Origin of the sequence: Vibrio sp. YQ_11 (assembly GCF_043103065.1) — a bacterium.
In the GTDB taxonomy this organism is placed as follows: domain Bacteria; phylum Pseudomonadota; class Gammaproteobacteria; order Enterobacterales; family Vibrionaceae; genus Vibrio; species Vibrio parahaemolyticus.
In genome coordinates this window covers 115,344-173,014 of the sequence record NZ_JBICJM010000005.1, presented here as the reverse complement: position 1 = coordinate 173,014, position 57,671 = coordinate 115,344, and the positions used below count along the sequence as shown (strand labels likewise).

At 46.3% G+C, this 57,671-nt stretch carries 48 protein-coding genes, 2 pseudogenes and 1 riboswitch (2 of these 51 cut by a window edge); of the genes and pseudogenes, 23 read left to right on the top strand and 27 right to left on the bottom strand.

Annotation, left to right across the window (positions count from 1 at the left end; translation table 11 throughout):
* Positions 1-1,072, bottom strand: the beginning of a protein-coding gene (gene malT, locus ACF8EG_RS01315) for an HTH-type transcriptional regulator MalT (protein WP_392419342.1). Its footprint begins 1,637 nt before the window's first position; 1,072 of the gene's 2,709 nt are visible here — the first part of the coding sequence; it begins with the start codon at positions 1,070-1,072; its stop codon lies beyond the left edge, outside the window.
* A 753-nt stretch (positions 1,073-1,825) separates the two neighbouring features.
* Here malT and ACF8EG_RS01310 point away from each other — a divergent pair.
* The 5 genes from ACF8EG_RS01310 to ACF8EG_RS01290 all read left to right on the top strand — a co-directional run bounded on the left by ACF8EG_RS01310 (position 1,826) and on the right by ACF8EG_RS01290 (position 12,110).
* Complete coding sequence (locus ACF8EG_RS01310) at positions 1,826-4,279, top strand: glycogen/starch/alpha-glucan phosphorylase (protein ID WP_025500132.1); 2,454 nt, start codon at positions 1,826-1,828, stop codon at positions 4,277-4,279.
* Between the two features lie 117 nt (positions 4,280-4,396).
* Entirely contained in the window at positions 4,397-6,577 is a 2,181-nt protein-coding gene (gene malQ, locus ACF8EG_RS01305; RefSeq protein WP_005480181.1) for a 4-alpha-glucanotransferase, read from the top strand.
* A 267-nt stretch (positions 6,578-6,844) separates the two neighbouring features.
* The gene (glgB, locus tag ACF8EG_RS01300; RefSeq protein ID WP_392411035.1) at positions 6,845-9,040 is read left to right on the top strand and encodes a 1,4-alpha-glucan branching protein GlgB; all 2,196 of its coding nucleotides are present in this window, start codon (positions 6,845-6,847) and stop codon (positions 9,038-9,040) included.
* A gap of 151 nt (positions 9,041-9,191) precedes the next feature.
* A complete protein-coding gene (mtgA, locus tag ACF8EG_RS01295; RefSeq protein ID WP_005484665.1) occupies positions 9,192-9,869 on the top strand; it encodes a monofunctional biosynthetic peptidoglycan transglycosylase in 678 nt (225 codons plus the stop codon).
* A gap of 180 nt (positions 9,870-10,049) precedes the next feature.
* Entirely contained in the window at positions 10,050-12,110 is a 2,061-nt protein-coding gene (locus tag ACF8EG_RS01290; RefSeq protein WP_069505514.1) for an alpha-amylase, read from the top strand.
* A 67-nt stretch (positions 12,111-12,177) separates the two neighbouring features.
* Here ACF8EG_RS01290 and ACF8EG_RS01285 read toward each other — a convergent pair whose 3' ends face one another.
* The gene (locus ACF8EG_RS01285; RefSeq protein WP_065765759.1) at positions 12,178-12,894 is read right to left on the bottom strand and encodes a DsbA family protein; all 717 of its coding nucleotides are present in this window, start codon (positions 12,892-12,894) and stop codon (positions 12,178-12,180) included.
* 96 nt (positions 12,895-12,990) lie between these two features.
* A complete protein-coding gene (locus ACF8EG_RS01280; protein WP_229616686.1) occupies positions 12,991-13,197 on the bottom strand; it encodes a copper resistance protein in 207 nt (68 codons plus the stop codon).
* A 529-nt stretch (positions 13,198-13,726) separates the two neighbouring features.
* Between ACF8EG_RS01280 and ACF8EG_RS01275 the strand changes: the two genes are divergently transcribed.
* From ACF8EG_RS01275 to ACF8EG_RS01260, 4 genes are all read left to right on the top strand, one after another.
* A complete protein-coding gene (locus tag ACF8EG_RS01275; RefSeq protein ID WP_005480162.1) occupies positions 13,727-14,464 on the top strand; it encodes a nucleoside recognition domain-containing protein in 738 nt (245 codons plus the stop codon).
* Positions 14,464-14,931: a YjiG family protein gene (locus ACF8EG_RS01270; RefSeq protein WP_005458317.1), complete on the top strand. Its 468-nt coding sequence runs from the start codon at positions 14,464-14,466 to the stop codon at positions 14,929-14,931. The genes ACF8EG_RS01275 and ACF8EG_RS01270 overlap by 1 nt, the downstream gene beginning before the upstream one ends.
* Before the next feature lie 9 nt (positions 14,932-14,940).
* Positions 14,941-16,065 carry a M20 family metallopeptidase gene (locus ACF8EG_RS01265; RefSeq protein WP_069505512.1) on the top strand — a complete coding sequence of 375 codons (1,125 nt, stop codon included), beginning with the start codon at positions 14,941-14,943 and terminating at the stop codon, positions 16,063-16,065.
* Between the two features lie 171 nt (positions 16,066-16,236).
* Positions 16,237-16,611, top strand: a complete 375-nt coding sequence (locus tag ACF8EG_RS01260; protein ID WP_031381517.1) for a YkvA family protein — start codon at positions 16,237-16,239, stop codon at positions 16,609-16,611.
* A gap of 104 nt (positions 16,612-16,715) precedes the next feature.
* Here the strand turns inward: ACF8EG_RS01260 and ACF8EG_RS01255 are convergent, their stop codons facing one another.
* From ACF8EG_RS01255 to ACF8EG_RS01245, 3 genes and pseudogenes are all read right to left on the bottom strand, one after another.
* A complete protein-coding gene (locus ACF8EG_RS01255) occupies positions 16,716-18,020 on the bottom strand; it encodes a dicarboxylate/amino acid:cation symporter (RefSeq protein WP_005458380.1) in 1,305 nt (434 codons plus the stop codon).
* 400 nt (positions 18,021-18,420) lie between these two features.
* Positions 18,421-19,691 (bottom strand): annotated as a pseudogene (locus ACF8EG_RS01250) (DUF1835 domain-containing protein).
* A gap of 280 nt (positions 19,692-19,971) precedes the next feature.
* Positions 19,972-20,862, bottom strand: a complete 891-nt coding sequence (locus ACF8EG_RS01245) for a LysR family transcriptional regulator (protein WP_069505510.1) — start codon at positions 20,860-20,862, stop codon at positions 19,972-19,974.
* A 109-nt stretch (positions 20,863-20,971) separates the two neighbouring features.
* Here ACF8EG_RS01245 and ACF8EG_RS01240 point away from each other — a divergent pair, with 109 nt between their 5' ends.
* Both ACF8EG_RS01240 and ACF8EG_RS01235 read left to right on the top strand, forming a co-directional pair.
* A complete protein-coding gene (locus tag ACF8EG_RS01240) occupies positions 20,972-21,280 on the top strand; it encodes a monooxygenase (protein ID WP_069505508.1) in 309 nt (102 codons plus the stop codon).
* A 7-nt stretch (positions 21,281-21,287) separates the two neighbouring features.
* On the top strand, positions 21,288-21,659 hold the full coding sequence (locus ACF8EG_RS01235; protein WP_069505506.1) for a hypothetical protein: 372 nt from the start codon (positions 21,288-21,290) through the stop codon (positions 21,657-21,659).
* Between the two features lie 64 nt (positions 21,660-21,723).
* Here ACF8EG_RS01235 and ACF8EG_RS01230 read toward each other — a convergent pair whose 3' ends face one another.
* The 3 genes from ACF8EG_RS01230 to ACF8EG_RS01220 all read right to left on the bottom strand — a co-directional run bounded on the left by ACF8EG_RS01230 (position 21,724) and on the right by ACF8EG_RS01220 (position 25,636).
* Positions 21,724-23,895 carry a polysaccharide biosynthesis tyrosine autokinase gene (locus ACF8EG_RS01230; RefSeq protein WP_069505504.1) on the bottom strand — a complete coding sequence of 724 codons (2,172 nt, stop codon included), beginning with the start codon at positions 23,893-23,895 and terminating at the stop codon, positions 21,724-21,726.
* Positions 23,896-23,948: 53 nt separating this feature from the next.
* Complete coding sequence (locus ACF8EG_RS01225; RefSeq protein ID WP_025793681.1) at positions 23,949-24,389, bottom strand: phosphotyrosine protein phosphatase; 441 nt, start codon at positions 24,387-24,389, stop codon at positions 23,949-23,951.
* Positions 24,390-24,517: 128 nt separating this feature from the next.
* Positions 24,518-25,636: a polysaccharide export protein gene (locus ACF8EG_RS01220; protein WP_023584498.1), complete on the bottom strand. Its 1,119-nt coding sequence runs from the start codon at positions 25,634-25,636 to the stop codon at positions 24,518-24,520.
* Between the two features lie 454 nt (positions 25,637-26,090).
* Between ACF8EG_RS01220 and ACF8EG_RS01215 the strand changes: the two genes are divergently transcribed.
* Positions 26,091-26,996 (top strand): hypothetical protein, encoded by a 906-nt coding sequence (locus ACF8EG_RS01215; RefSeq protein ID WP_069505670.1) that lies wholly within the window; start codon positions 26,091-26,093, stop codon positions 26,994-26,996.
* 76 nt (positions 26,997-27,072) lie between these two features.
* On the opposite strand, the gene nfsA is transcribed toward ACF8EG_RS01215, so the two are convergent.
* A complete protein-coding gene (nfsA, locus tag ACF8EG_RS01210; RefSeq protein ID WP_069505503.1) occupies positions 27,073-27,795 on the bottom strand; it encodes an oxygen-insensitive NADPH nitroreductase in 723 nt (240 codons plus the stop codon).
* Between the two features lie 195 nt (positions 27,796-27,990).
* Here nfsA and ACF8EG_RS01205 point away from each other — a divergent pair, with 195 nt between their 5' ends.
* Together ACF8EG_RS01205 and ACF8EG_RS01200 are read left to right on the top strand one after the other, a co-directional pair.
* On the top strand, positions 27,991-28,632 hold the full coding sequence (locus ACF8EG_RS01205; protein WP_005458325.1) for a MarC family protein: 642 nt from the start codon (positions 27,991-27,993) through the stop codon (positions 28,630-28,632).
* Positions 28,633-28,813: 181 nt separating this feature from the next.
* Positions 28,814-29,686 (top strand): patatin family protein, encoded by an 873-nt coding sequence (locus ACF8EG_RS01200; protein WP_069505501.1) that lies wholly within the window; start codon positions 28,814-28,816, stop codon positions 29,684-29,686.
* A 70-nt stretch (positions 29,687-29,756) separates the two neighbouring features.
* Here ACF8EG_RS01200 and gbpA read toward each other — a convergent pair whose 3' ends face one another.
* A complete protein-coding gene (gbpA, locus tag ACF8EG_RS01195) occupies positions 29,757-31,220 on the bottom strand; it encodes an N-acetylglucosamine-binding protein GbpA (protein ID WP_069505499.1) in 1,464 nt (487 codons plus the stop codon).
* A 100-nt stretch (positions 31,221-31,320) separates the two neighbouring features.
* A riboswitch (cyclic di-GMP riboswitch) is annotated at positions 31,321-31,425 on the bottom strand.
* A 426-nt stretch (positions 31,426-31,851) separates the two neighbouring features.
* Positions 31,852-32,832 (bottom strand): rhodanese-related sulfurtransferase, encoded by a 981-nt coding sequence (locus ACF8EG_RS01190; RefSeq protein ID WP_005484186.1) that lies wholly within the window; start codon positions 32,830-32,832, stop codon positions 31,852-31,854.
* Positions 32,833-33,157: 325 nt separating this feature from the next.
* Here ACF8EG_RS01190 and ACF8EG_RS01185 point away from each other — a divergent pair, with 325 nt between their 5' ends.
* The gene (locus tag ACF8EG_RS01185) at positions 33,158-33,646 is read left to right on the top strand and encodes a GNAT family N-acetyltransferase (RefSeq protein ID WP_069505497.1); all 489 of its coding nucleotides are present in this window, start codon (positions 33,158-33,160) and stop codon (positions 33,644-33,646) included.
* Between the two features lie 75 nt (positions 33,647-33,721).
* Here the strand turns inward: ACF8EG_RS01185 and ACF8EG_RS01180 are convergent, their stop codons facing one another.
* The gene (locus ACF8EG_RS01180) at positions 33,722-35,017 is read right to left on the bottom strand and encodes an alpha/beta fold hydrolase (protein WP_069505495.1); all 1,296 of its coding nucleotides are present in this window, start codon (positions 35,015-35,017) and stop codon (positions 33,722-33,724) included.
* A gap of 210 nt (positions 35,018-35,227) precedes the next feature.
* Between ACF8EG_RS01180 and ACF8EG_RS01175 the strand changes: the two genes are divergently transcribed.
* Complete coding sequence (locus tag ACF8EG_RS01175; protein ID WP_069505493.1) at positions 35,228-36,385, top strand: D-alanyl-D-alanine carboxypeptidase family protein; 1,158 nt, start codon at positions 35,228-35,230, stop codon at positions 36,383-36,385.
* An 84-nt stretch (positions 36,386-36,469) separates the two neighbouring features.
* Here ACF8EG_RS01175 and ACF8EG_RS01170 read toward each other — a convergent pair whose 3' ends face one another.
* Positions 36,470-39,127, bottom strand: a complete 2,658-nt coding sequence (locus ACF8EG_RS01170) for an alpha-amylase family glycosyl hydrolase (protein WP_069505491.1) — start codon at positions 39,125-39,127, stop codon at positions 36,470-36,472.
* Positions 39,128-39,256: 129 nt separating this feature from the next.
* Positions 39,257-40,720, bottom strand: a complete 1,464-nt coding sequence (locus ACF8EG_RS01165) for a helix-turn-helix transcriptional regulator (RefSeq protein WP_175423237.1) — start codon at positions 40,718-40,720, stop codon at positions 39,257-39,259.
* Between the two features lie 167 nt (positions 40,721-40,887).
* Here ACF8EG_RS01165 and ACF8EG_RS01160 point away from each other — a divergent pair, with 167 nt between their 5' ends.
* Together ACF8EG_RS01160 and ACF8EG_RS01155 are read left to right on the top strand one after the other, a co-directional pair.
* Positions 40,888-41,541: an oxygen-insensitive NAD(P)H-dependent nitroreductase NfsB gene (locus tag ACF8EG_RS01160; RefSeq protein WP_005374924.1), complete on the top strand. Its 654-nt coding sequence runs from the start codon at positions 40,888-40,890 to the stop codon at positions 41,539-41,541.
* A gap of 69 nt (positions 41,542-41,610) precedes the next feature.
* Positions 41,611-41,901: a putative quinol monooxygenase gene (locus tag ACF8EG_RS01155; protein ID WP_005484222.1), complete on the top strand. Its 291-nt coding sequence runs from the start codon at positions 41,611-41,613 to the stop codon at positions 41,899-41,901.
* Here ACF8EG_RS01155 and ACF8EG_RS01150 read toward each other — a convergent pair.
* On the bottom strand, positions 41,898-42,821 hold the full coding sequence (locus tag ACF8EG_RS01150; RefSeq protein ID WP_020838235.1) for a LysR family transcriptional regulator: 924 nt from the start codon (positions 42,819-42,821) through the stop codon (positions 41,898-41,900). The two genes, ACF8EG_RS01155 and ACF8EG_RS01150, sit on opposite strands and share 4 nt — an antisense overlap.
* A gap of 150 nt (positions 42,822-42,971) precedes the next feature.
* Between ACF8EG_RS01150 and ACF8EG_RS01145 the strand changes: the two genes are divergently transcribed.
* Positions 42,972-43,190, top strand: coding sequence for a VF530 family DNA-binding protein (locus ACF8EG_RS01145; protein WP_005396617.1), 219 nt, complete (start codon positions 42,972-42,974; stop codon positions 43,188-43,190).
* Positions 43,191-43,303: 113 nt separating this feature from the next.
* Here ACF8EG_RS01145 and ACF8EG_RS01140 read toward each other — a convergent pair whose 3' ends face one another.
* Positions 43,304-43,756 carry a thioesterase family protein gene (locus tag ACF8EG_RS01140; RefSeq protein ID WP_069505489.1) on the bottom strand — a complete coding sequence of 151 codons (453 nt, stop codon included), beginning with the start codon at positions 43,754-43,756 and terminating at the stop codon, positions 43,304-43,306.
* Between the two features lie 210 nt (positions 43,757-43,966).
* On the opposite strand from ACF8EG_RS01140, the gene ACF8EG_RS01135 reads away from it, so the two are divergent.
* Together ACF8EG_RS01135 and ACF8EG_RS01130 are read left to right on the top strand one after the other, a co-directional pair.
* On the top strand, positions 43,967-44,731 hold the full coding sequence (locus ACF8EG_RS01135) for a ferredoxin--NADP reductase (protein WP_005499911.1): 765 nt from the start codon (positions 43,967-43,969) through the stop codon (positions 44,729-44,731).
* Between the two features lie 151 nt (positions 44,732-44,882).
* Positions 44,883-45,371 carry an RDD family protein gene (locus ACF8EG_RS01130; protein WP_069505487.1) on the top strand — a complete coding sequence of 163 codons (489 nt, stop codon included), beginning with the start codon at positions 44,883-44,885 and terminating at the stop codon, positions 45,369-45,371.
* 33 nt (positions 45,372-45,404) lie between these two features.
* Here ACF8EG_RS01130 and ACF8EG_RS01125 read toward each other — a convergent pair whose 3' ends face one another.
* The 10 genes from ACF8EG_RS01125 to ACF8EG_RS01080 form a co-directional block, all read right to left on the bottom strand.
* Positions 45,405-46,076 (bottom strand): DUF2057 domain-containing protein, encoded by a 672-nt coding sequence (locus ACF8EG_RS01125; protein ID WP_005499910.1) that lies wholly within the window; start codon positions 46,074-46,076, stop codon positions 45,405-45,407.
* 278 nt (positions 46,077-46,354) lie between these two features.
* Entirely contained in the window at positions 46,355-47,500 is a 1,146-nt protein-coding gene (locus tag ACF8EG_RS01120; protein ID WP_005484213.1) for an AI-2E family transporter, read from the bottom strand.
* A complete protein-coding gene (locus ACF8EG_RS01115) occupies positions 47,493-48,179 on the bottom strand; it encodes a potassium channel family protein (RefSeq protein WP_069505485.1) in 687 nt (228 codons plus the stop codon). The genes ACF8EG_RS01120 and ACF8EG_RS01115 overlap by 8 nt, the downstream gene beginning before the upstream one ends.
* A gap of 16 nt (positions 48,180-48,195) precedes the next feature.
* Entirely contained in the window at positions 48,196-49,086 is an 891-nt protein-coding gene (locus tag ACF8EG_RS01110; protein ID WP_053300964.1) for an HlyD family secretion protein, read from the bottom strand.
* 12 nt (positions 49,087-49,098) lie between these two features.
* A complete protein-coding gene (locus tag ACF8EG_RS01105) occupies positions 49,099-49,302 on the bottom strand; it encodes a DUF1656 domain-containing protein (protein WP_005462724.1) in 204 nt (67 codons plus the stop codon).
* On the bottom strand, positions 49,302-50,945 hold the full coding sequence (locus ACF8EG_RS01100) for a TolC family protein (RefSeq protein WP_069505482.1): 1,644 nt from the start codon (positions 50,943-50,945) through the stop codon (positions 49,302-49,304). Before ACF8EG_RS01100 ends, ACF8EG_RS01105 begins: the two co-directional genes overlap by 1 nt.
* 10 nt (positions 50,946-50,955) lie before the next feature.
* Positions 50,956-53,130, bottom strand: a complete 2,175-nt coding sequence (locus tag ACF8EG_RS01095; RefSeq protein WP_069505480.1) for an FUSC family protein — start codon at positions 53,128-53,130, stop codon at positions 50,956-50,958.
* Between the two features lie 388 nt (positions 53,131-53,518).
* The gene (locus tag ACF8EG_RS01090; protein ID WP_053343961.1) at positions 53,519-54,388 is read right to left on the bottom strand and encodes a DMT family transporter; all 870 of its coding nucleotides are present in this window, start codon (positions 54,386-54,388) and stop codon (positions 53,519-53,521) included.
* A gap of 141 nt (positions 54,389-54,529) precedes the next feature.
* The gene (gene yidZ / locus ACF8EG_RS01085) at positions 54,530-55,498 is read right to left on the bottom strand and encodes an HTH-type transcriptional regulator YidZ (RefSeq protein ID WP_005484231.1); all 969 of its coding nucleotides are present in this window, start codon (positions 55,496-55,498) and stop codon (positions 54,530-54,532) included.
* Complete coding sequence (locus ACF8EG_RS01080; RefSeq protein ID WP_020841487.1) at positions 55,473-56,663, bottom strand: MFS transporter; 1,191 nt, start codon at positions 56,661-56,663, stop codon at positions 55,473-55,475. The genes yidZ and ACF8EG_RS01080 overlap by 26 nt, the downstream gene beginning before the upstream one ends.
* A 132-nt stretch (positions 56,664-56,795) precedes the next feature.
* Between ACF8EG_RS01080 and ACF8EG_RS01075 the strand changes: the two genes are divergently transcribed.
* Complete coding sequence (locus ACF8EG_RS01075) at positions 56,796-57,266, top strand: GNAT family N-acetyltransferase (protein ID WP_069505478.1); 471 nt, start codon at positions 56,796-56,798, stop codon at positions 57,264-57,266.
* A gap of 25 nt (positions 57,267-57,291) precedes the next feature.
* Positions 57,292-57,671 (top strand): annotated as a pseudogene (locus tag ACF8EG_RS01070) (GNAT family N-acetyltransferase) (it continues 67 nt past the right edge of the window).

The following is a 57,671-nucleotide window of genomic DNA, read 5'->3' as shown; positions in this document are numbered from 1 at the left end:
GTGGCGATTTTTGTTGCAACCAAGCGACCGCCGCATTGCGGTGAAGATCTTTTTCTTGTTGAGGAATACGTGCTTGACGCTCGTGAGACAAGAACTCGCCAAACAAGTTGTGGAAGCGGAACCAGTTATGCTCGCCTTCAAGTGGATAAATGAACAAGCCGTAACGGTTAAGCGATTCAATTAGACCCAGCGCGTCTTCGCGTTGAGTGAGGGCAAATACCAACTCATCGTTAAAGTGATCCAGCACAGACACTTGCATCAAGAAGTGACGAGTTTCGTGATCGAGCAGGTCGAATACTTCTTCGACTAGGTAATCCCACAAATGCGCGTGATTGAACTGCGATACCGACTCGACGGTTTGCGCCAATGTGCGGTTTTGATGTTGGGCTTGCAGCGCGATCAACTGCATCGCAGATGGCCAACCTTCCACGTAGGTTCTTAGGCTGTTCGCCATGTCTTCATCAATGCCATCGGCAATGCGTTGGTTAAAGAAGCGGGTGGTTTCTTCAGTATCAAACGCCAACATTTCGTTGCCGATTTCGATCATTAAATCGCGCACACGCAAGTTTGCCGTGCCCAGTGGCGGCGCTGCACGGCTGGTGACGACAACCGTTAAGTTGTCTGGCATGTGCTTGAGGAAGAAACGCATGGATTCATGAATTTCATCGTTGGTGATCAAATGGTAGTCGTCGAGTACCACGTAGCACTCTTGATGAAAATCTGCCATTTCGGCAAATACTTCGCTGAACAGGGAACGTAAAGAGGAAATCTGGCGCTTTTCGGCCAGCTTTTGCGCATTCGAGCAGCTGAAATTTGTCGCTTTGTTCAGCGCTTGGAGTAAATAGTTGACGAAACGAAAGCCATCATTGTCACTGTCGTCAATGCTGTACCAACCGACGTTTGGCTTATCGGATAGCCACTGAGCGGCCATCGTTGTTTTTCCGTAACCTGCTGGAGAACGGAACAAAACCAATTTGTAGTAAGGCGCTTGTTGTAGTAAGTCCAACACTCGTGGGCGCACAATGGCATTGTGTAGTCGGCCGGGACGAGTAAGTTTAGATGGAATCCACATTAGTAATTATGTCCTTATTTATGATACCCAAGTGACTTCAACGCACTGTTTTTAACAAGAGACCCTCTCGAAGTCTTCCTCTCGTCCAGCGACACCGTTAAACAACCATCAATGTTTCGGCAATTAAGCGTGATTTTCACTTTGCGCTACCCTGTTTTGGGTTTGGCAATATCCACACAAAATGCCATCTCCCGAGGTCACTTAGGTATAAAAGCTAGCAAAACTAGAAATAACTCACACCGCATAATTCTAGCTTGTATAAAAAATGCTCAATCTTGTAAGCCGAGAGGGATGGTACGACATCAGAAATGCTCGTTACTTTGATCCACTTCCTAATTCTCAAGAGTTGATGGATTTGGCATCAACTACGCCCTTGTTTTGTGATTTTTGTCACTTAAATGTCTTTGGTGTTGGTGCTATTAAGATTGTGTTGCACATCTCTTGCGAAAAATTTCTCGATGTTAACGAAGCTAATGTGATCGGTAAGACACTTTTTGTATGATAGGTGAAAAGGGCAATAAAAAGCGTCATGAACAATCTTTAACCTTTCTCATATTTGGTTGTGATCAAAATCACTAAGAATAGGAGCCAAGGACGTCGTGTTGAGATTTGGATCACTAACTTCCTTATGGTCCCCCCTCTACGCCCTCACCCCTCCTCCTGCAAAGGAGGAGAATTAGGAGGATGTTTATTCACAGAGGTAAATGCACGATGTATGGCAGATGAATTACTAAAAGACGTGAGAATTTCGTAATGAAACCTACTCAACAGAAACAATTTGACAAGAAGTCCTTCCAAGACAGCGTTAAGAAACACCTTTCAGTAACTTACGCTCACACGGTTGAAAATGCAGACAGCCGCGCATGGTACCTAGCAATGGGTCGCGCACTGGCTGAGTTCACTACTTTTGATTTGCTTGCTACTGAAACCGATCCTCGCATCCAACAAGCGAAGAGCGTTAACTACCTTTCACTAGAATTCCTTATTGGCCGTTTAACGGGCAACAACTTAATCAGCATGGGTCTGTACGAACAAGTAACAGAAGCGATGGCTGAATTAGGACATAACCTAACTGACCTTCTAGAAGAAGAGCGCGATCCGTCACTTGGTAACGGTGGTCTTGGTCGTCTGGCAGCATGTTTCATGGATTCATGTGCTGCTCAAGAGTTCCCAACTGTGGGCTACGGCCTTCACTACGAATACGGCCTGTTTAAACAGTCGTTCAAAGACGGTCGCCAACAAGAAGCACCAGACGCATGGCGTGGTGTGGAAGGCTACCCTTGGGAAGTTGCTCGTCCTGAGCTGGCGCAAGAAATCGGTTTTTACGGTCACGTTGAAGTTGTTAATGTAGACGGTAAAGAAGTTCGCAAATGGGTTCCTGGCATGTCTGTAAAAGCAATGCCTTGGGATCTGCCTATCGTAGGTTACGAATCAGATACAGTTTACCCGCTACGTCTTTGGGAATGTCAGGCGATTGCACCATTCTCACTAGCAAGCTTTAACAACGGTGATTACTTCGAAGCGCAACACGCACTGATCGACGCAGGTAACATCACTAAAGTGCTTTACCCGAACGACAACCACGAGAAAGGTAAAACACTGCGTCTGATGCAACAGTACTTCCACTCAGCAGCGTCTGTACGCGACATCCTACGTCGCCACGAAGCAGCAGGCTACTCGCTAGCGGATCTACCTAAGCAAGAGACTATCCAGCTTAACGATACGCACCCAACGATTGCGATTCCTGAACTAATGCGCATCCTGATGGACGAAAGAGGTCTAACTTGGGAAGCGGCTTGGGAAATCAGCTCTAAGACATTCGCGTATACCAACCATACGCTACTTCCTGAAGCACTAGAGACATGGCCAGAGTCGCTAATCCAGCACCTACTACCACGTCACATGGAGATCATTTACGAGATCAACCACCGCTTCCTACAAGACGTACGTGCAATGTGGCCGGGTGATGTCGCGAAACAACAGAAGCTTTCTATCATCGAAGAAGGTTTCCACCGTATGGTTCGCATGGCAAACCTATGTGTAATCGGCTCTTACGCAGTAAACGGTGTAGCAGCACTTCACTCTGAATTGGTTAAGAAAGACCTATTCCCAGAGTTCCATGAAATGTACCCGACACGTCTACACAACGTAACAAACGGCATCACGCCACGTCGTTGGTTGAAATTCTGTAACCCAGGTCTGTCTCAGCTTATCACTGAGAAAGTCGGCGCAGAATGGCCAGCGAAACTTGAGCAGCTAGAAGGCATTGCTAAGTACGCGACTGACGCGACATTCCAAAAAGAATTCATGGCAGTGAAGAAAGAGAACAAAGAGCGCCTAGCAAACTGGGTGAAAGAGCACATGGGTATCGAGCTCGATACTAATGCTATCTTCGATGTTCAAATCAAGCGTCTGCACGAGTACAAACGTCAGCACCTAGATTTGCTACACGTACTGTCTTTGTACCACCGTATTCTTAACGAACCAGGTTTTGAGTGCACGCCACGCGTAGTGTTCTTCGCAGCGAAAGCCGCACCGGGTTACCACCTAGCGAAAGAAATCATCTTCGCAATCAACAAGATTGCAGACAAGGTGAACAACGACCCTCGCATCGGTAATAAGCTGAAAGTGGTATTCATTCCTGACTACCGCGTGAGCATGGCTGAAATCATCATCCCTGCGGCTGACGTTTCTCAACAAATCTCGTTAGCGGGTAAAGAAGCATCAGGTACGGGTAACATGAAGATGGCGCTAAACGGTGCCCTAACTATCGGTACGATGGATGGTGCGAACGTTGAAATTCGTGAAGAAGTGGGCGATGAAAACATCTACATCTTCGGTCTAGACGTTGAAGGTGTGAAAGCACTGAAAGCTCAAGGTTATAACCCATTTGACTACTACAACGCGGATCACCTACTCAAAGCGTCCATGGACCTACTACTGGGTGAAGAATTCACTCCAGGTCAACCGGGCTTACTACGTGCAACGTACGATAGCCTACTGGATGGCGGTGACCCATACCTATGTCTTGCGGACTTCGCATCGTATGTGAAAGCGCACGAAGAGATGGGCAAACAATATAAAGACCAAGCTGGCTGGGCGAAGAAAGCCATTCTTAATACCGCCCTTGTTGGTAAGTTCACCTCAGACCGCTCAATTCGCGACTACGTGAACAATATCTGGAAACTAGAAGCGGTTCACCGTTAATAGAACAGAGTTAAGACCAAGGTAGCCAAGCGCTACCTTTGGTCATTTGCAAACTTACGTTATTGATAACAATAAAACCCTACATGGAAGGTGTTGGTATTACCTTCGGAGAAAGCGATGAAAGAACAAACAGCATTAAAGAAAGTCGCGGAAATGGCGAGATTGGCTGATAGCTACGTCAGCGCGTGGGGAGACGAGGCAAAAGTTTCTGACGAGACTCTACGCCGCTTGCTCACTTCACTAGGCTACGATACTAGCAGCGATGAAAAACTATTGGCTTCTGCTGAAAAGAAACATAAGAAAGACGTACTAGCCCCTGTTCTTGTTTTACGCGACGGCGAACCAGTCGAAGTGGAACTAAACCTAGGTACGAGTGCTCGTGAGAGTGAATTCAGCTGGCGTTTAGAAACAGAACAAGGAGAGGTACTTGAAGGCTATCTTCAGTCTCAAATTGTTCGTGATGAGCGTGCTGAGGGTGGCCCTCTAGTGTTTGCATTGCCAAAGAACTTGGCATGGGGTTACCACAAACTGATCATCAGTCGTAAGCGTCGTAAAACGCCTTACGAGATGTCATTGATCATCACACCGAAAGCGTGTTTCAAACAAGAAGACCTAAACCAACACAAAAAACTGTGGGGTCCAAGCATTCAGCTTTACACACTACGCACTCAGCATAACTGGGGCATCGGTGATTTTGGCGACTTAAAACAGTTGGTGAGTGACATTGCCTCTCGTGGTGGTGACTTCATTGGCTTGAACCCAATTCACTCACTTTTCCCAGCAAACCCAGAAGGCGCGAGCCCATACAGCCCGTCTTCTCGTCGCTGGCTGAACATCATGTACATCGACGTAAGCTCTGTACCTGAGTTTGCGCTAAGTGCAGAAGCACAACAGCGAGTGGGCAGCGCAGAGTTCCAACAACGTCTACAAAAAGCGCGTGACTCACATTGGGTGAACTACACCGAAGTTTCTCAACTAAAAATGAGCGTATTGCCGCTGCTATTTAGTGAGTTCAAGGCTCGTCATCTCGATAAAAACACGGACCGCGCTCGCGCATTCTTAGATTTCGTAGAGAAGGGCGGCGAAAGTTTATTGCACCAAGCGGCATTTGATGCGCTTCACGCAGATTTGCACGCTGAAGATTCTGGCGTTTGGGGTTGGCCTGTATTCCCTGAGAAATACCGCACATTCGACGCGGCTGGCACTCAGAAATACATCAAAGACAACCAAGATCGCGTTCACTTGTACATGTACCTACAATGGATCGCAGACGATCAAATCAAAGAAGCGCAAGCCCTAGCTGAAGAAAAAGGCATGGCTGTGGGTCTGTACCGCGACCTTGCGGTTGGTGTTGCAGATTCTGGCAGTGAAACATGGGCGGATGAAGGCAACCTAGTGCTGGATGCAAGCATCGGTGCGCCACCAGATATTCTTGGCCCTCTAGGTCAAAACTGGGGTCTGCCACCGCTTAACCCTCAAGTGTTGGAAGCGACAGGCTACGATGCGTACATCAAGTTGCTACGTGCCAACATGAAACATTGTGGTGCACTGCGTATCGACCACGTACTTGGCCTATTGCGTCTATGGTGGATTCCAAAAGGCGAAAAAGCGACAGAAGGCGCGTACTTGTACTACCCGGTGGAAGACATGCTCGCAATCCTAGCGCTTGAGTCGCACCGTCATCAGTGCTCTGTGATTGGTGAAGACTTAGGTACTGTGCCAGATGAAATCGTTGATATCCTACGTGATGCAGGCGTGCATTCGTACAAAGTCTTCTTCTTCGAAACCTCAAAAGAGGACGGCGGCTTTATTTCTCCGAAGCATTACGCAGAGCAGTCTATGGCGGCATTGTGTACGCACGACATGCCAACCCTACGTGGTTTCTGGCACTGTGATGACTTGAAAATGGGTCGTGAGATTGGTCTGTACCCAGATGAAAAACAGTTGGAAGGCTTATTCGCTGACCGCTTGAAGTGCAAACAAGGCATCCTAGACAGCGTTCGTTGGCACGGTTACTTGCCAGAAGGCATTGGCCATGATGCGCAGTTCGTACCAATGGATTCATACCTAAGCGAAGCGCTTCAATTGCATGTAGCTGCGGGTGACTCTGCACTGCTTAGCGTTCAGCTTGAAGACTGGCTGGAAATGGATCAACCGGTCAACATTCCAGGTACAGTTGATGAGTATCCAAACTGGCGTCGTAAGCTGTCAATGAACCTAGATGAAATCTTCAGTCGTGAAGACGTGAATCGCATTTCTAAACGCCTCACAGAAGTTCGCGCACAGGCGAGCAAATAAGATGCGTAGAGTGACGTAGATGAATGAGCGGATTACTAATTTTGTTAGCTCAGAGGTACGAAAGTTCCGTCTAGGTCACTCATTCAACCCACACAATCCGTTAGGATGAAGTACCGTTATTATGCCCGCGACAATAGCGGGCATTTTTGTATTTTGACGCCGTTTACGCGACGAACGTGAGAAGCGGAGTCTTTTGTGAGTTCACAACGTTGGCTGTGGAGAAACCAACATTCGATTCAAACGAATATTGGCTCTAGGGAGAAAGATTTGAAAATCACCAAAACAAAGAAAATAAAGAAAAAACACGAACGCGCGTACGAACTGCTTGCTGAGGCGGCTTACTCAGATCCATTTGCGGCGTTGGGCCCATTCATTGATGACGGCGAAGGTTCGCTGCGAGTGTGGATGCCGGGCGCAAACAAGGTTGAACTGCTTGTTAATGGTGAACCTCGCGTGGCGCTTGAACGCGATGGCGACAGCGGTTTTATCTTAAAAGAGCAACGCGGTTTACACCTGACCCACTACCGTTTAGCGGTAGATTGGAATGGTGTTGAACAAATTATTGATGACCCGTACCAGTACCACAATATCTACCAAGAGTACGAGCATCTGCATACGCCAAAAGACATGTATCACTACATGGGCGCGCACTTTGTCACGCTAGAACGTGGCGGTGAAAACATTTCCGGTGTTCGTTTCCTTGTCTACGCTCCGCATGCATCGGCTGTTAGCCTTGTGGGTTGCTTTAACCAATGGGATGGTCGTCGTCACCCAATGCAACGTTTAGATTATGGCATTTGGGGTTTGTTCATTCCTGGCTTAGAAGAAGGCGTTCAGTACAAATTTGAGCTCAAAGGGCCAAATGGGGAAGGGCTGCCACACAAACAAGACCCTTGGGGTTTCTACTCTGAGCAATACCCATCGTTCGCATCCATTACTTACGATCACAAGCGTTACCAATGGCAAGATGCGAAATGGCAAAACCGCGCAGTGACACAAAAGCGTGATGAAGCGTTATCGTTTTATGAGCTGCATGCTGGATCATGGAAGCGCGACGAGAAAGGTGATTTCCTCAACTACCGCGAACTCGCGGAGCAGTTGGTGCCATACCTTGTGGATATGGGCTACACCCACGTTGAGCTGATGCCTGTGTCTGAGCATCCATTCTATGGTTCATGGGGCTATCAACCCGTTGGCTTATTTGCGCCAACTAGCCGTTACGGCTCTCCGGATGATTTCAAATTCTTCGTGGATGCGTGTCACCAAGCTGGTATCGGTGTGGTGTTGGATTGGGTTCCGGCGCATTTCCCATCGGATGACCACGGTTTAGCAAACTTTGACGGCACACCGTTGTTCCACGACCCGGACCCACGTCGCGGTTGGCACCAAGATTGGAACTCATACATCTACGATCTCGGTCGTGAACATGTGCGTCGCTTCCTTGTATCGAATGCGCTGTACTGGTTTGAACAATTCCATATTGATGGCATTCGCGTGGACGCAGTCGCATCGATGCTCTATCTCGATTATTCACGTAGTCACGATCAGTGGGTACCAAACGTCGACGGTGGCAACGAAAACTACGACGCAATCGCAACTTTAAAATGGATGAACGAAGAAGTGTACAAGCACTTCCCGAATGCGATGACGATTGCGGAAGAGTCAACGGCGTTTCCGGGGGTGTCTGCGCCAACCTTTATGGGGGGGCTAGGTTTTGGCTTCAAGTGGAATATGGGGTGGATGCACGACAGTCTTTCATACATCAAAGAAGATCCTGTTCACCGCAAATACCACCACAATACCATCACATTCCCGCTGGTTTATGCGCACAGCGAGAACTACGTCTTGTCTCTCTCTCACGATGAGGTGGTGTACGGCAAAGGCTCTATCCATAACAAGATGCCGGGTGATGAATGGCAGCAAACCGCAAACCTACGTGCATACTACGGTTACATGTATGGTCAACCGGGCAAAAAGCTGAACTTCATGGGCGCGGAAATCGGCCAAACGGCGGAGTGGAACCACGATGATCAGTTGCAATGGTTCTTGCTGGAATATGAGCGTCATCAAGGCGTGCAAAAGCTGATGCGCGATTTGAACCACTTGTACCGAAATGAAGCGGCGATGCACGATCAAGATTGTGTCCCTGCGGGTTTTGAGTGGCGTCTACAAGACGAAGCGGATGCGAGTATCCTAGCGCACGAGCGTATCAGTAAAGAAGGTGAGCGTATTCTCATCATCACTAACTTTACGCCCGTACCACACGAGCGTTTCCGTTTAGGCGTTCCAAATGCAGGTCAATACGAACTGCTGCTGAACACGGACGACAGCAAATACGGCGGCAGCGATTTTAAAGTGCTGACCAGTGTGAAAACGGAAAAAGTCGAAAGTGAATCACAGCCTCAATCACTTGAGCTTCGTTTACCACCACTTTCAACCGTGTTCTACAAGCTGAATAAATAATTCAGTCTAATCAAATTCTAAGCCCGTTTTACAATGTAAATCGGGCTTTTTTTGACCTATTTTTTACCTCAAAAACTTGTTGTTCCTGATTGAATCAGGCAAGCTCGCTGGTTTGTTTATCATCAATCGCTAATGCATTGGGGAACCACTCATGTTGAAAAGGCTTAAGTCATTTCTATTTAAAATGGTGTTGATATTACTGATTGCCCCAATCGTTTTGGTTGGTGTGGTGAAATATGTCGATCCACCAATATGGGGATGGAAGTTAAGCCGCATTGTTGCCCCACCAAAGAACTATCCAGACAGCAGCCAACACGAATGGGTATCCTTGTCGCGTATTTCAAAAAATATGCAGTTAGCGGTGATTGCGACCGAAGACCAAAAATTCCCTCATCATTATGGTGTCGATTTCGAGTCGTTATTCGACGTGATTTCCGAGGCTGGTGATAATGGTCCGTCGAGAGGCGCGAGCACCATTACCCAACAAGCCGCGAAAAATGTGTTTTTGTTTCCGTCTCACTCCTACGTTCGCAAGGCTTATGAGCTTTACTTTGCCTTGCTGATGGAGCTGATGTGGAGCAAAGAGCGCATTCTCGAAGTGTATCTAAATGTGGTTGAATTTGGTCCCGGTATTTACGGCGCTGAAGCGGCGGCGCAGAATTATTTTGGTGTCAGTGCAAAGCAACTCTCGAAGTGGCAAGCAGCGCGTTTAGCCGTGGTGTTGCCAAATCCATATCGAATCAAAGTCTATCCACAAAGTGATTACACTGCTCGCCGCACAAGATGGGCGATGAACCAAATGAGCAATCTTGGCAGCGTGCAACTTTAACTCCCTCAATCCATTACGCTTAAATAGAACTACGCCTCTATATCAATAAAATGTGAAGCGTCACAACCTTTGGGGCGTAGGCAGTTAGAATGATGTGTTCAGTTTCTTATCTAGGCACAATTAGTGTGAATAAAACTAATAAATGTGCATGGTTACCATGTGCAGCCAATGGACTGAACGATGAAACTGAACCTGATTACCACTACTTTACTGCTTGCGTCGGCAAGTGCCATCGCCGAGCCTAACATCACCATTTCTACCACGACCAACAGCCGTGACTTCCCACTAAGTGCAGAGCAGCCTTTGGTTGTGCCTCTAACCAAAGACGGATACACGCTTAAAATCACGGGCGTTGAAGGTGACTGCGTTGCACCTGATGGTCAGAAAGTGAAGTTCAATAAACCTATCGCGCTAAATTGTGGCAAGCCGACCGAACTGCCACTCAAAGTTCGCTTTACTGGCGACTATTCCTTCGCTTATGACGACGCGGCTAAGACGTTGCTGTTTAAGCGAGAGCCGAAAAAAGCAGCAAAAACCGAATTTAAACGCCCGATCCCGCAAGTACAATGTGAAGTCTACCAAGGCGGTGAAGTGACGATCGCTCTGGGAGATAGCTTTCCTGAAGGCATCAAGTTACGCGATGCTTATTCAGGTCAAATGGTTGAAGTGAAAGAGCAGAAAGTATCGCTGACGCCAAGTAAAGACTCTGGCGGTCTAGTGCTACTAGAACCTGTGCAGAAAACCAAAGAAGCGGTGCCATTTGATTACCGAAATGCAAACATTTACTTCGTGATGGTTGACCGTTTCAACAACGCAGACGCAAGTAACGACAACAGTTATGGTCGCAAAAAAGACGGCAAAGATGAAGTTGGCACGTTCCACGGCGGTGACCTTAAAGGTGTAATTGAGAAACTGGATTACATCAAGAGCCTAGGTACAGACGCGATTTGGTTGTCGCCAATCGTTGAACAAGTGCACGGCTTTGTCGGTGGTGGTGATAGTGGCTCATTCCCGTTTTATGCTTACCATGGCTACTGGACGCGCGATTTCACCAAGATTGATGAGAACTTCGGTAACGAAGAAGATTTAAAAACGCTGGTGGAAGAGGCGCACAAGCGTGGCCTCAAAGTCTTGATGGATGCGGTTATCAACCATTCTGGTTACTCAACATTGGCAGATCTACAGTTCGACGGTATCGATGTGTTAAAGCCTAATGCCGAACTGCCCAAGAAATGGGGCGACTGGCAACCAAAAGCAGGCGAAAATTGGCATAGCTACCACCAGAATATTGATTATCAGAGTCCGAACTGGGCGAAGTGGTGGGGCGGCGATTGGGTAAGAACCGGCTTGCCGGGTTACCCAGCTCCGGGCAGTAGCGACATTACGATGTCTCTTGCTGGCTTACCAGATTTCATCACTGAATCCAATAAAACCGTCACGCCGCCGCAATGGTTGTTGAATAACCCTGGCACTCGCGTAGAAGCTCGTGACAATTACACCGTCTCGGATTACTTGATTGAATGGCAAACTGACTGGGTGAAACGCTTCGGCATTGATGGTTATCGCGTCGATACGGTGAAGCACGTTGAAGGCGATGTGTGGAAACGCTTGAAAGAAGAGGCTTCAAGCAGTCTTGAGCAGTGGCGTAAAGAGAATGGTAAGTCAGGTCAGCCGTTCTGGATGATGGGCGAAGTCTGGGGACACACCGCGTATCGCAGCCCTTATTTCGATGATGGTTTTGACGCGTTGATCAACTTCGATATGCAGAAGAAGCTAGACAAAGGCGCGGCGTGCTTTAGCCAAATGGCAGACACTTACCAAAGCTATGCGGACACTATCGCGAACGAGAAAGACTTCAACCCAGTCAGTTACATGTCTTCTCACGATACGGAGTTGTTCTTCTCACGTTTTAAAGATTACGGCATGCAACGTAACGCCGCGAACGCATTGCTCCTTAGCCCAGGAGCGGTTCAGGTTTATTATGGCGATGAAGTAGGCCGTAACATTGGCCCTTACGCGGATGATTTCCACCAAGGCACACGTTCAGACATGGTTTGGAAGCTATCTGATGACAAACAAGCTTTGCTGAAACACTGGCAAACCCTTGGTCAGTTCCGTCAAGCACACCCTGCCATTGGCGCAGGTCAGCATCGAGTTATTGAACAGGAAGGCGCGTACGTTTTCTCTCGTTCGCTTGGCAATGACAAAGTCGTCGTGGCGTTTGTTGGACGTGATAAGTAACTAAACGCTCTTTATGTCGGTAAATATAAAGCCCTTCCTTGAGTTATCAGGGAAGGGCTCTGTTGTTTTAGTTCGCCAGTTCTTGGTCGATGACTTTTTCTAGCTCGTCAAACGGCACATAGCCAGGAATGACCTGATCATTAATGATCAACGCGGGCGTACCGCGTAAACCAAGTTGCGTGAAATACTGATAGTTTTTATCAAGCAGCGCTTTGGTCTCTTTGTCGTCGACAAGCTGCGCTTCTGTCCCCGTTTTCTTCGCGATCTGTTTTAACGAACGTGCATCATGTGCGCCCGGTTTTTTTACCAATAACGCATGCACTTGTTCGTACTTATCTCGCTGGTTTTGCCAAACATTTAATGCGTAACTTGCCGAGTTGTAGCCGTTTTTCTCGTATTGTTCTTTAAAAGAGACATTGAGGTTAAGCACTTTTATCTGCGGATATTCCTTACCAACTTTGACCAGTTCTCCTTCTAAACGTTTACAAAAAGGGCAACTGTAGTCCGTTACGTTAATAATAGTTAACTCTGGGGTTTCAGCACCAAAAGAGGAATGTTTGCCATCATTTAGATAGTGACGAACCTCCTTCAAGGTGTCGCCAAATGACTGTTGATACGCAATGTACTCTTGCAGGTTTTGGTGCAATGAATCAAGAATTTGAGGGTTCTCTTTTAGTATCTGAGTAATTTCCTCTAGCTTTTGTTCTGAGGTCTTTTCTGATGCGAAAGATACGGCAGGTACGATAGCCAGCGTTAACGTCAAAAGTGTACGAGTGAATGTCATAATATTTCCTAAAACTTTTAGATTTCGTTGTTTGTTATGTGAAGCGAATAAAATACGTACAAAAGTCAGGCGAGGAGGCCTCTCGCCTTGCTAGGTTTATTCTCTAAACACGCAAAGTTTTAGGTGAACCCGATACTTTTCCGGTATCGGTTCTGTGTATTCCAGATAACGAATTGCTGCGGATGCCATCGGCAGCGCCACAATCAAAGCAAACAGAAAAAACGGAATAAGAATATGATCAAACTGGTGCTGGTACGCTTGAACCAACTTCTCTGAAAGGTCGCAAGATGGTGATAAATTCACGCTTTCATTTTGCTGACTCTGTATTTGGTGAGCCTTAGGGCAGCTTTTCGAGAAGCCGGAGTTTTGGCTTAAACATACCATCACCACCCAAAACACGAGGGCGAGTGTCCACTTGGCTATTTTAGGTTGTGAGCGTAACAATGGGCTGCCTAGTCCTGTTGATTCTGGTTTATGCCGTTTGCATATGACCGGACAATCCTAACCTAAATTTCATTATGGAATGTTACTTTCGAGTTAATCGATATCGCCTCAATGCCAAAGTATGAAGTACGTCATGAATGTTGTAGAAAGCAATATTCGTCAGAATCATTGGTCGGATTGATGAAGAAGTCCTGAGGTATCGATATAGATTAATATACCTAATTGTTAGTACAAATTTTTATTATCTTTCAAATGTGATTAAAATCATAAAACAAAACTTCATAACTGAGTCACCAGAATGTTCGGCAGGCGGATTGATTTTGATCATCTCTCTAGCACATTATTCGGGTGAACATATGTGTCCTGTCCCACATGTGTAGGTAATGTTATGAAAAATCCTGTTCAAACCGAGCGCAAGGTTACGCTGGGGTGCTACGTTGCACTGGCGTTTGCGGTCGTCTTCTTTTCTGGTCTAATGCAATCGAACGAATGGTATGGCGTATTTGATTTCACCACGTTGAATGGCTCTTTTGGCAAGGTGGCTTATGGTGTCACCGAAACGGCTGACGGTGTGCAAGTTGCAACAACGTCGCTTCGTGGTACTGGTGGTAGCGGTGCACGTGACGGTTTCATTTTTGCACTTACTTTGATTCCTACCGTTATGTTCGCACTGGGTATGATCAATGTACTTGAGCACTATGGCGCACTAGAAGCGGCACGCAAACTGTTAACGCCGCTTCTTCGTCCAATTATGGGTATTCCGGGTAACTCTGGTTTGGCTCTTATCGCTTCGCTGCAAAGTACCGACGCGGGCGCGGCGATGACTCGTCAGCTTAAAGATGAAGGCCATCTTACCAAACGCGAAACCGATGTGTTCACTATGTTCCAGTTCACCGCTGGTGCCACTATTGTTAACTTTTTCTCCTCAGGGGCGGTACTGTTTACGTTGACGATGGCGGATGGCTCGCTTGCCGTAACGTCTTCTATTGGTTTGGCGGTTGTGGTGATGTTCTTGTTTAAAATCGTGGGTGCGAACTTATTCCGCATCTACCTAAACATCACAGAAGGTAAAGAAGACAAGCAAGAGCAAAGCAAATCTGAGAACTTAAAAGAGGAGACGGCGTAATGAGTGACGTAAAAGTAAGTAAGCCGATGGTGACGGATATTTTCGTTGAAGGCGCTAAAAAAGGCTGGGTTATTGCGACAACATCAACCGTGCCTAACGTTCTTATGGCGTTTGTCATCATTAAGGCGTTGCAGATTACTGGCGCGTTGGATTTGATGGGCTCGGTATTTTCTCCAGTAATGGCGGTTTTTGGTTTGCCAGGTGAAGCGGCTGCGGTGCTGATTGGTGCTTGGATGTCGATGGGCGGGGCAGTTGGCGTGGTTATCACATTGTTTGACCAAGGCATCTTGAACGGTACGCACATCGCGATTCTTGCACCTGCAATTTACCTAATGGGCTCACAGGTTCAGTACATGGGTCGAATTATGGGACCTATCGGTACTGAAGGTCGTTACATCCCAATTATGATTGCGATTTCCGTATTGAACGCATTTGGCGCAATGCTAGTCATGAACTTGTTTGTTTAGGGGGCAATCATGCAGTTTTCTCTCAATGAATATCTCGAAGAACTTCGTCCTCTCATCAATGTCGATTGTGGCACGTACACCACTGATGGCATTGAGTTTATCGCTTCTCAATTTGAAGGGAAGTACCAAGCGATGTCTGGTTGGAGCGTAAAACGCATCGACTGTGGCAGAGCGGGCATCGGTCTTGAAGTTCGAAACAAGCCTGAGGCTGAGCAAGTTGACGTGATGCTGATTGGTCACATGGATACAGTGTTCCCTGTCGGCACCGCTGGATTACGTCCTATGTCTCAAGACGCTGACAAAGCGTACGGTCCGGGGGTCTCGGACATGAAATCTGGCTTGCTGAATATTGTGTACGCGATGCGTAACCTCGACCAAGCGGTGTTGGATAAACTGTCGATTTGTATCTGCATGAACCCAGACGAAGAAACCGGATCGTTAGATTCGGTCGACTGGATTCAATCTGTTGCAAAAAACGCGAAAAACGTATTGGTGGCAGAAGCAGCACGCGCAGACGGCGGTTTAGTCAAAGCGCGCAAAGGCATGGCGCGTTACAAAGTCACGTTTAACGGCGTGGCGGCCCACGCTGGCAACGAGCCAGAAAATGGCCGCAGTGCAATTACCGAGATGGCGAACTGGATTCTCGCAATCAATGCTATGACGAACTTCGAATCTGGCACCACATTAAACGTGGGTATTGTGTCTGGCGGTAACGGCGCAAACATCGTCCCTGAGCACGCTGAAGCGATCGTGGATGTGCGTTTCTGGAGTAATGAAGAATACGATGATGTCGATAGCAAGCTAAACGGCATGCTGGAAACACCATTCGTTGATGGCGTTAGCATCGAGTTGGTTCGTGAAGCTTACAAACCTTCTATGGTGCCAAGCGCGCAAACTGAAAGCTTGATGGCATTAGTTGAAGAAGCAGCAAGTGAACTGTCTATCGACATCAACTGGAAAGAAGTGGGTGGCGGCTCTGATGCAAACAATACGGCAATTCTTGGAGTTCCAACTTTGGATGGTCTAGGACCTATCGGTGCAGGTTTCCATAGCGATCAAGAGTATTTATTGCTTGAGTCTATCGAGCCACGAATCAAAATGCTGATGCGTGTACTGGAGAAGATTGCTCAATAAGGCATTCTCCTTCTAAAGCTTGGTTCTCAACATCACGATCCCCAGACTTCGGTTTGGGGATTTTTCTATCTGTGTTTTTGTTTCACTTTACTATCATTTCTTGTTATTAATCTTGCGTTCAGGTTCGATTTATTAATATGTTGGCCACAGTCATAAATTTCGGAGGCAACGATGATCACAACAATGTCTGTAAAATCGGCGCCGAAAGACGCCAAAGATCAAACGATGCAAGCGCCAGATGAGAAAACATTCTGGCGCAAAATGAAAGGGTCGGTTAAGAAAGCGGGTGAAGAAATTGCCGTTATGGGCATCAAATCATGGCTCGCGATGACAGATTCCAACACCGCCGTTCGCCATAAGGCGATTTTAGGTGGCGCGTTGGCTTACTTTGTATTACCAACCGATATGGTGCCTGACGTACTAGCAGGCGTCGGCTTTACCGATGACATGGCAGCGCTTACGTTAGCCGCTAACTCTGTCGGCAATGCCATCACTAAAGAGCACGAAGCACAAGCCAGAGAAAAACTGAATTCGATGGCGGATTAGAAAGAGCATTTCTAGACGTGGCGAAAACAAAAGCCCCGATGTTTCCATCGGGGCTTTCTTTTAGACAGGACTATATAATTTCAGAATGGTAATCGTAGAACGATTTAGGCGTCAGCGCGTTTAAGATGCACTTCTTCTTCGGCAACGCCTGCCATTGGGTCGTTGAAGCGAGCTTCATCCAATGCGCCTTCTGATTTCGCAACAATGACGGTCACAGCACTGTCACCAGTGATGTTTACCGCGGTACGAATCATATCAAGAAGACGGTCAACACCCATGATGAGCGCGATACCTTCAAGCGGCAGACCAACTTGGTTCAATACCATAGCAAGCATGACAAGACCTACCCCAGGAACACCCGCAGTACCAATAGACGCAAGTGTTGCGGTCATGATAACCATCATGTAATCGCCCATGCTCAAATCAATATTGAATGCTTGAGCAATAAATGCGGTTGCGACACCTTGCATGATGGCTGTGCCGTCCATATTCACGGTTGCACCTAGAGGAACAGTGAATGATGAAATACGGTTATCTACGCCCATGCGGTGTTTTGCTGTTTCCATTGTCACTGGAATGGTCGCGTTTGATGATGCCGTTGAGAAGGCAAACATGATTGCGTCTTCCATCTTACGTAGGAACGTAATTGGGCTAAGGCCAGTAAAGCCTTTTAGCATTAGACTGTAAGTCACTAGGCCGTGAAGCAATAGTGTGCCCGCTAACACAACAAAGTACTCGGCTAGGTTGACGATGGCACTTAAGCCAAGACCAGTAAACAACTTCGCCATCAAGAAGAACACGCCATATGGAGCTAGGTTCATCAAAATTGCTACAAGCTTCATGATCACTTCGTTTAGATCAGAGAAGAATGCTGCAATTCGCTCACCAGGCTTACCTGCTGCGCTGATCGCGACACCAAACAGAACCGCAAACACGATCACTTGCAGGGTTTTACCTTCTGCCATCGCGCTGATTGGGTTGGTTGGGAACATATCGATGATCACTTGACCCAAAGAAGGCGCCTCTGCCGACTTAAATGAGCTTGCTGCTGTCAGATCAGCGCCAGCTCCCGGTTGGAATAGCGTGCCCATTGTAAGCGCAAGTGTGATAGCGATAGCGGTCGTTGCTATATAGAAAGCAAGGGTTTTACCACCCATGCGACCCAATGTAGAAAGGTCTTTTAGAGAGCTCGTGCCGCAAACCAGTGAAACAAACACTAGTGGTACGACAAGCATTTTTAAGCTGGCGACGAAGATCTGCCCACCAACTTCAAATAATCCATTAACGATGTATGCGTCGACAAATCCGTTGTCGGCAAAAAGTGTGCGAATTGCAAATCCTGTCAAGATACCCGCTACCATACCTAAAATTACTCGGCTGGTGAGCGACATCGGTTTCTTGGTATTCATGAGAACACTCCTTATAGTTATGCACCTTGAGTTCACTTCAAAGCGGCGAGCAGAGTAGCAGTGGAGTGAGAAAATACGAAAGAATAATCCTCTGATTGATTAATAGATGTGAACTTTGTCACTATAAAAAATAGAACTTTAACTAAATTGTAACGAAATTGCTGGTTGAAAACTTCAAGTTTTAACATTTTTATCGAACATACAACCGATAGAAATGAATTCTTACATTTCGGCTAAATAAGGAATGATGTGCATATCTTCGAGGCGGAAACTGATTTTTGCATAAATAGTTACGGTTTATGCAGTGTGAAATAGGTGATAGGCCGTAATAGTATTTGGATCCAGACGGCGATGCTAATGCTCACTACAGTCAATAGCATCGCAGCTCAAGGTTGCGTAATTACGATTTTTTGTAGTGAGATAGTGAGGAGATGCGTTGGTGATCCCAACGCCAATGATTATGTTCGCTTATTCGCATTCCGCCCACCCAGTAACATTGCTTTGCTCGCTTTTGGCCTGCTAAACACGCTTTGCCAAATTCGGTCAGCGTAACTTTTTGTTCCCACCAATTCTTCTCTAATGAGTCGATAGCGAAAAGCGGCACTTCGGATTGAGTCAGTGGAAACAGTAGGGCGTAAAACATGACATCACCTAAAAAGGTAGCGGTTCAATTTGCTGATACCGCTTGAACCACTCTGTTACAGAGATGGGTGAACGCGGTGAACTCAATACATTTAAAGCAAGCTGTTGAGTCATGCTCAAACCGCTATTGGTATGAGGCAGTTCTTGCAAGAGACGCCTAAGCACATCGGACATGTTCGGTAAGCAATCCAGTTGATGTTGATCTATCAAACTGACGATAGCTTTTGGTGAGGAACATGACACTGCTTGCCAACACTGCTTTGCTTGGCTCAATAACTTAGCAGATACGGGTTTACGGTATCGCCAACAAGAACGAATAGCTTCTTCAGGCAACTGCCCAAAGCCAATGAATCGCTCAGTGCCCGGGAACTGGTTCAACTCAATGATCTCTATCACTTTATTCTCTACTTTCTCTAACTGTGTTAGAGCGCGAATTAGCATCAATTGATCATAGCTGTCATGTTCGACCCAAAAGACGATTCGTTCAAATACATCACTTTGCAACAGTTCGAGGTTTGATTGTTCCAATGTGACTATATCTTGAATCGAGTCTTCACGCTTCATCACGGGCAGCAGAGTTTCTACGACATATTGGGCACGAATGGTAAGGAAGTTCTGCGGTGTTGCTGGTATGGGGCCAATACAAAGCGGATCGATCAGGGCTAAAAATGTCCCTTCAAATCCGCTGGCTTTAAGTTGTTGTTGAATGTCGTGGCCACAACGAACGTGTAGCGTTTTTACTTTCGCATCTAGTGGCGGTTTTTGTTCTTTGATGGCTAGTTTGTGCACTTCTAGCTCTTCGACATGAGCTTTTAGTTTACTCCAACTGGATAAGCCCAGTTCTCTTGCGAGTGCATGTTGAACGTCAGCCAATTGAATTGTATTGGGAGCCAAAGATTCTGGTTTGGAGTGAAATCGCTTAACTAACTCCAACGTAGCGTCATCGCATAGGCGGATAGCTTTGAGCCTTTTTTTAGCAATGGATTTTTGCTGATTGATATTGATCGAGAAGCTATTTGTAGAGTTCATATTTCACCTTTCTTATTTCTTCCACACTCGCCTAAATAGAAGCTAAAAAGAAGGTAAAAATAGATTGTGCCTGCTAAACCAAGCAGGTGAGGATATTGCCGTGAACCGAGTTCTTTCCGCGAGTGTTGGGTGCTTTAGGCATGAGCAGAGTGATAGTAGGTGGTCGCTATCCTTCGTGCAACCTTTTGTGAGAGTGTAGCGTCACAAAATGGCCGTTTCTCTATTTTTAAGGAGAATCAATAAGCGATAACACTAGCGATTCAACTCAATACCACTGTCGCTAGGCTCGAGTTTCTACACTTTTGAGTAAAGTACGATAAAGCGCTTGAGTCGCAGGACCGCTTTTGGCTCCTTTGGGCAAAGTGAGGTGCAGCGCAACCTGATATTGATGGGAGTGTTCGATCTCCAATACTTTAATTTTATCGCTCTTGCGGGCTGCGACTAAGTGCGCTGGTAGCCGACAAAATCCAGCGCCTTGCTCTACGGCGTGAAAAGCGTGGTCGAAGTTATCGACGGTAATACGCTGACGTGCGCGCAGCCAGCCTACGTCTCGCTTCTCTTTGTCTGATTCCCCCAAATCTCGAACCACAATTTGGCTGGTGGTCGCAAAGTCCGCCAATGAAATATGTTCCTTCTTTGCTAGCGGATGTTGAGCTGCGATCACAGGGACCATAGTGGTAGTGCCAAACGCTTCAGCAGGGTAGTTGGTGATCGGAAGGTTGATGATGGCGATGTCCGCTAATTCATTGATCACCATGTCTGTGGTTTTACTCAGAGAGGTTTCTACGACTTGAACTGAAGTTGTATTGTTTTGTGTGAGAAATTCGCTAAGAGGAGTATAGAGCCAACTTGGATCGCACAGGTGATCGATAGCTACCGTAATTTGCGACTCTACACCGCTATTTAGCTGTTCACTGATCATTTCAAGTTCATGAGCCTGCTCAAGCATTGATTGCGCACGGCGTAACATCGTCTTGCCGTGTTCGGTTAACCCCGCCTTACGACCTTTTACTTCTATTAGCTTGATACCAAGCTGGTCTTCAAGTTTTTTCACCGAATAGATAAGCGTGGTATGGCTTTTATTGAGCGTTACTGCGGCTGACTGAATGCTTCCCGCCTGTTCAATTGCTTGTAGTGTTTGCCACTGCTCTAAGGTTGTTTTGAGTCTCATTAGTCAGTTTTTTCCACAGTTAATGGCAAAATTATGAACTTTTTTGTCAGTTTTATAAAGGTAATAATCTTCCCATCGAAAGCGAGTCAATAATAAGAGGAGACTCAAGATGGCGAAATTACTGCAAGTTGATTTTGAATTTCATGGCCCATTTGGTGAAGACATGTCGAATGCTCTGATCGATTTAGCGAAATCAATTAACCAAGAGCCGGGTATGATTTGGAAAATTTGGACGGAAAGCGAAAAAGACAAACTCGGTGGTGGTATCTATCTTTTTGAAGATGAAGCCACGGCGCAAGCTTATCTCGAAATGCATGCCGCACGCTTAAGAAAAATGGGCGTAGTCGAAGTACGAGGTCAAATCTTCGATATCAATGTGCCGTTAACGACGATCAATCAAGCGCCTATTGGAGGATAAGGAGATGATGACCAACCGCACTTTTCTAACCGTTCATGGTGTCATATATACGGTATTCGCTTTTGCGTTGTTTTTTGTACCAACCATGATGTGGCCGATGTATGGCGTACAAATTAACGACAAATACGCGCTGTTTTTATCGCAACATACGTCGATCTTTTTAGGTGGAATCGCTGCGGTGAGTTTGATGCTACGTGATGTGGAATCTGGTAAGACTGCGAAACAGCTGTTTAAGGCATTATTGATTACTAATGGGTTAGGGGCAGTGATTACTATCTATGCCGGCATTACAGGAGTATTTGTCGGTTTTGGTTGGAGTGACCCAATATTCTTTGTCTCGCTCAGTTTGTTGACGTACAAGCAATTAAGAGTGCAATAGAAAAAGCCCTGCTGTTTCTAGCAGGGCCTTGTCATATTTGGTCAAATTAGCGATCTAGATTAATTCATGATTCGCTTTTGTAAGCGTAGTTGTAGTAGCCGTATCCATAGCCGTATGAGTTAGATGCTTTTTTCTCAACCGCATTGAGAATCACACCTTTAACTTCTACACCTGATTGCTCGAAGCGACCACGTGCTACCTCAATTTCTTTCAATGTCGTTTGGTCGAAGCGAGCTACCATCAATGTGGTGCCAGCAAGTGCACCAACGATGCTTGGATCCGTTACTGCAAGTACAGGCGGTGTATCGATGATGACTAGATCGTACTCAGCGGACATATCATCAATAAAGCTCTTAAAGCGAGGGTGCATAAGAAGCTCAGAAGGGTTTGGTGGAACCTGACCGCGAGTAACCACATTTAGATTGTCTATTGACGTCGATTTAATGATGTTGCTAGGTGCTACTTTACCGCTCAGGTATTCTGAAAGACCATTATCCCAACGTAGGCCGAAGCATTGTTGTAGGTAACCCTTACGCATATCTGCATCAATAAGAAGCACTTTTTGACCTGTTTTCGCAGCAACGGCTGCAAAGTTGGTCGAAACAAATGTCTTACCAATAGAAGGCGCAGGACCGGAAATCATAAGCACGTTGTTTTTCGCTTCCATCATTGCGAAGTGCAAACTGGTACGTAGGCTTCGAAGAGCTTCGATAGATAAATCTGCAGGGTTCGCTTCGGCAAGTAAAACCAACTCATTGTTGCCTTTGCTTTTATTGCGCTTCAGTTTGCTTGCAAACTCTAGCTGCTGAATAGACTTAGGCACGCTTGCATATACCGGAATGCCTATTTGCTCGATTTGGTCAGGCGTTTCTACACCACGGTGGAAGGCTGCGCGAATCAATACGAATGCAACGCCAGCCATACCGCCTAGCAACGTCGCCAAAACAACGATGAGCGCTTTTTTTGGTTTTATTGGTTTAGAAAATGACTGAGCACTATCAAGAATACGAACGTTACCAACGGTTCCTGCTTTGATAATGTTGAGTTCTTGCACCTTGTTCAATAGCTGGATGTAGATTTGTTGGTTAACTTCTACATCACGTGTCATACGCAATACTTCACGTTGAGTTTTAGGTAGTTTTTGAACTTGTTTGTTTAGGCGCTCTTTTTCTTTAAGCAAGGTTTGACGCTTATCAAGCAGCGATTTGTATGCCGGGTGATCCTGAGTGAAGCGTTGGCTGATCTCACTTTCTTTGAATGTAAGCTCGTTCAACTGCGCTTCTAATTCAACCATCACTTTCAATGTTGATTGAGCTTCTAAGCCTAAATCGATGGATTCATTTTCTTGACGGAATCGATTAAGTACATCTTCAGATGCCGTCAGTTTAATTTTGATATCTGGTAGATGGCCTTTCAAAAACTCAAGACTTTGTTCTGCTTCTGCGGAATTACGTTGTACATTTTGTAAGAAGTAGTTTTGGCTAATATCGTTCAGGATGGCTTGAATTTTAGTACGATCTTCGCCAGAGAAGCTTAAAGAGATAATTCCCGTTTGCTTGCCACGCTCGCTGATTGAAAGGTTTTCTTGAAGTTTGTTAATTGCATCTAGCTTGCTGATTTTGCTGACCGTGAATGAGTCACCAGTTTGAGCCACTAATTCAGTTGCTAAAAATTGGTATCCATTCTTCTCAAGCAGCTCACCAACTTTTCCTTCAAGTACGACACTGCCATTATCCTCAGTTAGCTTGAATGCTTTCTGCTCTGCATCTACAACTTCTAATGTTAGAGGAATTCCGACCGCATAGGATGGAGCGTTAAAACGAGTAACGTTAATGCTAATTTGCTCGCCTTGGATTCGTGCTAAGCCTTTGCCAATGATTGGCATATAGTTAGGAGATGCAACGGTTGTTAAGTTGAACTTATCTACAGTGCCACCCAAGATCATACGAGATTTAATGATTTCAATTTCAGTAGTGGCAGATGATTCGGCGGAGAACAATTCTCCCATATCACCAACCATTGCAGAAATACCACCTGAACTCTTACTTTCAATTTGAATCAGAGCATCAGCTTTGTAGATAGGTGTAGATAGAATGGCAACACCGACACCTACAATAGAAAATAGGACGACGGTACATAAAATGAGCCACTTAGCATCAAGAATGATACCAAAGAGCTTCCCCAAATCGATTTCATCGTCGACTTGACGTGATTGTTTAATAGTTTGTGTTGTCATTACTTTAACTTCTTGAATACCTTGCCATTAGCGTTAGTGTATAGTCTTTCGACTTATAGTTTTTTTGACCATGCCAATGCCGCTTTTTCTATCAGCGCATAAGCATGCTCGAATGCTTCCCTGCTTTGTCTGTATGGGTCAGGGATATTTTTTTCTTCGATCCATTGTCCAAATAGCATGGTTTTACCACGAGCCTCCGGAGCAATTTTTGTTAAGGCTTCTACATGGCCTTTTTCCATTACCAGTATAAGATCGTACTGAGCACAGAGCTCTGGTGTTAATTGCTGTGCTTCATGCCCGTCTAAACTAATACCGTGTTCACTGGCGAGGTTTGCAGCCATTTGATCTGCGGGCTTTCCTGATAGATGACTTTTGTGGACAGCTAAGCCTGCTGAAGCCACTTGCTTATTAGGAAGCAAAGATTGTAAAAGTCTTTCCCCGGTCGGGGAGCGGCAAATATTGCCTACACAGACAACGAGAATATTAGAAAACAAGTTCTCACCCTATTTAAGCTATTGCTAAATAATCGAATCTACATGCTCTATCTTGTTCTGAAGAGCAACAACGGTTCTTTTGGTATTAGAAAAGAGCACAAGGTTCAACTCTTGTGCTCATGTTAATTCTATGGCCAAGTGCGAATGCGTAGCACACCTTCTGTTAGCTCATTAAAGCCTGAAATCGTAGGCACTAGCTGTGTAATTACACGATTCCAACGGCTAATCGGAGCGGTGGTAACATACACAATATCATATGGATTTAGATCAAACTCGGTACCAATAACGAGTGCAGACGCATCAGACACATCTAACTGGTAGATGTCTGCCATTTTAGATTCTTCTTTTGAACGTCTAATGACAAAAACACCCGTGGCGTCTGCCGAAATTTGATTAATACCACCGACGTTACTCAGTGCTTCAGTAAGGCTCATGCCACTGCGATCAATTTTCAGCAGTTTTGGATCATTGACTTCACCCATCACGAATACCTTTTGTGCGTCATTACGTGGGATGTGGACAATGTCCCCCGGTTTTAGAAGACGGTTTTGAGTGAGATCACCTTGTTGCATTAGTGCATAAAGCGAGATGTTTTCAACCACCCCATTGCGTGTAAGAGTTGCATTGCGCCAGTCTGCCTCTTGAGCAAGTCCACCTGCGCGGTTTACTGCGTCTAGAAGTGTTAGTGGAATGTTAGTGATCGCTTGTTGGCCTGGCTTGTTCACTTCACCTGTAACATAGGTTTTTTTAGAGCGAAAAGCTGCGACGCTAACGTCTACTTGAGGACTTTCGATGTATTTTGCTAAACGGCTTGCTATATCAGAACGAATTTGTCGAACGTTTTTGCCTTCCACTTTTACAACGCCAATGTATGGGTAAAAAATGGTGCCGTCAGAATGCACCCAGTTCCCAGCTTCCGCAGAACTACGGTACGAACCCGCAGGAATAGTGAGCTCTGGATGATCCCAAATCGTGATGTTCAGAATATCACCGGGGCCAACCTCATACTCATATTTGGCTATTTCCACATCTAGCTCTGGGTTTGGTTTCGAGAAAGGCTCAATAGAGTTTAAAGAAGTGACTCGCTCCAAAGTTAGGGGATAAACGGTAACTTGAGACTCTATGTCACTGGATTCGGTAGTCATTACCGTTTTATCGCTGATAGAAAGATGGCTACCAGGAAGTGTACAGCCTGAAAGGACGATAGGAAGTACAGTTATCCCCAAAAATTTATTAAGTGTATTCATTGGTTTATAGCTACCGAAAGAAATTTGCCGACTGAAATTGAATCATTCTAGTTGAGCTGCATGTCATCAATATTGATGTTTTACTGCAGTTTAAGCCTGTAGAAAACGAGTCCATTCAGAATTATTTATGTAATAAGCACTCCAAATGGCTGCTTGCGACTTAGAGCTTTAGTTTTATTAATGAAGGTTGAAAACTGACCCACAAAAAATAGACAACTATTATCCATCTGGTTGCAATAAAGGCAACTAGATACTTAAAAAAATACTGACAAATATATGACAAAAATGTGTCTATCTAGAGTTATTGAGACGAATGCATGATTTTGCACAGGTAAGCAGAGATTAATGTGAAAAAACTCATGCCAAAGTTGTATGCATCCTATTTACACCATATGCAACTGCCGTTATGCTTCCTGTTGCGGTCGGATATAACAACAAATTATTGGAGCTAATTTTGAAAATCAAACTTTTAACGGCAAGTGTGGCTGCGGTTCTGCTGGCAGGTTGTGGTAGTGACAGTGACCCAGTAGTGAAAACTTACTCAGTTCAGGCTTATGATCCAGCTGTTATTGGCATGAAAGTTACCTACACGTGTGGTGACTTGACAGGTGAAGCTGACGAGTTAACAACTAATTACGAGACGATGGTTGGTTATGCTCGTATTAGTCATATTGATGTGGTTAGTGCACCACAAGATTGTGAGTTTGTACTAAGCCCAACATCAACAAGTCGTGATGCATCTAATAGTAAACCTATTACAACGACGTACAAAATCCCTAAAGGCCTTGCACAGGCAGATTCTCGTGTAACAGGTTCTCCGTTCACGACTCTTGTGGCGGATTCTTTGGAAGAAGGTGGGGTTTACTCTCCGGATGTTGCAGAGCAAGTTTTTGCTGACTTGGGTATTGATATTAATGCGATCGGTGTATCAGTAGACGATTTACTACGTAATACTGAAAATGTCGTAAAAGAGCTAGATAAGAGCACTGATGCTGCGACTAAAGCGTTGGCCACTAAGCTTGTGGCAACTGCAAACGTAGTTTCTGATGTAATCAAAGCGAACCCAACAGCAACGCCTAAGTCGATTTCAGTAGCGGCTAAAGCGATCACTGAAGAAGTCATTGCGAAAAACCCGCATTACCCGAAAGCGGGTGCTGATTCTGAAGATGTTATCTATGTAGAGATCTCTGCGGAAGATACGAAGAATGTAGTTGACCAAGTTGAGAAAGACATTGCAGCAGGTAAGCCTGTTGACGAAATCAAACCAACTGTTCCAACAATTCCTGATGCAAAACCGGGCAAACCAGTTAAGCCTGATCCACTTCCGGGTGGCGGTACTGGTGCTACGGGCGGTAACTAATAGTTAAGTTATCTCTGTATAGTTTATAAGGCCTCTGACGAGGCCTTTTTTTGATCCAGTTGATGACAACTGGATTTTATCTTCGCGCTAACCCCTTCCCATTTAAATACGGAAGAATATGCGGACGAGACTCACCAGCTAACTTGCTCGTAACTTCTTGTGACCACGTACTTTGTTTTTGATTGCTTGAGCGGTTTGCATAGTAGTTCTGCATCGTTTGGTCGTATGCTTGAATGTCATCTAAGTTGAGAGCTTGGTACCGGTTCTCGTGCACCACCACGTGCGCAGGTAGGCGAGGTTTAACTTCTGGGTTTTGATCTGGGTGGCCCAAACACATACCAAATAGGATGGCGGTATTCTGGGGTAGCCCCAGTAGCTCATCCACTTGCTGAGCATTATTTCTTAAACCGCCAATGTATACGCCTCCCAAGCCCATCGATTCTGCTGCCAGTAAGCAGTTTTGAGCCATGATTCCAGAGTCTACGGCACCTATTAACATTAACTCTGTGAAATCGGCTTGAACATCAGGATTAATACTGGCGTGACGCTGGTAGTCGATACAGAACACCAAGAACTCTGCCGCGCTTTCAACGTATGCTTGATTCCCTGCAAATTTCGCTAGTTGTGATCTCTTCTCTATGTCCGTGACTCTAACAATTGATACTACCTGCAACATACTGGATGAGGATGCGGCAAGACCCGCTTGAAGGATGGTTTCCAGTTGCTCTTTATCGATAGGCTGTGAGGTAAATTTACGAATGGAACGGTGGCCAAGAATGGTTTGGATCGTACTGTTCATGATGACTTAACATCCTTTGTTCTATTTTTAGGCTGAGCGTTCACCTTAGCGGTATTTAATGAATGGGTAAACTATCGCGAAAGAAAAACTGTGCCTTAGAGCATAAGTTTGAGTTCAGACTGGGGAAACGGCGCGCATTCTGTTTGTGAAGGTATATACTGTTTTTAGAATCAATAGTTTATCTACGTTGGAAAGATGAAAGAGCTGATACTTCATACCGTCACAGTGTTCATGGGGTTCTTTGCGATCATGAATCCCATTGCCAATATTCCTATCTTTTTGAGCCTCACGGCGGATGAAGATAAAGAGACCGTTCGATCAATAGCACTTCGTTCGGTGTTTATTGCTTTTGTCATCGTGGCTATTTTTGCCATCGCAGGAAAAGTGATTTTCGACCTCTTTGGCATCACCCTTTATGCGCTGCGCATTACTGGGGGGATCTTAGTCTTCATGATTGGTTTTAATATGTTGCAAGGAGATTCCACGCATCAAAAAACCAAGGAAAAAGCGTATTCGCCTGCGCAGCAACAGGCAGCCTTGAGTATTGCCGTATCACCGTTGGCGATGCCAATACTCGCGGGGCCGGGTACGATTGCGACAGCGATGAACTTTGCGACCACAGGTGGTTTTGACCAAACCATTATTACCATCGTTTCATTTGCGGTTCTTTGTATCATCACCTACATATTGTTCCTGTTTGGGGACAAACTGGTCAAAGCGGTAGGGCCTAGTGCTTTGAATGTGGTGACAAAAATGATGGGCCTGATTTTGGCAGTTATCGGCACCCAAATGTTCATCGATGGTGCTGGCGAAGCCTACAAAACCGTATTTGCCTAACTCTTCCCATATTTCCCAAATCCACACTTGTGTTGCGTCATAAGTGTGGATTTTTTGATCTTTAGTTTTCATTTTCTAAGCTCGAAATACATAGACTTCACCTATCTCAATAATAAGAATAACCAATTGTTGCTAATGCACGAATTTCATTACTCTTTTCCGAGAAATTAATGGGGGAAACATGGCAACGAAAGCAATTGTAGTGGAAGGTGGAGCGATGCGCGGCGTCTTTGCCAGTGGCGTGTTAGACGCATTTCTAGAGCGAGATTATAAGCCATTTGATTTTGCGATTGGTGTGTCGGCAGGCGCATCTAATTTGATTGGTTATCTGACCGATTACCCGCACCGCAGTATAAATGTGATTACAAAGCTCGCGACCAGCAAGCGCTTTTTCGATCCGACCCGTTTCCTCAAAGGTGGCGATTTGATTGATGTAAAATGGCTGTTTGAAGAGTCCAACCGTTTGTATCCCGTCGATGAGAAAAAGCTTTTTGAAGGCATTCCTTTTTTTGCGGCCACCACTAATGTGGACACAGGTAAAGCGGACTACTATCGAGTGACGCGAGAAAATTTCCATCATGCGATAGAAGCGACAACAGCATTGCCGATTGCTTACAAACATACTCCGTGTTTTTCTGGTGGTTGTTATGCCGATGGTGGTGTGGCGGATTCTATTCCGGTTCGAGAAGCTTACCGAAGAGGAGCGCGAGACATCACGGTTGTGCTATCGCACCCGCTGAATTACTCCAAAAAACCAGTAAAAAATACTTGGTTAATGAACAAGTTGTTTGCTGAACATCCCAAAATGGCAGAAGCGATGTTGCATCGTTCAGAGAACTACAATGAGTCGTTGGAATTTATCCGCAATCCACCGCGAGGAACCCGCGTGAGAGTGATTGCGCCGCCGGATGAATTTCATGTGCAACGCTTGTCGATGCGCCAATCCGTTCTACTCGAAGGGTATGAAATGGGGCTTCAAGAAGGCAGAACTCATATCACCAATCTGTCTGGTGGTTATGGTTTAAGTCGAGAAAACTGCCACTTTTGTCTTTAACTCGCAGTGATTGATAAAGTAAAAAGAACCCCGCGATTGGCGGGGTTCTTTACGTCTATCGTCTGCGAGATTAGTTCAGTTTATCCCAAGCCATTTCCCAGTGTGAGCCTGTCGCTGGCTCAAATTGTGTTGCACTCTCACTCCACTGTACGCAGTAGCCAGAGTAAGGGAATGGTTTACATTGATAAATCGCGCCGTCGCTTGCTAACACTTTTGTACCTGCTGTGTAGCTAGAAAGCCCCTCAGGGAATACAAAGTCGTATTCGCCTGATGGTGGTGGGGTGACTTCCTCACTTTTTAGATGGAAATCCAGAGTTTGCTGATCGACAAGGTTGCCATCGGTATCTTTAATGCGGGTCACTAACATGTGGTGCCCCGGTTCTGATTTGCTCAGCGTGAGTTCTACTTGTTCGCTTGCACCATCTTGAATTGAACCCGTCCAACTTGCTAGTGGTTCGCGATGATGATTGTAAACCGTTAACTCGGCGGTTAAGTCGCCCTCTGCGGTAAGAGTGAGGTCTAAAGCGGTTGGTTCTGTAGCAATTATGTACTCACTGGCAAGACCATCAACCGTGAGTGAATAGTCAGGTACTGGCGTTTCAATATTGTAGCCAATTTCAACACGCTCAAGGCCACTGTTTGATTGCAGGTAAATTGGGTTCGTGCCGTACACTGGCGTGAACTTGTCTTCCGAATATTGACCAGCTTGAAGCTTAGTTTGCTCTTGGTTGATTTTACTCGCCAAGGCGTAAGACCAGTTTTGCGCTTGAGTGAGTACGTCGTTACTAATTGCTAGTTCAGTGCGGTACGCAACGTTCTCACCAGATTGATCAAACACGCGAGTGTAAACCGAATCGCCAACCTTTAGATTCATAGTAGGGATGATTTGGCCACCTTGAGTCCACTCAGGAATCACAGGGGCGTCACCATCAAATTTGACATCGATAACGTTGTAGAATGATGCAGCGGTATCACCCACATCCCATACCGCAAGGATGACATGGTACCCCTCGCGTTCAGGCACGTTACATTGGTGGCTCATCTGTTTTGGTGGTTGAACCATATTGCCGTCAACCACACAGAAAGGGTTGAGATCGAACGAGTCGCGTGACAATGAAGCGTTCGGGTTCCAATTCGGTTTTGTGATGTAGTATTTCCAATCACGAGTCACGTGGTTTGCTGTAAAAGTCCATTCAAACGTTTGTGTACCAGATTTTATCGGACGTTTTACCCAGCGGTCGGCGGTTTGTTCGTCTAGTGCCGCAGCTAGAGCCGTTTCTGCGCTGGCAATTTTCCCGTCGCGAGGGCCTGTCTCTGGGAAGCCATCAGGGCCTTCGACGCTTTGTGGTTCATATTGAATTGCGCCGCAGTTAGTGTTTCTTTCATTGGTATCCGATGTTGGGTACTTACACAGCGCTGCACGACTTGCTGCGACGCCATCGTTGGATTCCGATACGTAACCGTGTGCTAAGACACCAGAGCTCATGCTTGCGATAGCAAGGGCAACGAGTGATTTATTAGGGAATGATTTCATTACACGTCCTCTTGTTTGGCTGACAAATGAATGCCACAACTCGGCGCATGCAGAGCACTCTCGTCCGCATCTGATTGGAACTCATTAGATACAGATAGAAAGTGGCAACCCCGCTATCTTAAGCACTAGTGTTGACTAGTTAAGCAGTGCTGGGAGACCGGAAGCTTTGCGTCCCATCCTTTCGAATGGTTTGCCGAAATGTGATTGAGCACTCGGAATGTAGCGTATGAATCTGCGCAAATAAAAATAATTCATCCCCTTGTGGAATCGTTCTCGCAATTTAATATCTATTTGCTAAATAAACGAATGACCTTTTTAATTGTGTGTAATTTAACTATCTGAAAATATTTGTTTTTAGGTATTTTTAATTGATTTTATGAATGAAATTCTGGGCATTCTATTGGTATGGTTTTTGAGTTTGTTTTGCTGCTAACACTGATGAGGGGGGAGTGCTCAGGGCTAAGTGCGACTGTGCTCTTGGTGAGGTTTTTTAGGTGTGTTTACTGTTGTCGAGTTCGATTTGAAACGTAAATGTTTTGCTTGAATGTTAGTGGGGAAGTGAATAAATAGTGATTGTAAAAAAGAGGGCGAGCCGTATGGGTTACGGCCCGCCGAAAGCCTATTGAGTCACTTAAGCTTGTTTACGTTGAGCTGCTTTTTTCGCTAGCTTTGCTTCGCGTCGCTGCGCACGTTGCTTAGCACTTTCACCACCAACGTGCTGCTCGCCTCGTTGATCGGCTAATGAAACTTGCTTTTCGCGCTCGCGGAATCGCGCAACTTGCTCTTCTGAATGTTTGCCGTGACATTTCGGGCAGCTCACGCCTTGCTCGAACAATTCAGACTGCTTGTCTTCTTCTGTGATCGGTAATCGACAAGCGTTACACAAATCGTAATCGGCTTTCTCAAGTTGGTGGTTGACAGCCACACGACCGTCAAACACGTAACAATCGCCTTCCCACATGCTCTCTTCTTGTGGTACTTCTTCAAGGTATTTAAGAATGCCGCCTTCTAGGTGGTAAACTTCCTCAAAGCCTTGCTCTTTCATGTAAGCGGTTGATTTCTCACATCGGATACCACCTGTACAGAACATCGCAACTTTCTTGTGTTTTGCCGGATCCATGTTTTCTTTCACATAGTCTGGGAACTCTCGGAACGTTTCAGTATTTGGGTTTACAGCCCCTTTGAAGGTGCCGATTTCGATTTCGTAATCGTTGCGAGTATCCACCACAAACACTTCTGGATCGGCGATCAAATCGTTCCAATCTTGAGGTTTCACATACGTACCTACCACATGGCGAGGATCGATGCCTTCAACACCCAATGTCACGATCTCTTTTTTCAGCTTCACTTTGGTGCGGTTGAATGGTTGCGTTTCAGAGTAAGACTCTTTGTAGACCGTGCCCGTTAAACGAGGCTCAGTATTTAGCCACTCAAGCAGCGTATCAATACCCGCGCGGTCAGAGGCGACCGTACCATTAATACCTTCCCCAGCCAGCAGTAACGTGCCGCGAATATGGTGTTTTTCCATCAACGCAAGTAATGGCTCGCGTAGCTCTTGATAGTTATTCAGCTCCACAAACTTGTACAGCGCACAGACTACATACTGACTCATGAGATTTCCTTTATAAAAACAGGTGGTCGATGACCTTTAAATTTTAGCGGCTCGGAGTATACCTGAGTAAATTAGTCGGAAATACGGACAAAATTTACGGATATTCTTGTCAGAAGAGAGGCGATGCTGGATGGGTAATCGCTCGGCAGCGAGACAAATCCGGTATGTGTTCAAACTCTTGGCAAAAACAAAAGGAGGAAAGGGAAATCAAACTCGACATGGTTGGTTGAAATTTGTACTGTGGCTAGGCTTTATATTTCTACCTAAATAGGTGATGAGCGAAAGCCAAAATGACAATAAAACCATCAGTTAGCAGGAAAAGGACATGCAGCAGTTTCACATCAGAAGGCTGAGAGAAGAAGATATCCCTTTACTCAAAGGATTATTGGTAGAGCTCGATACCTCTCACTATGAAGCCGAGCCTAACTTCTACCGATCACCCGAGGAAATGGCGCAGCTAAGGGAAGAACGTGGCGTCTTTGACAAGTATTTCGATGACAGCATGATCGCCTTTATCGCTTGCTCACATCGACAAGTCGTTGGATTTATCTCTGGTACCGTTCGAGATATTGACTCGATGGTTTCTGTTGCAAAGCGCGTTGGCTTCGTTAACGAGTTGGTGGTCTCGAAAAGTCATCGTAACTTAGGAATAGGCTTGTCGCTCATGGATAAAATCGAAAGCGATTTGTGCAATCAAGGTATTGAAGAAATTGGTTTAACCGTCGCATCGTTTAATCATGAAGGTGAAGATTTCTATCATAAGATGGGTTATCGCGTGATGACCAAAATGATGAGTAAAAGAGAGAAAGACTGATCGCCATAGTTCATAAGCCGCTATAAACGCCTTTTCACCAAATACTAAAAAGGCGTTTTTTAACGTCTGTCGTGCTTACTTCAACGTAGCTGCGGTCTGTTTTCCCATGGCAATGAGCCTGTCGAGAATGCGTTCACCGTCCGCACGTAAACCGTTGTGCTCGTACTCGTTGGTGATCCATGCTTTTGAATTTGGGATTAACGCGAGCGTCTCTCGGCTGATATCCATTTCAACAAACATATCATCGGCGTAAACGGCGCAACTGACAGGCACTTTATTTTGAGCCAATTGTGTTTGATCGTACAGCGCAGCCCAATCGTCTTTCGCGGCCAATATTTCTGCGGTGTCTTTTAGTGGCTTGAGGTTGACGTATTGGTCGAACATCCACGGGAAGACCATTTCCCCCGTAAAGTAAAACGGCTGGCCAGGTTCATAATTAAACTCTGGTCGGGTTTGGCGAACACGGTGCGCACTCCAACTCGACGCAAAGCCTTGGCAGTAAATCGATTCATGCAAAATGGCGTAAATCGGGTTGGTTTGGAAGTTTTGCTGCGCCAGCATATCGTTCAAGAACTCATAGCGAAGTTGTGGTTTGCCGTTCACTTCAATCAACGCGCTTTCTAGCCAATAGTAAGTTGGCAAGAAAGTATCACTCACACCAAAATTGATGCCGATTTGTTGAAATTGTTCCACCGTGAAGCGTTGACCATTTGGTAGGTACTCTTCATTTTCCAGCAAGTGATTCGCAATGTTTTGGCAAAGTTGTTGCGCACTTGGAAATTGTTGGAAGAACGCTTGGTTTTTCTCCATGGTGCGTTTGAAGGTGGCTTCATACACATCGTCGGCATGACGTGAGACTGATGGCACGCCACCTGTGATGTAGCTTTGTAGCAAGCTGTCTGGGAACAAAGACAAATAGGTGAGGGAGCAAAACCCACCAAAGCTTTGACCTAAGATCGCCCATTTTTCGACGCCAAATTGCTCACGAATGTATTCCGCGTCGCGCACGATGTTATCCGCTCGGAAGTGGCTCAAGTAGTCTGCTTGTTGCTCTGGCGTGAGGTGAGCAAGAGTCTGGTGATTAATTACGCTGCTATTGCCCGTACCGCGCTGGTCGAGAAGCAAAACTCGGTACTCTTGCAGCGCGCGTTTTACCCAGCCGCTATTGCCGTTTTGACGCGGAGAGGGAAAGCCAGGCCCCCCCTGAAAGTAAACCAACCAAGGTTTGGTCGATTCTTCATCGCCAACTAGGCAAACCGCACGGGCGAAGATTTCAATGGTGCCTTTGCTCGCGTCTTGGTAATCCAGAGGAACGGTAAAACTGTGGGGAGTGTAATGCAATCCTGCGTCGATAAATGATTGAGCGTTCATTGTTATCTTTATTTCCTTATTGAGGGGTAGCGCTACTTTACTGCGAATAGCATGAAGAACCAATGCTATTTCCCAATCGCCTCTTCAGTTCTATACCTTGGTCAAATCAATGTAAGTTCAAGAAAATGAAACGATTAGCGACTGGTGCAACTGGTTGAGTGAGCTATGCTCAATAGAGTTGCGACAAAGTAAGAGCATGGAGGAAGTCGGATGAAAGTGTCACTGGCTCGATGGACAATTGTGACTTGTTTAATAAGCGTACCTACTTTTGCCGTTGTTACGCCCAACCCACCTCAGTTACAGGCAAAAGGCTACGTATTAATGGACTTTCAATCCGGTGCCATTATTGCCGAGTATAACGGGCGAGCAGGCCTTGCTCCGGCGAGTTTAACCAAGTTGATGACCGCTTATGTAGTTGGACAAGAAATCAAAGCGGGGCGTTTGAAATGGGATGATGTTGTCACCGTGAGCGAAAACGCGTGGTCGGCCAAGTTTCCCGGTTCTTCTAAAATGTTCATCAAACCGAAAGATGAAATTAGTGTTGCGAACTTAATGCGCGGCGTGATCATCCAATCAGGAAATGATGCGTGCGTTGCACTGGCTGAGCACGTTGCAGGCAGCGAACGCGGCTTTGTCGCCTTGATGAATGGTTGGGCGGAGAAATTAGGACTGCAAGATACCTATTTTGTGAACTCCCATGGTCTTGATAGTGATGGCATCCAAACCTCACCAACCGATATGGCAAAACTCATGCAGTCGATCATCAGCGATGTTCCTGATGTGTACGCGCTATACAGTGAGAAAGTCTTCAAGTGGAACGACATTACGCAGTACAACCGCAATAAGTTGTTGTGGGACAATTCCATTGATGTCGACGGGGGCAAAACCGGCTACACCAGCAATGCCGGATACAGCTTGGTGAGCTCGGCCAAAGAAGGAAGAATGCGCCTTATTTCGGTGGTGATGGGCACGCCAAGTAAACAGGCTCGGATCAGCCAATCGAAGAATCTACTCAGCTATGGTTTTCGTTTTTATGACACCAAGCAAGTTGCTAAGCAGGGCCAAGTTGAGTCTAAAGTTCGCGTTTGGAAGGGAAATACCAATCAAGTTGAGGCGATCTTTGCTAAAGATGCCTATCTCACTCTGCCTCGTTCAATGACGGCTGGGCTTGATAAGAGTGTGGTGTTAAATGAACCGTTGATTGCGCCGATCGCGCAAGGGGATGAGATTGGTAAGGTCATTTGGAAAAGCGATGACAGTACCGTGGCGAGTTATCCCTTGGTCAGCAGCCAAGTGGTAGAAGAGGGCTCGTGGTTCGGTCAGCTTTGGGACAGTCTGGTGCTGTGGGTGAAATCGTTCTTTAACTAGAATAAAAACGAGCAGAAGTGTCTTTCTGCATTCTTTTGTTGATGGCCGCCCAGCTAAACGCTGGGCGGTGTTTTATTTAACGGTTTATTCCGACAAGGTGATGATTGGTAAATCGTCCCAAATCTTACTTTCATCCGATGCGCCACCGGAGAAGTTCCAAGGGCCTTTGTCTTGCTCTAGCGGACGGTAAGTTGCCGAAAGGCCGTCTAAGTCCCAAGTCGTGACATAGAATCGGATTCCATCGAGCGAATCTGGGCGGCCTAGTGCATCGCTAGCAAAGTCCATCGAAATGGTGTTGTTGGCTTTGTCTACCGTGACCATTGGTGCTGGTGTTACGGCTTCTCCCCATGTCGTCGCATTTGCTCCTTTGGTGTTGTAAATCGAGCTTTGCCAGCCAAAAACAACCGCATTGCGACTCCAGGTTCCGCTTGGCATAGAAGCGTTGATCTTCGGTAGCTCAGACAAGTTGGTTGCCGCTTCTTCCGGTAAATCAATAAAGATGGTGAAACCCACGTGGTCGAAGCCGTTTGGTGGCAACCAAGTGTCGGTGATCTTGTCCATGGTGAAGGTCAAGCGTACGTTACTGCCAACGGTAAACACTTCTGCTTTGTTGATTGCGAGTTGGCTGCTGTCTTTGTCGAATGTTGGATCGGTTGGTAGCGAGTAGTTACCGTTAGGACCGCCCATGCCGTCTTGTGCATCGCCTGCATCATCAATAGTGTCGTCTGGCGTGTTCGACCAGCTTAAGTCCGACACAAAGTTAACATCTTCAATGCCAGCTTTTTTCTCAGTAGAATAAATCGCGAAGCGGTGTTGCTGTTCGCCAATCGCAAAATGACGAGTCGACAGCGTGACACTAAACTGACTATCAGCACCTACGGTAATGGCTTGTGCTGTTTCCAGATTACCGTCTACGACAAGGTTCAATTTCTCGTTTGCGTTAGCAGTACCAGTAATCACGATGTCATCAGTGATGGTTTGTCCTTCCCAATCTTGAGCAAGTCGGATATTGAGGTCTGGGGTATCTACAGATTGATTGCTGCTTGTTTTTGAGTAAATCACTGCAGACTTGGCTGGTAGCTCAAGGGTTACGTTACCATTTTCATCTGCGACTAACTGTTCTGGAGCGTCTGCCCAGTTCGACATGATTTGTTGTTTGAAGACGGTGCCGCCAACTTGTTCTACATCGAGTTGGTTCATCAACATTGGCGAGTTGGATGTATTCATCACAACCAAGACTTCGTCGTTATCCAACGTTCGGGTAAAGGCGAAGACGCCCGCGCCCGCTTTATCGCTGCCAATCACTTTTATTTCGCCACGTGTCATGACTTTGTTTTCAGTGCGTAGCTTAGCAAGCTCTTGGATGAACAAGTACATCTCGCTGTTTTGGTCGAATGAGTCTACGTAGTTGCCATCTTCACGATACCCTCCGGCGAACATCGCATTACGCGCCGCTGACATTGCTTGCTCTGTACCTTGGTAAATCACAGGAATACCCGGTACGCTCATCATGGTGATCAGTGCTTGTTTCATGTCATTCACGCTACCTTGCGACAGAAAGCGCGGCATGTCGTGATTATCAATGAAGTTCGGCATGATGTATGGATTCGGGAACATCTCCATCATTTTCTCAAGACGGAAACGCAAATAGTCGGTCGGTTGCCCTGATGCAAATACGCGCGTCATGGTCGCTTGCAATGGGAAGTTCAGTACCGAGGTTAGCTGTTTCGGCGAGCCACTTTCACCGATGTAAGTAAGCATCTTCTCTTCGCCTTCGGTGTGGTAAGGCGTAGATGTTTCGAATACTTCACCAAAAGTGAGGAAGTTGTCACGACCGGTATCAACCGCTTGCGTCATCACACCATCGTCGGCATGCAGGAAATCGTTCCAGAAATCGTGTTCAACAAACTTCACCGTATCGATACGGAATCCGTCGACGCCGACTTCGCGAATCCATTTTCGGTAGCTCTCTTTTAGATAAGCGCGTACTTCAGGATCGGACGTATTAAGGTCATCCAAATCAGAGAGCTGCCAGGTTTTTTCTTGTACTGGATCGTTGTGGTCGGTGATGGTCGGCGTCCAGTGGTAGCTGCCTGTGCCGTCTGTTTTACACTCGTTCATGTTGAGTGGGTACGGCAGTTCTTGCCCGGCGGGTAGCGCATTTTTAATCAAACGGAAGCCTTGGCAAGGTAGGCTTGGATCATAACTGTAAGGATCATCGTAGGTGAAGAAGTTGCCTACATGGTTGGTCACGATGTCCTGAATTAAGAACATGTTACGCGCATGCACTTCGCGTGCTAACGCTTGGTAGCTTTCCATGTCACCAAAGTGTTCATCCACTTTTTGGAAATCGCGCGCCCAGTACCCGTGGTAGCCGCCGTAGTTTTGCTCTGCATCCCACCATTGGTTAGCAACTGGCGGAGTAATCCAGATCGATGTGGCACCGAGATCTTCGATGTAGCTTAACTTATCACTCACACCAACGAGGTCGCCGCCGCTGAATTTTTTATCCGAAGTCGGATCGAATTCGTTTTGCCCTTGATCATTAAGAGCGCTGTCGCCGTCGTTAAAACGGTCGATCATCAGGAAGTAAATGATTTGATCTTGCCAATCAGGAGATGCCACGTGGCTGCCTGTATCGATTGGTGTGGTTTCGTCGCTTCCACAGCCAGAAAGAGCAAGAGCGATCGCTAAAGGAAGTATTTTTATTTTATTCATTGGGTTAGGTAGAGTTTCAAACACGGTTTTTGCCTCCGTTATGCAGCAATGCAGAAACGATAAAGCAAAGGTTTGAAGTTGAGAGTGTCATTTCACGCCAAAAAAGACGTGAAATGATGTCACGAAGAGATGATTTTGATCTGACCGACAGTTTTAATTGAGCGGTTGCACAATAGGATATTGTATCGGGTAATGCTCTTTCGCGAGCTCGTTGTCGGATTCATCATAAAGGCGGAAACGGCACTGCTTTGCAGTTTGAGTGAGCGATAATTGCAGCACCCAACAAGCATAATGTAGCGAGTGTTGGGTCAAGCGCATCGCGTGAGGTGTGGGGTCATCATCGACGTAACAGTCAATCCTCGCAACGTTTTCAAGTCGGCATGCCAGTTCGATAAAGAGCGTGTATTGCGCCCCAATATTAATAAGCTGCCGAGTCGGGACAATGTATTCCGTTGCGCCAATTAAAAGCCCCTTAGAAACCACATAATCACGCTGGTGGTTATTCTCAATGTAACGTTCCCCATCGACTTCATAACACAGGCGAAAGGTAAGGGGATGCGCCACCGGAAGTTCAGTCGTTGCCCATAGTTCGATGCCATGACTTAAAAAACGCTCGAAGAAGGCGGGATAGCGCCGCCATGCGCCATCACGGTCACGGCATTCTACCGAGACCACTTTCTCAAAAGCAATATTGTCCACTTCCATCCAGATTTTGCCGACAGGTTGGTCGATATGGTTATCGTCGAAGGTATTGGCTTTGGCGTAGTACAAGCGGATCGGTTGCTGATTTAGCTGAGTTCGGTTATCCAAACATTGTTGGCGATACTGCATGGGTGAAAACGGATACCAACGACGAAAAGTGCGGTGAAAGTTCGAAGGTTCTTCATAACCAAGTTGATAGGCGATTTGCTGCGTTGTGAGTTGGGTGTCGGCAAGCAAAGTGAGTGCTTGCTTTCTTTTAGCGAAATCAACGCATTGAGAGTAGCTCATTTGCTTCTCTTGCAGTCGACGTTGCAAGGTGCGTTTGGAGACGCCCAGTTGCCTTGCCGCTTGCTCTAATTTGAGCGCGTAATTACTGTTTTTGATGAACAAGGCGTTCAAAACACTCAGCAATTCGGGTTGCTCAATGGGCTGGTGAGAAAGCAGCAAATAAACATGTTTCACCAGTTCAAACACGCTTGAACTCGTTTTAGAATCTCGCGTTTCCTCTAGAAAAATATCGGCCGCGAGTGGATTGTTGGCGTGAACTTGTACCTGTATTGATTCGCTTAGCTCAAGCATTTCCAACTGCATTTTGAGCAAGCCAAACACCGACTCCGCCCAATTTGGCATATCGGCCGTTCTACATTCGACTTGCAGATGGATTTGGGCATCACCATGTTGCAATGTGACGTACAAACGGCGGTCGAATAATGAGACACTTTTACTCCACCAAAGCAGCCCTTCTTGGAGGTTAGGCGCTTCTTTCAACATCATGCATTGCAAGGCCACCAACTTCTCAATGTGCCAATATTCGCCGGCAATTCGAAGGTGATTGTGACCGAGCTTTTTGCACAGAAAGGATGTAATAACGTTATCTTGAGGCAGCATGAGTTGAGTTTGGTTGCGAGCAAACATGCATTATTGCTGAAAAGATGAAGAAGTTCAGTGAGAACGCTCAAAGCCTTTCTTATCGTTTTATTTTCAAATTTATTTTGAAAATGTTTTTAATCGAAATCGGTTTTTCCCTTTATCTCATGAGGTTATGCTGTTACACAGCTTAAGTTCATTAATTGGAGAACCTCATGGATATCGTACAAGCTGCAAAATCTCGTTACTCAACGAAAGTGTTTGACCCAACGCGCAAGCTACCTCAAGAAAAAATCGACGCAGTTAAAGAGCTGATTCGTTTTAGTCCATCGAGTGTGAACTCTCAACCTTGGCATTTCATTCTGGCAAGCACAGAAGAAGGCAAACAGCGCATCGCTAAAGCGGCGCAAGAGAACTACGCGTTTAACGCGGCGAAGATTCTCAATGCTTCTCACGTATTGGTGTTTTGTGCAAAAACAGGCATCGATAACGACTACATTGAAGCGCTAATGGTGCAAGAAGAAAAAGATGGTCGATTCCCAACTGAAGAAGCGAAAGCGGCTGTGCGCGGTGGTCGTAGCTACTTTGTAAACATGCACCGTTTTGATCTGAAAGATGCGAACCATTGGATGGAGAAACAAGTTTACCTCAACGTGGGTACGTTGCTGCTGGGAGCTTCGACGCTAGAAATTGATGCAGTGCCAATTGAAGGGTTTGATCCCAAAGTGCTGGATGAAGAATTTGGCTTGCGTGAAAAAGGTTACACCAGCGTTGTGATCGTGCCGCTGGGCTACCACGCGGAAGATGACTTCAACGCGAAAACGCCAAAGTCTCGCTGGGACGCAGAAACCGTATTCACCGAGATCTAATTCGAGCTTACTTACAGGTGACGTAGAACCCTGTAATCAATATATAAATCGCAAAAGAGTGAAAAAACGATGATCCACTTAGTTGCAGAAGTGAAAGCCTATCCAGATAGTAAGGATCAGGTGGTGAATTTGCTTGCTGGTTTACTAGAGCCAACTCGTCAAGAAGAAGGCTGTTGCCAATACGAGTTGTATCTCGACGAAAAAGTTGATGGCCTATTTATGTTCCAAGAGATTTGGGCATCGCAAGAGGCCTTGGATAAGCATTTGCAAAGCCCGCACATGTCGACGTTTCTTGAAACATTAGAAGAGAACGATTGGGTTGAATATACCCAGATTCGTCCTCTTCGATTTATCGCCTAATGACAGAAGGTTGCCAGCACGTTGGCGCGTTGTTGGCAGCATTTTTGTTGGATAAAGTCGCGGAAAGTCCGAATCGTTGGCGTCAGTAAGCGACGATCGGCACACACCATATAGAGTGGCACTGGGCCGCAATCCCACTCTGGTAGCACTCGCACCAATCTTCCCTCGATTAAGTCTCGGCTGATGTCCATCAACGATTTATTCGCAATGCCTTTGCCTTTGATCGCTAACCGATGTGGCAAGTCACTATCGTTGCTCATCAAGTTACCGCTGACCACGACTTGTTCTTTCTCGCCGTCACGCGTGAGCGTCCATTTGTTGTAGACCGAATCCGCGACCATGTAGCACAAGCAGTTGTGTTGCGTTAAATCGGCAGGAGAGGTGAGTTCTGGATGTGTGGCTACGTACTCTGGCGATGCACATAAGATCCGCTCGTTTGCCCCACACAATGCCAACACGACCAGATTGGAGTCGGCCGGCTCGCCGTAGCGAATCGCAATATCGACAGGCTTGGTGTACATATCCGTCAAGCTATCGGACAGCTCTAGTTTGATGGAAACATTTGGGTAGAGATCGATGAACTCATCCACCCAATCGAGCAACATATTGCGACCAAAATCGGAGGGCGCAGTAATGTGCAGTTGACCAGATAACTCACCACGCGCACTTGAGATCTGATCCAACCCCTCTTGCAATGTAGCCAATGCTTGCGTGGTTTTGTCTAAAAACAGTTCGCCCTCTGAGGTTAAACGCAGGCTTCGGGTGGAACGCACAAACAGCGGGAAACCGATTTGCCCTTCAAGACGCTTAATCGATGCGCTAATGGCGGCAGGTGTCATGTCCATGCTGTTGGCGGCTTTTGAAAAGCTGCCTTGGCGCGCGGTTTCGACAAAAATATTGAGGTCGTTGAGGGCTTTCATCGTGAAAAGGATGTTTGTGAAGTTTGAGCTACTATAGGGGAGATGAGCAAAGTAATTCAAGCTAAACGCCTTTGAAGGTGAAAACATTAGGTTAAGTGGTCACTTTGAGTTAGATTAGCCCGCCACTTACATCGTTACTGGATCAACAACATGAGCAACGAACAGCCGAATAACCCTCTGCATGGGTTGAGTTTAGAAAAAATCGTCACCCGACTAGTTGAACACTTTGGTTGGAATGGCCTGTATGAGCGCGTTCGAGTGAACTGTTTTAAGAAAGATCCGTCGATCAAATCTTCTCTGAAGTTTTTGCGTAAAACGCAATGGGCACGAGACAAAGTCGAAGCGCTGTATATCGAAACGTTTTGCTAAGCGTTACGCTTTCAGCTAAAAAATCCGAATCAAAAAAGGTGGTCATGAGCCACCTTTTTGTTTGTTTCTTACTTACTTGTTTCTTCGCTGACTTTTTACTGTACGCTGCCGATTTATTCCAAATGGTGCGTACTGCCAACCGTGCTTTCTAACTCAAGAATGGATTGGCGCACATGATCAGGAATGGCCGCTTTCTCGTTGTTTTTAAAATCGAACATCACGCCTGTCGCGGTTGAGACCGTCGTAATCTTGCCCCATTTTTTACTCAATACTTGATATTCCATAGTGATGCGGTCTTCTTGCATGTCGATCACGCGCGAGCCGACCAGCAACGTGTCTGGGTAAGTGACAGGCAGTTTGTAGCGACATTGCGTCTCGCTGAGTACTGGCCCAATTTGCGAGGTTTGCAGGTCGGCCAGCAGATTAATTTTGTTGAAGTAATCTAAACGCGCCGTCTCAAAGTAGCGGAAATAGACCACGTTATTGACGTGTTGCAGAGCATCCATTTCACCCCATGCGACTTTGATCTCTGTGATAACGGGAAAGTCCTTTAACAGTGTGTCCATTTTTAGTGCTCCTTTTTCATCTGCATTGCCACAAATTGCGACGCGACTTATCACTTTGAGCATTTATTCTAGATGTAATCATTTAATATGTAATAAAATTGTTTTTAAAATGTGAAATGAAATGGCAATCTTATTATGTAAACTAGAAACTTTACATAATCGAGTTGAAGGCGTAAGTTTAACTAAGAGTAACCAAATAGGAGGTGTCTTATGACTGAGCTGAAAGGTTTCAATCTAGCCAAGGTGGAAAAACGCATTGACTGGACTGGCGAGCTGTTCAGTTTAAGGGTCTCAGGCGCGCCTCTTACCTTTAAAGCTGGCCAGTTCACCAAGCTTGCTTTGCTAGATGATGAGGGCAAGCCTATCAGCCGTGCTTACTCTGTGGTTAATGCACCAAGCGAGCAACACGAGTGGCTCGAATTCCTCATTGTGGCAGACCCTCAAGGGCAACTTTCTCCAAGGTTGCAAAAGCTAAAAGCGGGTGACCCGATTTATGTGGGTGAAACCGCGCATGGCGATCTCATTCACGACACCATTCCTAAGCAAGCGAGTGATCTATGGTTGCTTTCGACGGGGACTGGCATTGGCCCGTTTCTATCTTTGCTGGATGACATTAACCTGCTTCCTCACAATGATCGTATCGTGCTGGTGCATGGTGTTCGCTATGAAAAAGATTTGGTCTACAAATACCTGATTGAGCATCTTCAATTCCGATATGAAGGACGCTTAAAGTACGTGCCAATCGTGAGTCGTGAATCGTCACTCGGAAAACTGCAAGGTCGAATCCCAGAGCTGATTGCGTCTGGTGAGCTTGCCAATAAAGTGGATGTGCCTTTCTCTCCGCAAAGCAGCTTTGTGATGCTGTGTGGTAACCCAGAGATGATTAAAGATACCTTGCCTGTGCTGCAAGGGCTAGGGTTAGAAAAGTATCGAACTCGAACAGGCGGTCACGTTATCTATGAGCGTTATTGGTAAGTATCCACTCATCGCTGAAACCGAGATAACTAAGTTATATCGGTGTAAATTAAAAATCACTTTTGAGACATGATACGAATTTATAGACTTATCAATTGAGCACATATACAACAATGCCTAGACTGCGTTCACTGTTGTTGTAGGTGGTTATATGTACTCTTCAATTGCGAGCAAAATGCAGCGGCTTATAGGCGGTTTCGTTGATCTGTTCGTCGTCATTAGCGTTGTCGTTGTTATCGCGTTGGGTATCAATTTTTGGCTCTATGACTTCCGTTTATCCCTGCAAGAAAACTTCACGCTTGTTTACGACACCCACGCGGTGTATCTCCTCACTGTTCCCATTCTTCTCGTGATTAACTGGTATTGGTTGAAGGAAGGGCAAACCGTCGGCATGCGTTTTGTTGGTATCAAAGTGGTGATGAAAAATGGTCGTGCCGCGACCAAAGTGACGGTTTCCATCCGGCTTGGCGTTAGCTATCTACTCGAAATGTTTATTCCTGGCGTTCCGTTGGTGAACCTTGTGCTGCTTGTTTTTCATCCAGAGCGACGTTTGTTGCATGATTTCCTTACCAAGACCAAAGTCGTGCAAGCACCTGACTTGCTACTGTCTATTTTGCATGATCAAAAAAAGCCACATTAAGTGGCTTTTTAAATCAGGTCAGTCAATCAATGATTATTGCTGATTGATGTACGCTTTAAAGCGTGCTTTTGTTTCTGCATCTGCTTTTTGGTACCAGAAGTGCAGCATTTCTTCTGCTGTAGAATCTGCTTTCACTGCGGTTGCACGCGCTTGTTTCATGTCTTCAGGAATCTTTGCAGGAAGCGTGACTGGTTGCATGGTCGCTGCGCCAGCAAAAGCGACAGCTGCTGTACCGCCAGCGCGGTTGTAATCTTCGATTTCACGCACGTAATCACGGCCGATTTGCATACCCGGTTTGATCAGCTTGTCTTGGTCAACTGCGACTGCTTTGCCTGAACCATCAACCAGTTTCCAATCGAGATCTTTGATGTTTTCTTCCGCGTCACGCATGTTGCGGTATTTTGGAACTTCAATCGTCAACTCTGCATTTGCAGTATCGAAGCGTGCCACGATAGCGTCGCTTTCTACGCTTAGACGGTCATTACCTTGGTTGAAGTAAGGTGCGTAGCGGAAAACGACTTGGTTTACGCCATCCGGTAGCGTCAATGTTTTTTCAGAAGCAAAAAAGCCGCCAGAAAGTTTCGCTTTTTCACCGTTTGCTGCCAATACTGAAACGTCGTCAGGAACGCTAACCGTAACGTCTGCGAATGCCATGCCACTCATTGCTAGAGCAAGCGCGCAAGTTAAAGGCTTGATCAATTTCATTGTTTTTATCCTAAGCTTTGTAATTGTCCCAATTCGTCAAGATCGGTCGCTCAAATGTAGGGGGATCTTAGAATTCTTTGGGTATAGCGATCAACGAGATTGCATCGTTAAGTGCTTGATTGCAACTCTCAAGTGTAAGAAGTATGAAAATTTAACAAGAACGTCATTTTTATCTCATCCGTTGCGATGAAACTGTGAGCTAAGGTTAAATAGAAACAAACCGCTGCAGGGCAACGGTTTGTTTTATTCGGTCAAAGAGAAGGCATTACCTTGGTAATTTAAATGCCGGCACCATGTCCAGATTCTGTTTGTTCCTCTTCTTCTTTGAGTTCAGCCATTTCTTCTTGCTGTTGTGCTTTCTCGATGCTCAACCACCAAACGAACAACTCATACCAAATCGCCAGAATAACCGCACCTAGGAACAGGCCAACGATGCCGTAGAAAAGCATACCGCCGATGGCCCCAAGCAGAATCACTGGCATTGGTACGTCTACACCACGGCCCATAAACATTGGTTTTAGTAAGTTCTCAGACAGCGCACCGACAACCGCCCACACGGTAAACATGGTCGCGGTTGTGCTGTCTTGCGTCATGTACATGTAGCCAATCACTGGCAATACGGCAAGCAGCGCAGGAAGCTGAGCGATACACAAAATCATCAGAATCAGAGTAAGCAAACCAGCAGCAGGAACGCCAAACACAAAGAAGCCAGCACCGATCAATAGCGCTTGAATCGCAGCCACACCAACTACGCCCAGCAGTACGCTTTTAATGGTCGCGGCGATAAGCGTTGTCCAGCTTTTCGCGTTTTCGCCAGCGGTACGGATCGCGATAGTTTGCAGGCCTGATGCCAACGACTCTGAATACGTCATAAAGCCAGCAGCGATAGCCAGTGACAAGATAGACAGCAACAAGCTACCTAACACGCCGCCAACCATGCCAAGCAAAGAGGTTAATGCTGACTTGATTTGTGGCATAAAGGTTTGTATTGCTTGCTCTAAGTTTGTCGCAAAGAGCGTCCATACTTCATAAAGTTTGTCACCCACAAGAGGCCAATCAGCAACAGAAGCTTTAGGTCCAGGGATTTTCACCTGACCATTTTGCAGTACGTCCAACGCGTGTGTTGCGCCATCGACGATAGAGCCCGACACCATCACTAGTGGCGTTACCAGCAGTGCGATACCCAGCAGTGCGATTGTCGTGGCAGCCAAGCCGCGTCTGCCGCCGTAAGCGCGTTGCAGTTTTTTGGTCAGTGGTAGTAGCGCTACCGCGATGATGGCACCCCAAATCACTGGAAGGATGAAAGGCCTGATGATGTCGTACGTAAACATCAGCAATACGAAGATCAAGCCAATACGTATCGCTGATTCCACCATGTTACTGATGAAAAGCTTACTTTCATTTCTTTCCGATTGTTTATCCATTTTTGTTTACCTGATGATCAATGTTGGAACTGACGAGACTTGAAACAACAATCGCCATATAAAACACACCTGTAATGGCCTCTAAATACACCACGACTTGAGCCAGTGGCGTTAGAGGGCTGATGTCGCCATAACCGAGCGTGGTTAAGGTGACGAAACTGAAATACGCCGCATTGGAGAAGTTCTGCCCCCAAGAAATCGCTTCCATACCGGTAAAGGCTTCAGGCGAGAACTCAAGCAGAATGAGGTAGGCAATCGCCCACATCAGACCAAGCAGCAAGAAAAGCGCGACCGAGCCAATCACTTTGTTGCTGTTGACGTGGCCAGTGAAAAGAATCTGTCTTGCGATGGATTTAAAAGTGCCGAAAAAGAATGCGAAGGTGAGGGCAAGCATCACCACATTCATCTCGCGGATGTTAAAAACGGTCTTGATCACAATCACCAGTACCCAAATACCAAACAGGGTATAGAGGAATCGAGACCACGTTTTGTCAAAGCGAAGGCTGGCAAAACAGACAATGAACGTGAGAACTGTGAACGCCTGCAGTATGTGTTCAATTGTCCCTTCACCCACCACTTGTGCCATCGCACTCCCTAGCAACAAAATCACCAGCGCTAAGGTTAGATAGAAGAAGTTGTTTTCTTCATTAATGTTTTTGAGTTTTTTACCAATGACCATGGTTCTTCTCACTTAGTTACTGTTCATTTTCTGCCGATGAATCTTTCATCACCATAATGGACGCAGAAAGCCCGAATCGAAGATCAACATCTTCAGGAAGCTCTTGGATGGAGATTCGTACCGGAATACGTTGTGCTAAGCGAATCCACTGAAAAACAGGGTTCACGTTTGGAAGAAGGTTGTAACCAACCGTGCCGTCTTTCGGCGCAATACCCCAACCGATAGAGTCAACGGTCGCGTCGATAGGCGTGTCTGGGTGAGACATCAAGGTGACACGTGCTTGGCTACCCGGTTCGATTTGCGCGAGTTGGTTTTCGCGGAAGAAGCCAAATACCCAGAAACTGTTTTTGTCGATCAGTGCGAGCAGCGGTTGGTTTGCGACCGCTTGTGTACCGTTTCGAATATCGAGGTTAGACACAAAACCATCGACGGTCGCATAAACTTTGGTGAAACTGAGGTTAAGGCGCGCTGACTTTAATTGCTCTTCTGCAGATTTGATTTGCAGTAGCGATTCTTCGTAAGCGATTTCACGACGAATCAGATCCTTGTGAGAAACAGCGCCGCGGTCTTTCGCGCGAATGTCTTTAAGGCGATCGTATTCGATTTTTTTACCGCGAGAGCTCACGATGGATTTTTCCAACGCCACTTCAGCTTGAGATAGTGCGACTTCGTAAGTAGTTGGGTCGATTTCAAACAGTAAATCGCCCGTTTTCACGTCTTGGTTGTCTTGCACCGAAACATTCACAATTGGGCCAGACACTCGCGGTGCGACCTTGATGACGTTCGCGCGTACTTGGCCATCGCGTGTCCATGGGTTATTAAAATACTCTTCAAATTTTTGATAGCCGAGCCAAGCTGCGCCACCAAGAATGACAAGATTGAGTGCGATTACGAATAGTTTTTTCATCTTGTTTGGCACCTAAAATTGAATATAAAAGCTGTCGATGGCCACCACATAACCGACCATGATGGCAATAAACGTCAGAGACGGAAAAGCGATGAAGCGAGACAAACGTGTCTTGTTCAATATCATCACCGTTATCCACGTTGCCGTGACGGCGAGAAAGAGCACCAGTAGCGTGGGAGAAAAGTAAATGTCTCCCCAAGAAAGTTCATGAGGCATTAGAGATCCTCCGTTTTGTTCTTATCGCCGTTTTCCGTCGGTGTTTCGATAGGCAAAGGTGACAACGTGCGGTTTTCTTCATCCAGATAACCGTCCCAATCGGTACGATCTTGCATCTGCTTGGCGATGGGTTCTTCAAGGAATGGTTTCCCCGTTTGTGCCTGCCAGCCGCCACCCAACGCTTTGTACAGCGCGATCACTTGGTTCGCGACATTGCCTTTAATTTGCGCGTAACTGTCTTCCGCGCGCGTCATTTTTTCGACTGAGTTGAGCAGTCGCTCAAAAGAAATTTGGCCGTTTTCGTACTGCGTCATGGAGATGTTGAACGCACGAATGGAAGAGTTGACCGATTGCAAACGTAAATCTTTTTGCTGCAAATACAGGTCATACGCTTCGATCGCATTGGTCACTTCGTTCACGGCTTGCAGCACTTTTTTGTTGTAGTTGGTCAGCGTTTCTTGGAAGCGAGCATCTTCGAAGCGAATGTTATTTTTCACACGTCCGTATTGGAAAATGTTCCAACTGAACGTTGGGCCAACCACCATGGTGAGCGAATCACTAAAACTGAAACTGCTGCCATCGGGAACTGTACTGTCGATACCGATGGAACCGAACAGCGAAAAGCTTGGGTACAGAGCGGTTTCCGCCACGCCAATTTGCGCACTCTGCGCGCGAGCTTGCATCTCAGAGACTTGCAAATCCGGACGTCGCATCACTAAGTTTGCGTCCACTTGGGTATCCAACAGAGGTGGACGCGGCACAATGGAGCGCTCGTCGGTGCCCGATAACGCCGATTTTCTGCCTGTCGATTTGAACTGCGCTTCATAATCAGCAATTTTCTGCGTCAAACCGTCCGATTGCAGCAATTTCTCTACTTCTTCAGGCAGTACGCCCAGTAACAAAGCTAGTGCTGTGCGCGATTGCTTCATCGCGACTTCGAGGCTTGGTTGCGCGGCTTTTGTGGTGTAAAGCTGGTTTTTCGCTTGCTGTACGTCTAGCTCTGTTACGTTGCCGGAATCAAACTGAACTTGGGTGATGTGCACAACGCGTTCTTGAATCTCGATATTGCGGCGAGACAGCAAAATACGTTCTTGGAATGTGCGATAGTTGATGTAATTGCGTGCTACTTCGGCGGTGATGGTGACCATGATGTCGTGATACGACGCGATGGATGCGTAATAACCAGCTTCTGCAGATTCGATACCACGAGCGTATTTGCCCCAAATATCCATTTCCCACGCAGCATCAAACGACAGAGCGGCGTTGTTTACACCCTGATCGTTCACGTAGGCACGCGCTAGATTTCCTGATACGGTTTGAACTTGCGGGTATTGCAAGCCGGTCGAAATGCCAAGTAATGAACGAGCTTGGACAATGCGCAGCCCCGCGGCTTCTATGTCTAGGTTTTGCTCATTCGCCAACTCGACTAATCGATTGAGCGTCGGGTCGTTAAACTGCTGCCACCACTGTTGTAATTGTTGCTCGGATTGCTGCGTATCTTTGGCTGCTTTTTGCACCGACCAATCGCTTGGCAATGACGCTTGCGGTGGGTGGACATAGTCTGGCCCCACAGTGGTACACGCACTGAGCCCGAGCAGGGAAAGTATGGCGAGGCTTGGTTTGGTTAGTTTTGGAAGCATCATATCCCCACCTTTAAAACCGCTTCTGTTGTAAGTTCACCCAATCGATATCCTCGTAGGTTTGCTTGCAATGCTTGATTGCTTCGAACACGTTCCGTTTTAAATTCAGCAAGATATAAAAACCGGCTATCTCAGAATAAGCGTAGTCAGATAAATCCAACTCACTAAAAAAATCTTCCAGTTTATCTTCGAATGTTTGGTAATCCTGACTGTATTGGTCGAATACGGAGTCGAGTTCTTGTGTTGCTTGGTGGCTGGCTAAAGCGCCCGCCATCAAAGGAATGATGGAATCGCGGTGTTGTTGGCGAAGCTGAGTAATCAGCGGATTGGTCATCAACTTTTTCTCGGCGGCCATTAAGATGTTGATGTGATTACTGAGTACATCACACGCTTTGCTAAACGCACCAATCGCTTCTGGCGTGGTTTTGTCAAAGTGTTTGTGGTTGATTTTCGACCCCCACACCTTGAGCTTTTTCGATGAAACGTTGAGCGTCACCAAGTGCAAGGCCCGTTTGAGCGGCGTAATAATCGAGCTGGACTGCTTCTGATAGGAGTCAAACAGATCCCGAGTGTGCCTAAAATAGCGCTCTTTTATGGTCAAAAAGAGGTGTTCTGGTCGTGAGCTAAACGGAAAGTAGTGCGCGAAAATGATCATGAACACCACCATGTAGAACAGCAGCATGATCGTCATGAGGATCCCGAAGTGATAGAACATGTTGTTATCTAAACCGAGAACAAACAAGCCCACCATGTAGAAAATCGTCACTGGCCCGTTGAACAGATAAAAGCCGATAAAGGTGTAGATAAAGATGAACAGGCCAAGTTCTAACCCGAGATCCAATTGGGGAAGAATGAAGACGTAAGAAGGCACCGCGAACAAGAAGCCGAAAGTGAACAGCACAAGCAGCAAAATCGGGTGCACAGGCACGAACGACAGTAAAGACATAAACATGGTCGAGAAGACCACGAACGAGTAGCCGCCTGGTGGATTGAAATAAATCCAAATCAGTCCTGCAACCCAATAAGTGACAAAGGTTTTGACCGCGGTTTTAAAGTTTTCTGCGTCCCACCATAGAAACTTGCCTTTCGGTTTCGGCAGCGGCACGTCAAAGGAGACATTGTTCGTCACAGAGTCAATGCAGCTAATGCTCTCCGCTAAACGCGACAAGTTTTGATGCATGAGCCCCAAGAGGTGCCCCAGCATAAGCGCAGAGCCTTTCTCTAGGTGTGCTGCGTCTTCAAGCAACGTTTGGTTGTATTCGACTTTGAACTCTTGAGCACGAAAAGCGGGCTCTTTTTCGTCCCAGACTTGTTGGCAGGTATCAAATAGCGCGTCAATTTCCGCAACGGCTTGATCAAAGTTGCTGATGCTTTCACGGTCTTGCTGGTGGCTAAAGTGGCTGTGCGCCGCAACGGTCAATTGTTGCGTTACCTGCTTGTTCAAATGAACCGCCAAGCGCCACTCTTTCATGTAGGCCGACACGTCGCTGCATTCCACACTGACTGTGGCAAAACGCTGTTCGAGCGCATTTTGGGCGGCAAACATCTGTTCGATCAGAGAATCCACGCTAGGTTGTGGCTCTCCTGCTTCTGGATTTTCTTCGCCCTCTTCTTGAAGAGAGACTTGCCCTGCCGATTTTTGCTCGAAATTTTGCAAGATAGCGGTGAACAACGCGCGTTGTGCTTGGTTGAGTTGTTCGATGAGCTGTCTTAGGTTTTGTTCTGTTTTGGTCGGGAATAAGAAAGTCCCCACGAGTGTGTAAACCACCACCCCAAACACCGTCATATAAGCGCGGTCAACGCCATAAAGAAACGCACCTTCTGCGTCACCGCCATTGGACATCATCAGCGTCATGACGCCGGTCAGCATGAGTAGCGTTGGATCTTTTTGGTAGGCATTACGGAAGTAAAAAATGAAAGAGACCACAACCGACACGCTCAGCATGTACAGCAAGCGGTCTTGAGCAAACAATCCCACTAGTAACAAGCCAACGACGGCGCCAACCAACGTACCGAACACACGTAAGGTACCTTTGGCGAGGGATTCACGACGACTGCCTGTGGATGCAATCAGCATCACTGTGGTTGCGGCCGTCGATGCTTGCGGCCAACCCATGGCAAACGGGATTAGATAAGCCAGAGTCAGGCTAAGCGATACTTTAATAGCGAATTTTATTTTGTCGTTCATAGTGTCAAAGTTTGCTCAGGCTTATCGTTATAAGTTGATGAATTTCTTATGTGAATAATCAGAATCTTGTTCTGAATAAATTCGGGGGGCGGAATATAGCGGGTAAAAAAGTGTGCTTTGTAAACCCTTTGTCAAAACACAAAGTGCGTATTTGGCTCGATCTCGCGCTTGCCCTTGGCGTTATTGACGAAACGCCTAAAACGAGCAAAATCGCGATCTGTGATGATTCTCACTTTTGAAACAAAATCGTCGTGTTGTGTGAGCCAATTCTCACCTTATATCCTTCGCCTAATACTAAAGCAGGTCACTCGTACCATCTGCGATGAGCTTTGCTGCTTTAAAAAGCATAGATGATGAATGGGTATTTGAGAGGGAAAGTTATTACTTTTTATCGGCTTGCCGATTGTTCGCTTGTTTTTTTGGATCGAGATAAAAAAACCAAAGCGATACCACCAAGAATGATGCCACTGGTTAAAAGTGTATGCAGCGAAAGAGGTTCGTGGAGTACGACGGTACCTAGTAGCAAAGCAATGGCTGGCACGGAAAGTTGGCTGACGGCGGCTTGAAGTAAAGAGAGCTTACGCATAACTTGATACCAAAGCGTATACCCAAGGCCAGATGCAATGGCGCCAGACGTGATAGCGAGCAAAATTCCGCTCAGAGAGAGATGGATTGAGGACAGCATCAACGGCGATAGCAGTATGCCAATTATAGATGCAGCGATAAACCCCCATGTGATGCCACTACTTGGAGAAGGCGCTTGTTTGCCGAGCGCAGTAAACGCAGCCCAACAAACGCCAGAAATCAACATGAGAAGTGCAGAACTGATGTCGGGGCGAGTGGCAGATGGCAACATTAACCAAACAAAGCCAACAATCGAAAGGCCGATACCGATGATTTCGAGAAACTGAAAGCGCTCACCTTGCCACCAATAGATGGCCAGTAAAGTCAGTTGCACGGCACCAAACAAAAGCAAAGCACCGGTTCCTGTCGCCAGTTGTAAGTACGCGAATGAGAAAAGGGCAGCGTAACCAAATAAAGCCATGCCAGAAAAAAAGCGAAAGCGAGAAGTTGGCCGCTCGGTTTTCCACTGACCTCTCACGACAAGCAATGCGATTAAGGTAATCGCGCCAGATATCAATCGAACGAGAGTGAAGCTTCCTGCATCAATCAATCCTTCGGCCAATGCAAGTCGGCACAATAATGAATTGGCGGCGAACGCCAGCATCGTAATAGCAGTGAGTAAAAAGGTCGACATCCTTGGCCCTTAACGCAGAAATATGGATTGAGTGTAGCGTCAAACGACCTTTTTCATTAGTTGATAAAGTGATTAGTTATAGCCATCAGAGCGAGAAAATCATCAAAAATCACCAGAGAAAACCTGACCTTAGCCTGAGTGTTACTGTGGTAGGGATGGTTGTTCGTACAATGACTTGATGGTGTTTTTCAACCATAGCAATTTGGGATTGTACGCATTGCGTTTATGCCAAATCATGGTAAATGGAATCAGTAACTTGTCTTGTTGAGTTTGGTCTAACGGAATTGGCAAGCACACCAAATCGAGATGCAGCTTTTCTGTGTAGCTTTTGCAATAGTGCGGCGCGGTGGTGATCATGCCATGTGTCGGCTGCGCAGCCATAAAAAGGGATTGCTCAAAGTTGGACATCGTCAGCCCGATAGAGCGCTGTAGCCCTAGTTCCGTTAACACTTCATCCAACGCCCAAGTTTCACTTTTTTCCCAAACAATATTGATGTGTTGGTAGCTCAGAAAGGTCTCGAGATTCCACTCTTGCTGTAATGCCGGATGATCTTTATGTAAATACACCATCGGCAGGTCATAAAAAAGAATCTCAAAATCCAAGAAATACGGCAGAAGATCCAACGACTCTTTCGATCTCGGGTGACTTTCTCGGCCGGTAAAACCGATATCCGCCTCGCCTCGAATGATGGCGTCGAGTGAATCGTAATCCCAGTTACTGGTTTTTACTTTCGCTTCAGGGTATCGCTGGTGGATAGCTACGATGAGTCTGTCCAGCACCGTGAGTACTAATGGCGACTCAATCGTGATATCAAAACGCACTCCTTTCGGCGTAATATCGCTGCGTTTTTCTGCAATCTGGCTGCCAATTTGCAGCCATTCTGCAAGATCTTGCTCCATGCTTTGCGCCAAAGGCGTTGGCGCAAGACCTTTAGGTGTTTTGACAAACAAAGGATCATCGAACCAATGACGAAGTTTGTTGAGCGACTTACTTACGGTAGAGGGCGTAACGTTCAGCTTTTTCGAAGCTTTCGAAACGCTTTGCTCTTGCAGCAATAATTGCAGAGTGAACAGTAAGTTTAAATCAAGTCGCGCTAGGGATTTCTTCATAATGGGTATCGTGAACAGGCTTTGGAATCAATAGTATTAGAGCAAGGCTGATTACGCTACCTAACACTAAGATAAACACCAACATATTCAGTGCACTCACGCCGATGAAACCCATAAACCAAATATAGAACGCTGAACTACAAACTTGAGCAATGCCCAGTAACGAGCTTGCCACGCCTGCTTGTTGAGAGAATGGGCTGAGCGCTTGGCTCATGGCCACGCCAAAGCCACAAGCGAAGCCAGCGCAAATCAGCCCAAGTCCGAACACATAGTAATGAGATTGTCCATCATGGAAATGGGCAGCACTGAGCACGATGGCTGCACAAGCGAGCAATACTTGAGAGGTCATCATTAAGGTTCGCTGCTTAAAAATCCCCAATGCCAATGGCGCCGAGAACGAAATCAACATACTGATCGTCGCAGTCCCAGCCATGATGGAAGAATAGCCACCGCGATCAAAACCAAGCATGCTCATCACGACAATTGGTGAAGCGTTAACAAAGGTCAGAATGGTGGTCACTCCAAGTGCAGTAATGATCAGCCTACTGATAAAAAATCGCTCGAAGAAAGTCTCTTGATGGCTCTCTGGCGTTGTCTGTTCTTCACCTTGTTGGCTGGGTAGCGATTCCTTGAGAACAAAAATGGCCAATACACTGACGAGAATGCCCATTCCTGCCATCGTGGTAAACAAACTCGGCCAAGGAAATTTCAGCATAATCAAGTGACCAATCACGGGGGCGATCACTGGAATGATACAGGTGATGCCATTGAGCATCGACAATACTTTCGCGCGGCGTTCATCGTCTAACGTGTCGCGTAAAATCGCGAACGCGACGACATAGCAAGATCCAGCCCCGATGCCTTGGCAAAAGCGAGCAATCAAAAAAGTGTTTGGTTGTTCAGCCATTCCGCCGAGAAAAGATGCGAGCACGAAGATCATCGCGCCGACGACGGCAACAGGCTTTCGTCCCACAGAGTCTGCAATTTTCCCCGCGAATAACATCGTGGTAGCCATGCCAGCTAAATAGATCGAAAACGCAATATGCAACTGTGATTCACTGGCGTTGAGATCTGACGCAATTTGAGGCAAACCAACAAGATACAAATCAATGGCAGTAGGGTAGAGTAAAACGAGTGCAAAACTACAAAGTAAAAAACGGGACATGGAAACCTCTCTATCGAATGGCGAGGATAATAGAGTGCTAAACGTTTGCCTGCGAGTGGGAAATACGACACTAGGTATTTCTATTTACGACATACCCTGTATGAATTGAGCATAAAAACAACAAGGAAGATTATGATTACCATTGAAAAGTATTCGCCTGAGCAACATGAACAAACTTGCGAACTTAGCGTGCTAGAAGAGCAATCGCAGTTTACGGTCGCGGATGTGGGTGAAATGCTTACACGTCTTGAACCCACAGAGCTTCCGCATCTGATTTTGGCAGACGATGACGTGGTTGGCTTTTTTCTATTTGATGCAGCTTACAGCGAGAAATACGATTTTTGCCCGAAAAACAGTTTAGGCGTGCGTGCTTTGCTGGTGGATCACCGTCATCAAGGCAAAGGCATCGCCAAGCAAGCCATTCAACAGTTTGCCGATTTCGCCAAACGTCATTATCCCGAGTTTGATGCGCTTTATCTCACCGTGAATTGCCGCAACATACCCGCTTATCAGTGCTATTTAAAATCAGGGTTTGAAGATACCAATGAGCTTTACCACGGCGGCCCCGTTGGACCGCAGCACATTATGAGACAACCGCTTTAACTAGGAAAACACCAAGGATGGAAATATGAGAATTGAAATTGACGATTTAGAACGGCCGCAGGTGCTTGCGTTGTTGGAAGAGCATTTGCAGGACATGTACGCTACATCGCCACCAAAGAGCGTTCATGCGTTAGATGTAAGCAAGTTGAAGCTGCCTTCAATCACGTTTTGGACGGTGAGCTGCTATTGGGGTGTGTGGCAATGAGCCAACTAGAAGATGGTCACGCAGAGTTGAAATCGATGCGTACGACGCCGTCGGTGAGAAAACAGGGCGTGGCATCCCGCTTACTCAATCACGTGATTGAGCAAGCGAAACATCAGGGGGCTACAACGTCTCAGTTTGGAAACTGGGTCGATGGCATTTTTTGAACCCGCGCATCGCCTATATGAAAAACATGGCTTCGC

Coding starts and splice junctions, on each gene's coding strand:
- ACF8EG_RS01125 (WP_005499910.1), bottom strand. CDS start 46,076: ATGAAATTGATCAAGCCTTTAACTTGCGCGCTTGCTCTAGCAATGAGT.
- ACF8EG_RS01100 (WP_069505482.1), bottom strand. CDS start 50,945: ATGATGCTTCCAAAACTAACCAAACCAAGCCTCGCCATACTTTCCCTG.
- ACF8EG_RS01235 (WP_069505506.1), top strand. CDS start 21,288: ATGACCAACCGCACTTTTCTAACCGTTCATGGTGTCATATATACGGTA.
- ACF8EG_RS01080 (WP_020841487.1), bottom strand. CDS start 56,663: ATGTCCCGTTTTTTACTTTGTAGTTTTGCACTCGTTTTACTCTACCCT.
- mtgA (WP_005484665.1), top strand. CDS start 9,192: ATGTTGAAAAGGCTTAAGTCATTTCTATTTAAAATGGTGTTGATATTA.
- ACF8EG_RS01145 (WP_005396617.1), top strand. CDS start 42,972: ATGAGCAACGAACAGCCGAATAACCCTCTGCATGGGTTGAGTTTAGAA.
- ACF8EG_RS01255 (WP_005458380.1), bottom strand. CDS start 18,020: ATGAATACCAAGAAACCGATGTCGCTCACCAGCCGAGTAATTTTAGGT.
- ACF8EG_RS01110 (WP_053300964.1), bottom strand. CDS start 49,086: ATGAAAAAACTATTCGTAATCGCACTCAATCTTGTCATTCTTGGTGGC.
- yidZ (WP_005484231.1), bottom strand. CDS start 55,498: ATGAAGAAATCCCTAGCGCGACTTGATTTAAACTTACTGTTCACTCTG.
- ACF8EG_RS01270 (WP_005458317.1), top strand. CDS start 14,464: ATGAGTGACGTAAAAGTAAGTAAGCCGATGGTGACGGATATTTTCGTT.
- ACF8EG_RS01160 (WP_005374924.1), top strand. CDS start 40,888: ATGGATATCGTACAAGCTGCAAAATCTCGTTACTCAACGAAAGTGTTT.
- ACF8EG_RS01105 (WP_005462724.1), bottom strand. CDS start 49,302: ATGCCTCATGAACTTTCTTGGGGAGACATTTACTTTTCTCCCACGCTA.
- gbpA (WP_069505499.1), bottom strand. CDS start 31,220: ATGAAATCATTCCCTAATAAATCACTCGTTGCCCTTGCTATCGCAAGC.
- ACF8EG_RS01115 (WP_069505485.1), bottom strand. CDS start 48,179: ATGGTCATTGGTAAAAAACTCAAAAACATTAATGAAGAAAACAACTTC.
- ACF8EG_RS01310 (WP_025500132.1), top strand. CDS start 1,826: ATGAAACCTACTCAACAGAAACAATTTGACAAGAAGTCCTTCCAAGAC.
- ACF8EG_RS01075 (WP_069505478.1), top strand. CDS start 56,796: ATGATTACCATTGAAAAGTATTCGCCTGAGCAACATGAACAAACTTGC.
- ACF8EG_RS01285 (WP_065765759.1), bottom strand. CDS start 12,894: ATGACATTCACTCGTACACTTTTGACGTTAACGCTGGCTATCGTACCT.
- ACF8EG_RS01095 (WP_069505480.1), bottom strand. CDS start 53,130: ATGAACGACAAAATAAAATTCGCTATTAAAGTATCGCTTAGCCTGACT.
- ACF8EG_RS01205 (WP_005458325.1), top strand. CDS start 27,991: ATGAAAGAGCTGATACTTCATACCGTCACAGTGTTCATGGGGTTCTTT.
- ACF8EG_RS01155 (WP_005484222.1), top strand. CDS start 41,611: ATGATCCACTTAGTTGCAGAAGTGAAAGCCTATCCAGATAGTAAGGAT.
- ACF8EG_RS01190 (WP_005484186.1), bottom strand. CDS start 32,832: ATGAGTCAGTATGTAGTCTGTGCGCTGTACAAGTTTGTGGAGCTGAAT.
- ACF8EG_RS01275 (WP_005480162.1), top strand. CDS start 13,727: ATGAAAAATCCTGTTCAAACCGAGCGCAAGGTTACGCTGGGGTGCTAC.
- ACF8EG_RS01120 (WP_005484213.1), bottom strand. CDS start 47,500: ATGGATAAACAATCGGAAAGAAATGAAAGTAAGCTTTTCATCAGTAAC.
- ACF8EG_RS01290 (WP_069505514.1), top strand. CDS start 10,050: ATGAAACTGAACCTGATTACCACTACTTTACTGCTTGCGTCGGCAAGT.
- ACF8EG_RS01135 (WP_005499911.1), top strand. CDS start 43,967: ATGACTGAGCTGAAAGGTTTCAATCTAGCCAAGGTGGAAAAACGCATT.
- ACF8EG_RS01090 (WP_053343961.1), bottom strand. CDS start 54,388: ATGTCGACCTTTTTACTCACTGCTATTACGATGCTGGCGTTCGCCGCC.
- ACF8EG_RS01150 (WP_020838235.1), bottom strand. CDS start 42,821: ATGAAAGCCCTCAACGACCTCAATATTTTTGTCGAAACCGCGCGCCAA.
- nfsA (WP_069505503.1), bottom strand. CDS start 27,795: ATGAACAGTACGATCCAAACCATTCTTGGCCACCGTTCCATTCGTAAA.
- ACF8EG_RS01230 (WP_069505504.1), bottom strand. CDS start 23,895: ATGACAACACAAACTATTAAACAATCACGTCAAGTCGACGATGAAATC.
- ACF8EG_RS01175 (WP_069505493.1), top strand. CDS start 35,228: ATGAAAGTGTCACTGGCTCGATGGACAATTGTGACTTGTTTAATAAGC.
- ACF8EG_RS01165 (WP_175423237.1), bottom strand. CDS start 40,720: ATGTTTGCTCGCAACCAAACTCAACTCATGCTGCCTCAAGATAACGTT.
- ACF8EG_RS01260 (WP_031381517.1), top strand. CDS start 16,237: ATGATCACAACAATGTCTGTAAAATCGGCGCCGAAAGACGCCAAAGAT.
- ACF8EG_RS01140 (WP_069505489.1), bottom strand. CDS start 43,756: ATGGACACACTGTTAAAGGACTTTCCCGTTATCACAGAGATCAAAGTC.
- ACF8EG_RS01185 (WP_069505497.1), top strand. CDS start 33,158: ATGCAGCAGTTTCACATCAGAAGGCTGAGAGAAGAAGATATCCCTTTA.
- malQ (WP_005480181.1), top strand. CDS start 4,397: ATGAAAGAACAAACAGCATTAAAGAAAGTCGCGGAAATGGCGAGATTG.
- ACF8EG_RS01180 (WP_069505495.1), bottom strand. CDS start 35,017: ATGAACGCTCAATCATTTATCGACGCAGGATTGCATTACACTCCCCAC.
- ACF8EG_RS01200 (WP_069505501.1), top strand. CDS start 28,814: ATGGCAACGAAAGCAATTGTAGTGGAAGGTGGAGCGATGCGCGGCGTC.
- ACF8EG_RS01240 (WP_069505508.1), top strand. CDS start 20,972: ATGGCGAAATTACTGCAAGTTGATTTTGAATTTCATGGCCCATTTGGT.
- ACF8EG_RS01245 (WP_069505510.1), bottom strand. CDS start 20,862: ATGAGACTCAAAACAACCTTAGAGCAGTGGCAAACACTACAAGCAATT.
- ACF8EG_RS01265 (WP_069505512.1), top strand. CDS start 14,941: ATGCAGTTTTCTCTCAATGAATATCTCGAAGAACTTCGTCCTCTCATC.
- ACF8EG_RS01220 (WP_023584498.1), bottom strand. CDS start 25,636: ATGAATACACTTAATAAATTTTTGGGGATAACTGTACTTCCTATCGTC.
- ACF8EG_RS01130 (WP_069505487.1), top strand. CDS start 44,883: ATGTACTCTTCAATTGCGAGCAAAATGCAGCGGCTTATAGGCGGTTTC.